Genomic DNA, 56,300 nt, shown 5'->3' on the forward strand with positions numbered 1-56,300 from the left:
AGGCGGTTCATGGTTCCAGGGTCGCACCCGGGAAAACCGGGCGCGCGGTCACCGGCTCCTCGGCCACACTGATCCGGTGCTGCTGACCATCACGACGACCCGGAACCCCGCCACCGACCTGGGCTTTCTCCTGCACAAGCATCCGGAGAAGGCGCAGTCGGTCGCGCTGTCCGCCGGCACCGCGCACGTCTTCTACCCGGTGGCGACGCCGGACCGCTGCACCGCCGCGTTGTTCGTCGAAATCGATCCCGTCGGCCTCGTCCGCGGGGGCGGGACGTCGCTGACGCAGTACGTCAACGACCGCCCGTACGCCGGGGGCTCGTACCTCGCGGTCGCGCTGCGGGCCGCGTTCACGACGGCGCTCGCGGGCCGGTGCGCCGCGCGGCCCGACCTGGTCGAGGAGGCCTTCGACCTGGAGATCCACCTGCCGTCGCTGTCGGCTCGCGGTGGTCCGGAGGTCGTGCACAAGCTGTTCGAGCCGCTCGGCTGGCGCGTTTCGGCGACGCCGATCCCGCTCGACCCGCAGTTCCCGCAGTGGGGCGACAGCCGCTATGTCGACTTGCGGCTCGCCGGCACCCAGCGCGTCGCCGACGCGCTGCGGCACCTGTACGTCCTGCTGCCGGCGCTCGACGGCGACAAGCACTACTGGGTCGGCCAGGACGAGGCCGACAAGCTGCTGCGCGCCGGCGACGGCTGGCTCGCCGGGCACCCCGAACGGACGCTCATCACGAACCGCTACCTGGAGCGGCGCCGCCCGGTCGTCACGTACGCGCTTTCGCGGCTGGCCGAGGCGGACGACGTCCCGGCGGAGGCCGAAGCGCTGGTCACGGAGGTGCCGGACAAGCCGGAGAGCCTCGCGTCGCAGCGTCACGGCAGCGTGCTCGCCGCGCTGCGGGCCGTGGGCGCCCGGCGCGTCTTGGACCTCGGCTGCGGCTCCGGCGCGCTGCTGCGCGTCCTCGAAAAGGAGCGGTCGTTCACCGAACTCGTCGGTGTCGACGTGTCGAGCAGTGCGCTGGACATCGCCGAGAAGCGGCTGAAGGGCAGCGCCCGCGTCACGCTGCGGCAGTCCGCGCTGACCTACGCCGACCCGGCGCTGGCCGGGTTCGACGCCGCCGTGCTCATGGAGGTCGTCGAACACGTCGACGCCGACCGGCTCCCCGCACTGGAACACGCGGTGTTCGGGGTCGCGGCGCCGCGCACGGTGCTCGTCACGACGCCCAACGCGGAGTACAACCGGCTGTTCGAGTTCCTGCCGATGGGGCATTTCCGGCACGCCGACCACCGGTTCGAATGGACCCGAGCCGAGTTCCGCGCCTGGGCGGACGGCGTCGCGACCCGGCGCGGCTACGACGTCCGATACCTGCCGATCGGACCGGAGGACCAGGAATCGGGACCGCCGACCCAGATGGCGGTCTTCACCACCCAAAAGGAGGTGGCCGCGTGAAGCTGACCGTCCCCGACATGGCGCTCGTCGTGCTCGTCGGCGCTTCCGGCTCCGGCAAGTCGACGTTCGCGCGCACGCACTTCGCGCCGACGCAGGTGCTCTCCAGCGACTTCTTCCGCGGGCTCGTCGCCGACGACGAGAACGACCAGTCGGCCTCGGCCGACGCCTTCGACGCGCTGCACTACGTCGCGGCGAAGCGGCTCGCGGCCGGCCGGACGACCGTCATCGACGCGACGAACGTCCAGCGCGCTTCCCGGGCGAGCCTGGTGAAGCTCGCGAAGGAGCACGACGTGCTCCCGACGGCGATCGTGCTCGACCTGCCGGTGGCCGTCTGCGCCGCGCGCAACGCGTCGCGCACCGACCGCGACTTCGGCGACCACGTGATCCGGCGGCAGCGCGGTGAGCTGCAACGATCGCTGAAGTCGCTGGAGCGCGAGGGGTTCCGGCGCGTGCACGTGCTGCGGTCCGAGGCCGAAGTGGCCGGGGCGGAGATCGTCGTCGAGCCGCTGCGCAACGACAAGCGCGAGCTGACCGGGCCGTTCGACGTGATCGGCGACGTCCACGGGTGCGCGGCCGAGCTCGAGGAGCTGCTCGCCGAGCTGGGGTACGTCGACGGCGTGCACCCGGACGGGCGGACCGCGGTGTTCGTCGGCGACCTCGTCGACCGCGGCCCGGACACCCCGGGCGTGCTGCGGCGCGTGATGGCGATGGCGGCGTCTGGGAACGCGCTGGTCGTGTGCGGCAACCACGAGCAGAAGCTGGTGCGCGCCCTGCACGGGCGGAAGGTCAACGCCGCGCACGGGCTCGCCGAGTCGCTGGAGCAGCTGGGCGTGGAGAGCGAGGAGTTCCGCCGTCAGGTCCACGAGTTCTGCGACGGGCTCATCGCGCACTACGTCCTCGACGGCGGGAAGCTCGTCGTCGCGCACGCCGGGCTGCCGGAGCGGTACCACGGGCGCGCGTCCGGGCGGGTGCGCAGCATGGCGCTCTACGGCGACACGACCGGCGAGACCGACGAGTACGGCCTGCCGGTGCGGCTGCCGTGGGCGCGCGACTACCGCGGCACCGCGATGGTCCTCTACGGGCACACGCCGACGCTCGAGGCGGAATGGGTCAACAACACCATGTGCCTCGACACCGGCGCCGTGTTCGGCGGGAAGCTGACCGCGCTGCGGTACCCGGAGCGCGAAGTCGTCTCGGTGCCAGCGCACAAGGTCTGGTACGAGCCGGCTCGCCCGCTCGACGCGGCGCGGCCGCTGGGCGGGCGCGAACCGGCGGTGCTGGAGCTGACCGACGTCACCGGGAAGCGGATCGTGCAGACCGCCCACCACGGCCGGGTCGGCGTCTCGGCGGAGCAGTCGGCGGCGGCGCTGGAGGTGATGAGCCGGTTCGCGGTCGACCCGCGGTGGCTCGCGTACCTGCCGCCGACGATGGCGCCGTGTTCGACGTCGGCCCGGGAGGGTTACCTCGAGCACCCGGAGGAGGCGTTCGCCGAGTACCGGGCGGCCGGGGTCGAGGCGGTGCTGTGCGAAGAGAAGCACATGGGCTCGCGAGCCGTCGTGCTCGTCTGCCAGGACGACGAAGTGGCGTACCGCCGCTTCGGCATCCGCGGTGGCGGTGCGGTGTACACGCGGACCGGGCGCCCGTTCTTCTCGCCTGCCCAGAACGCTGCCCTCCTGGCCGACGTGCGCACGGCGGCGGCCGGGCTGTTCGAGGAGCTCGGCTCGGGCTGGCTGCTGCTCGACGCGGAACTGCTGCCGTGGAGCGCGAAAGCCGGTTCGCTGATCGCTTCCCAGTACGCGTCCGTGGGGGCGGCGGCCCAGGCCGTGCTGCCCGCGGCGGTCTCGGCGATGGCCACGGCCGCGGCGCGCGGCATCGACGTCGGCGACCTCCTGGCGAGGACGGCGTCGCGTTCCTCCACAGTGGACTCCTACCGGACGGCGTACCGGCGCTACTGCTGGCCGACGTCCGGCCTCGACGGGGTGCGGCTGGCGCCGTTCCAGCTGCTGGCGTCCGAAGGGAAGGCCTACCACGACCGGCCGCACGCCTGGCACCTCGCTTTGCTGGATCAGTTGCCCGGCTCGCGCTTCCAGCGCACCCGGACGCTGGAGGTGGACCTGCTGGACGAGGCGTCGGTCGCCCGGGGCGTCTCGTGGTGGGAGGACCTGACGGCGGCCGGCGGCGAGGGCATGGTCGTCAAGCCGGCGGCGAACCTGGCCCGCGGGCCGCGCGGGCTGGTCCAGCCCGGGGTGAAGGTGCGCGGGCGCGAGTACCTGCGGATCATCTACGGCCCGGACTACACGCTGCCGGAGAACCTGGAACGGCTGCGCAAGCGCGGGCTCAACCGCAAGCGGATGCTGGCGCTGCGCGAGTACGCGCTGGGCCTGGAGGCCCTGGAGCGGGTGGCGCGGGGTGAGCCGCTGTGGCGGGTGCACGAGTGCGTGTTCGCGGTGCTCGCGCTGGAGTCGGACCCGGTGGACCCGCGGCTGTGAGGCGCCGGGCCGAAATGCAGTGAATGACTCATTCCTGGCATCCGATGTCAGGAATGAGTCATTCACTGCATCCGGGTCAGGCCCACGCCCTGGCTCTCGGCGGCCCACTCGGTGAGGTGCGCCAAGGGACCACTGGCGAAGGACGCCCCCTACGGCGTGAGTTCGTAGACGATCGCGGTCACCGGCCGCCTCCTCCGCGCGGGGACCGCGGCCGGCCGGTCGCTCCCGCTACGATCCCTGACGTGGCGCTCGACCGGTTCGAGGACTTTTCAGGACTTGAGTACCGATTGTCGGACTCGCCCTACGTCGAGGGCGTATATCGGGTGGCGCCGAATGGTGGGCAGGGCAGTTTCGCGCCGGAGCGCGTGGTGTCGGTCGTGAACTCGAACTGGGAGCTGCTGGTGTGGGCGTCGGGCGGCGTCACCACCGTGTCGGTCCGCGGTCCCGAGACCCGGCCCACTGTGGTCCCGTTGGGTGGCGGGCTGGGCAGCACCTTCGGCGTGATCTTCCGGCACGGTGCCTTCCTGCGGATGCTGCCCGTGGGCGGGCTTGTGGACAGCAGCGTGTCGAGCCCGTACACGACGCCGCGCTCCTTCGCGCTGCAGGGCAGCGAGTGGGAGATCCCGACCTACCAGAACGCGGAGACGTTCGTGGAGCGCTTGGTCCGGGCGGGGTTGCTGGTGCGGGACCCGTTGGTGACCGACGTCGTCGCCGGGGAGCGGCCGGTGCTGGTCACACCGCGCTCGGTGCAGCGCCGGGTCGCCGCGGCCACGGGCCTGACGCAGGGCATGATCCGCCAGATCGAGCGGGCGCGGCAGGCCACGATGCTGCTGCGGCAGGGCGTGGCCGCGGCCGAGGTCGTGCATCTGGTCGGGTATCACGACCAGCCACATCTGGCGCGGTCGCTGACCCGGTTCGTCGGCCGGACGACGACCCAGCTGCGGCGGCCGACCACCGGCGAGATGGTGTCGCTGCTGTACAAGACCGAGGTCCAGGTACGGCCGTAGGTTCGAAGTCAGCCGGAAGAGCCGGCCACAAGAACCTAGGAGCACCAGTGGCTTTCACCCAGATCTACGTCAACCTGCCGGTCGCCGACCTGGACGCGAGCACGGCGTTCTACACGGCGCTGGGTGGGGTGCTCAACCCGCAGTTCACCGGCGAGACGTCCGCGCAGGTCGTCCTCGGCGAGGCGGTGACCGTGCAGGTGATGACGCACGAGCAGTTCGGCCGGTTCACCTCGCGGCCGGTCGCCTCCGGTGCGATCGAGTCGATCCTGGCGCTGTCCGCCGAGTCGAAGGAGGACGTCGACCGGCTGGTCGAGGCCGCGGTGAAGGCGGGCGGGTCCGAGCCGCGCCCTGCTCAGGACATGGGCTGGCTGTACAACCGTGCCGTGGACGACCCGGACGGCCACAGCTGGGAACTGCTCTCGTACGACGCGTCGGCGATGCCCGGCACGCCCGGATGACTCGGAACGGTGACGGGCGCGGACGGTGGGTTCACCGCTTTTGGAACACGCCCTAATCGGCCTTGGTGACCGGGAGGTCCTTCACGGGCTTCTCGGTCACCTCCGGCTCGGCCTTCTCGGCGGGCTGCTCCGCCGCGGCCTCTTCGGCCGGCGGGTCGTCGAAGCTGGCCGGGACGCGCTTGAGGTGCTTCGTCATCGAGCGGACCAGGAAGGCCACCGCGATGAGGAAGAGGATCAGCACCAGGAAGCCGACCGGGGAGGACTTGCCGAAGTCCTCCCCCTGCCCGCCGTTGTCGCCGTTGCCCGGCTGCTGCGTCAAGACCAGGGCCGACGCGGTCACCGGAAGGGCCACGCCGGCCGGCAGCGTCAGACTCATGTGTTCACCTTCTCCTCGATGCCTGCGAACAGGTCGTCCTCCGGCAACGTGCTGTCGACCAGCGACTTCACCAGCTCGTACTCCTCGGTCGGCCAGACCTCGCGCTGGATCTCCCGCGGCACGGCGAACCAGCGGCTGGTCGGGTCGATCTGCGTGGCGTGCGCCTTCAGCGCCTCGTCACGCACCTCGAAGTATTCACCGCACTCGACGCGGGTCGTCACCCGCTCCATCACATCGCCCCGCTCGGGGTCCCAGTTGGCCAGCCACTCGGTGTAGGGCGACTCGAGGCCGGCCGCCTTCAGCGCCTCGTCGAACAGGATCATCCGGGCGCGCGAGAAGCCGTGCACGTAGTACAGCTTCAGCGGCTGCCACGGCTCGCCGGCGTCGGGGAAGCGATCGGGGTCCGGGGCCGCGTCCCACGCCGCCATCGACACCTCGTGGGTGCGGATGTGGTCGGGGTGCGGGTAGCCGCCGTTCTCGTCGTAGGTGGTGATCACGTGCGGGCGGAACTCCCGGATCACGCGCACCAGCGCCTCGGCGGACTCCTCCAGCGGCACGACGGCGAACGACCCCTCCGGCACCGGCGGCAGCGGGTCGCCCTCCGGCAGGCCGGAGTCGACGAAGCCCAGCCAGCGCTGGTTCACGCCGAGGATCTTGGCCGCCCTGGCCATCTCCTCGCGGCGGATCTCGGCCATGTTCGCCAGCACCTCGGGGCGGTCCATGGCCGGATTCAGGATGCTGCCGGCCTCGCCCCCGGTGCACGTGACGACCAGCACCTCGTGCCCCTCGGCGGCGTAGCGCGCCATCGTGGCGGCGCCCTTGCTCGACTCGTCGTCCGGGTGCGCGTGCACGGCCATCAGGCGCAGGCGCGGTTTGGCGGTGTTCCTCAACTCGTCGGCGTCCACCATGCTCGGAACGACTCCCCTTCTGCCCTTATTCCGCGACCCACGTGCGGGCCGCCCACCCAGCGGGCGGATACTCGAGGCGTACCCGCACCCCCATTGTCCCCAGGGGTACGACAAGAACGAGCAGGAGGCCCGGGTTGGCAGGCGGACCGGCGAAAACGGCCAGCGCGCCCGCGCTGCCCGAAGGCCGGTACGGCACCGGGCGCGCCACGACGTCCCGGCGCTGGCGGCGCTGGCTCTTCCTGGCCATCGCCCTGCTGGTCAGCGGCCTGATCGCCTGGATCGCGTACGTCAACCTCGGGTCGGCGCCGATCGACGCCGAGCGCATCGCGTTCAGCGCGAAACCGGGCAACGCGATGGAAATCACCATCAACGTCACCCGGGACGACGACAGCAGGCCGGGCGTGTGCGTCGTCCGCGTCCGCGACAAGACCGGCGCCGAGAGCGGCCGCAAAGAGCTCCTGATCCCGGCCGGCGCGAAGTACAGCAGGATGAGCACGACGATCAAGAGCATCGGGGAACCGGTTACTGCAGACGTCTTCGGCTGCTCGTACGACATACCACGCTATCTGTCAACCCCATAGCGGCCAACGGGGTGAACCGCGCGCTCAACGCCCAGGGCGCGGGGAAATAACGGGCGTCGACCTCTCGCGCCGTGATACTCTGACCCCTCAGCACGGTCCGCGACGGGCCGTGTTTTTCCTTTATCTCAGCCACGCGGGCACCTACGCCCGCGTGGGCCGGCTTGAACACGCAAGCCTGGCAGGCCCGACGAGGAGATGGTGACCGTGAGCGACACCAAGGTGACCTGGCTCACCCAGGATGCCTACGACCGGCTCAAGCACGAGCTCGACGAAATGATCGAGAATCGGCCGGTCATCGCCGCGCGCATCAACGACAGCCGCGAAGAGGGTGACCTCAAGGAAAACGGCGGTTACCACGCGGCTCGCGAAGAGCAGGGCCAGGCCGAAGCGCGCATCCGGCACCTGCAGGAGCTGCTGCGCTCGGCCAAGGTCGGCGAGGCGCCCGCCAACGACGGCACCGCCGGCCCCGGCAAGGTGCTCACCGTCCGGTACGAGGGCGACGACGAGGACGAGAAGTTCCTGCTCGCCACCCGCGAAGAGGGCGCCGAGGGCGAACTCGACGTGTACTCCCCGGAGTCGCCGCTGGGCAAGGCCCTGCTCGGCGCCAAGGAGGGCGAGTCCCGCGAGTACGAGCTGCCCAACGGCAAGGTCCAGAAGGTGACGCTCGTCAAGGCGGTTCCGTACACCGACGCCTGACGTCCACGGCTAGCGTGTCCTCCCAGGATCCACATACTGGGAGGACACCGTCGTGAGCACCGAACCGATGTGCCAGGCCTGCGGCATGCAGTACGCCGCGGCCCGCGAGGACTGCCCGATCTGCGAGGACGAACGCCAGTACGTCCCGCAGTCCGGGCAGCAGTGGACGAACCTTTCCGCGCTCCGCTCGAGTGGCACGTACACCCCGCGCGTCGAGGAGCAGGGCCCCGGCCTGACCGGGGTCGGCTCGAACCCGGAGTTCGCGATCGGCCAGCGGGCCCTGCTGGTGCGGGCCCGCTCGGGCAACTTCCTCTGGGACTGCGCGGCCTACCTCGACGACGCGCTGGTGGCGCAGGTCGAGGAGCTGGGCGGGATCACCGGCATCGCGATCAGCCACCCGCACTACTACACGACGATGGTGGAGTGGGCGCGCGCCTTCGACGTGCCGGTCTACCTGCACGAAGCCGACCAGCAGTGGATCGGCAGGCCCGACCCGGCGGTGAAGCTGTGGTCCGGCACCACCCTCGACGTCGCGGACGACCTGCGGCTGATCAACCTCGGGGTGCACTTCGACGGCGGCACGGTGCTGCACTGGCCGGACGGCGAAAACGGGCAGGGCGCGCTCCTGACCGGCGACATCGTGCAGGTGATCCCGGACCGCACGCACGTGGGCTTCATGTACAGCTACCCGAACCTGATCCCGGAGCGGCCGAGCGTCGTCCGCCGCGCGGCGGAGCTGCTGGCGGGGTACCGGTTCGAGGCGATCTACGGGGCCTGGTGGGACGCGATCGTGCGGACCGACGGCTTCGAGGTCGTCCAGCGCTCGGCCGAGCGCTACCTGGCCCACGTGGCCTACCAAGCCTGAGCTGAGGGCGCGCCTGCGATGCAGTGAATGACTCATTCCTGGCGTCGGACGCCAGGAATGAGTCATTCACTGCGTTCGGGCGGTGCGTTCGAGGAGGGGACGGACCCGCGGCGGCACCGGCGTGGACAACGCGATCGACGTCGACGTCCGCAGCACGTCCGGGACGCCGACCACCTCGTCGATCACCCGCTGCAGGTCGTCGTTGCCCCGTGCCACCATGCGGACGAACAGGTCGCCCTGGCCGGTGGTCGCGTGCACCTCGCACACCTCGTCGATCGCGGCGAGGGCCTCCGCCACCTCGGCGCGGCGGCCCTGCGCGATCTCGAGCACCGCGAACGCCGTGAGGCCGTAGCCCATCGCCGCCAGGTCGAGCTCCGGCGGGAAGCCGCCGAGGATGCCGCGCTCGGTCAGGCGGTCGAGGCGCGCCTGGACCGTTCCGCGCGCCACCCCGAGCCGGCGCGCGCACTCCAGCACCCCCAGACGCGGCGAGTCCGTGAGCAGCAACAGCAGTCGCGCATCCAGCGCATCGAGGTTCTCCGCCATGCGCAGATTGTCCATCATGACCGCCGATCTCCGGCACGCACCGGTCAGATTGTCCAGCAAAATCAGAGACCATTGCGCATCTTGCCTCGCAAGGATGATCCTTCGAGGTATGACCCAGACTGCCGAACCCCAGGGTGCCCTCGACGACGTCAGCTACGACCAGCTGCGTCAGCTGGTCGGGCTCGTCGACCACGACGCCTCGACCGACCCGTTCCCGGTCAAGGCCATGGACGCGGTGGTGTTCATCGCCGGCAACGCCACCCAGACCGCCTGGTACTACCAGATCGCGTTCGGGATGCAGCTCGTCGCCTACTCCGGTCCCGAGACCGGCGTCTACGACCGCAAGAGCTACGTCCTCAAGTCCGGCTCGGCCCGGTTCGTCATCACCGGCGGCGTGAAGCCGGACTCGCCGCTGCTGGACCACCACCGCAAGCACGGCGACGGCGTCATCGACCTGGCGCTGGAGACCACCGACGTCGACAAGTGCATCGAGCACGCGCGCGCCCAGGGCGCGACCATCCTCGAGGAGCCGCACGACGTCTCCGACGAGCACGGCACCGTCCGTGTCGCCGCGATCGCGACCTACGGCGAGACCCGCCACTCCCTGGTCGACCGGTCGCGCTACAACGGCGTCTACCTGCCCGGCTACGAGCCGCGCGAAAGCACGGTCAAGCGGCCCGAAGGCGCGCCGAAGCGGCTGTTCCAGGCCGTCGACCACTGCGTCGGCAACGTCGAGCTCGGCAAGATGGACTACTGGGTCGACTGGTACCACCGCGTCATGGGCTTCGTGAACATGGCGGAGTTCGTCGGCGACGACATCGCGACCGAGTACTCGGCACTGATGAGCAAGGTCGTCTCGAACGGCAACCACCGGGTCAAGTTCCCGCTGAACGAGCCGGCCGTGGCGAAGAAGAAGTCGCAGATCGACGAGTACCTCGAGTTCTACGACGGTGCCGGCTGCCAGCACATCGCGCTGGCCACCAACGACATCATCGCCACGGTCACGGCGATGCGCGCCGCGGGCGTCGAGTTCCTCGACACCCCGGACTCCTACTACGACGACCCCGAGCTGCGCGCCCGGATCGGCAACGTCCGCGTGCCGATCGAGACGCTCAAGGAGCACAGCATCCTGGTCGACCGCGACGAGGACGGCTACCTGCTGCAGATCTTCACGAAGCCAATCGGTGACCGCCCGACCGTGTTCTACGAGCTGATCGAGCGCCACGGCTCGCTCGGCTTCGGCAAGGGCAACTTCAAGGCCCTGTTCGAGGCGATCGAGCGGGAGCAGGAGCGCCGAGGCAACCTCTGACACATTTCGGCGGAGGCCACGATAGGGGACCCCGGGGTCCCCTATCGTGGCCTTTGCCGTGAACCGGGAACCGACGGCGTCCCGGCTCCGTCTGTGTGAGTGGAGGGAAGGGGGCCGGATGCCGGACAGCATCGACGCCAGCGACGCGATGATCGACAACTGGACCAAGCGGCTCGAGGAGAACGCCGCCCGGTACCAGGCGCTGGCCGATCGCATGCAGGGCCAGACGGTCACCGAGCGGTCGAAGGACGGCACCGTTCAGGTGACCGTCGATTCGCGTGGGCTGCTGAAGAACCTCGTCATCGCCGAGACCGCGGCGGGTAAGCGGATGGCGGAGGTGTCGGCGCAGGTGATGCAGCTGGTCCAGCGCGCGCAGGCGCGGATTCCCGAGCTGCTGCAGCAGGCGATGACCGAGACGACCGGCACCGGCGACCAGGCCGCGGCGGAGATCGTCCGCGAGGCGCAGAGCACCTTCCCCGCGCCGCCGCCGGAGCCCGAGCCCGCGTTCCCGGAGCCCGACCGCGTCCGCCGGTTCCTGCCCGAGGACACCGAGGAGCCACCGCGCACCCCGCCGCCGGCGCCACCAGCGCCACCGCAGCAGCCGCAGCCACCGCGGCGCCGCCGTCCGGCCGACGATGACGACGACGACTTCGGCGGGCCGATTCTTTCCTGAGGGGGAAACCGATGACGGACGTGGAACTCAGCACCGACCTCACGGCGCACGCGAAGCAGCTCGACACGATCGGTGACGGGCTGCAGCAGGCCGTCGACGCGGCGAACCAGGTGAGCATGCCGACCGACGCGTACGGCATCCTCTGCCAGCCGTTCCGGATGCTGCTGGACCCGGTGGAGCAGTACGGCATCGACGCGCTGAAGGACGCCGTGCAGGCGATGACCGCGGTGTCGGGCAAGGTGCGCGAGGCCGCGGCGGCCTACCGCAGCTACGAAACCGGGGTCGCCGACGACCTGAACAAGTCCGCGGGCGGTGCGTGATGCCGGAGGGGAACCCGCTCGTCGCCGACGCCAAGAAGGACCCGGACGGGCCCGGCGCGTTCACCGCCGGCAACGGCGACTACGGCTGGGCCGGCGGCATCGGCATCGCCGAGTCTTCGATGGACGCGTTCAACGGCATCAAGGACGGCGACTGGGTTTCCGGTGGCCTCGGCATGCTGTCGCTGGCCGGCGAGATCGCCGGGGCGGCGATCGACCCGTTCGGGTACCTGATGTCGTCGGTGGCGTCGTTCCTGATGGAGCACGTGCAGCCGTTGAAGGACATGCTGGATTCGGTCGCGGGCAACCCGCCGGTGATCCAGTCCTATGCGGACACCTGGGGCAACGTCTCGAAGGCGCTCGGCGAGCGCAAGACGGACTTCGACAACGCGGTCAAGAACGGCACGACGGGCTGGACAGGGGCGGGCGCGGACGCGTACCGCGCCTTCGCCGCCGAGCATTCGGACGCGCTGGCGGGCGCGGCGACGGTGGCCGGCGCGATCAGCACGGTCACGATGATCATGGGCCAGATCGTCTCGTTCGTGCGGGAAACCGTGCGGCAGCTGATCGCCGACCTGGTCGGCAAGCTGATCTCGTGGGTGATGGAGGAGGTCTTCTCCCTCGGCTTCGGCACGCCGGTCGTCGTCGCGCAGGCGTCGGCGGCGATCGCCGAGTGGGGCAAGAAGATCGCCGGGCTGCTCAAGAAGCTGACCGACTCGATCCGCCGCGTGTCGCCGCTGCTGTCGAAGCTGGTGGACATCTTCGAGAAGATCGCCAAGGTCTTCGGGAAGGTGCTGGGCAAGGTCAGCGGGCTCGACGGGCTGAAGGTCAAGGAAGGCGGCTTCGTCCGGAAGATCCCCAAGGGCGAGGGCGGCGGAGTCCACACCCGCGCCCACGGCGGAGACGGCGAGGGATCGCACGGCTCCGACGGCGCTGACGGGGACGCGCCGAGTTCCGGATCGGGCCGGGATGGGGACAGGTCGCCGGACAGCAGCCCGTCGGCGGCGCGCTCGGGTGACGGCACCCCGAGCACCCGCACCGGAGAAAGCGCCCCTTCCCAAGCCGGCGACGGTTCTCCTTCGCACGCGGGCGAATCCGGCCCTTCGGGGACTCGCGCGGGCGACGACACGCCTTCGCATGCGGGCGACAACAGCCCCTCGCCGACGCGCTCTGGCGAATCCGGCCCGTCGCCGACTCGCGCCGGGGACAACGCCCCCTCGCACGCGGGCGACAACAGTCCCTCACCCACCCGCGCCGGAGACTCCAGCCCCTCGCCGACCCACGCGGGCGACAACAGCCCTTCCCACGCAGGCGACAACAGTCCCTCGGCGACTCGCGCCGGGGACAACAGCGCTTCCCACTCAGGCGACTCCAGCCCCACACCCACACGCGCCGGGGACAACACCCCCTCGCACGCAGGGGACAACAGTCCCTCACCCACCCGCGCCGGAGACTCCAGCCCCTCGCCGACCCACGCGGGCGACAACAGCCCTTCCCACGCAGGCGACAACAGTCCCTCGGCGACTCGCGCCGGGGACAACAGCGCTTCCCACTCAGGCGACTCCAGCCCCACACCCACACGCGCCGGGGACAACACCCCCTCGCACGCAGGGGACAACAGTCCCTCACCCACCCGCGCCGGAGACTCCAGCCCCTCGCCGACCCACGCGGGCGACAACAGCCCTTCCCACGCAGGCGACAACAGTCCCTCGGCGACTCGCGCCGGGGACAACAGCGCTTCCCACGCAGGCGACTCCAGCCCCACACCCACACGCGCAGGCGACTCCAGCCCCACACCCACCCGCGCCGGGGACAACACCCCTTCGCACGCAGGCGACTCCAGCCCCTCACCGACCCGCGCCGGTGATGGTGGTGCGGCGCCGTCCGCGCACAGTGGGTCGCCGAGTCGTGCCGATGGGGGAAGTCCCGCGCGGTCCGATGGTTCCGGCTCGCACTCGGGTGGCGATACCCCGAGCAGCGCCGCACCTGCGCGGGCCGATGGCTCGACCTCGGCCAGCGGTACCGCGCCCACCGCTCCGCGCACCGGTGAGCCCGGCACCGTCCCTTCTCCGCGAGGCGGGGATGGCGCCTCTTCACCCGGACTCCCGCCGCAGGGTGGTGCTCCGATGATGGGTGGCGGCGGCATGCCGCCCGGGGGTGGTGGCGGCCTCGGCGGCTCCCCGCGCACCGGCGGGGGCGGCTGGACCGGGACCCCCGGCAGCCCGGGCGCGCACGTCGACGCCCCCGGACGGCCCCGCACCGGCGGCGACGTGCCCGGCAGCCGCCCACGCACGCCGGACGCTCCGGCGCCCGCCGCCCGGGGCTTCGGGCCCGGTACCCACGGTCCCGACACCCGGGCCGGGACGCATGCGCCGGGCACCCGGCCCGGCGGCCCCCACGGCCCCGACGGCGGCGCCCCGGGCCACCGCCCCCACGAAACCAGCCCCCACGAGAACAGTCCGCACGGAAACCGCCCGCGCGAGAACCGCCCGCACGAAACCGGCCCCCACGGAAACCGCCCGCGCGAAAACGGCCCGCACGAAACCGGCCCCCACGGAAACCGCCCGCACGAGAACCGCCCCCACGAGACCGGCCCCCACGACGGCCCCGCCCACCACGACCCGGACGGCACCCCGCACCACGGCGAGCCGCTCGGTCCGGACGAGGTCAACGCGCGGCACGCCGAAAGCACGCCGTCGGGCAGCTCGTACCACGCCGGTGATCCGGAGATGGGTGACCTGCCGCACCGCGTCCACCCGGACCCGGACGGCCGCTACACCGTCGACGTGCACGTCACCCCGGATGGCCACGCCCGGATCGGCGACCGGCTGTACACCCCCGAAGAATTCGCGGACATCCTGCGCCGCAACGGCGACTACGACGGCCGCCCGATTCGGCTGATCGGCTGCGACGCGAGCTCGAACGACTTCGCGCATCGGCTCTCGCGCGAGCTCGACACCGAGGTCATGGCCCCGACGCGACCGGCGTGGACCGACTCGCACGGCCGCGTCTTCTCGTCCGACTACGAAATCGGCCCGGACGGCCGGATGCGGCCGCGCATCCCGCCGGACGGCGAGTGGAACACCCACCACCCGGACGGCTCGGTGCACCGAGCCGGCGAAGACGGCTTCGCGCCGGACACCCACCACGGTGACCCGCACGACGTCGACGCCGACAGCGCCCGCCACCGTGGCGACGGCGACGAGGACGGTTCGCCCTCCCATGCCGACGACGACGAAGAAGAACTCTTCGACAGCAGCGCCTGGGACCCCCACGAAGTCCCTCGCTCCGACCCGACGTACGACGACAGGTTCGTCGACTACGACCGGCCGGGACGCGAGCACCCGCACGATTCGCCGGACAACCCGTACCACCGGCCGCCCGAGTCACCGCAGACGATCGAGTCCGGCCCACGCAGGCGGGACCGCACCGAGCCGGGCGACTTCTCGACGCCGGTGCCGACCCACCCCCGCGTGCTGGCCGGCGTCGAGCTGACGCCGAACACCGAATACCACGTGGTCAACCGGACGCGGGCCGGCGACATCGCGTCCGAGACGCGCTTCTACACCGACGCCGAGGGAAAGATCAAGTGGGTGGAGTTGACGCCCGGCGGCGGCCGGACGCCGGAGGGCGTCAAACTGCCGGCGAACCCGGACTTCAACTACCCGCTGCTGCCCGACTGCCAGTACCGCGTCGACAACTTCAACGACCCGTCGAAGAAGCTCGACTACCAGACGGACAGCCGTGGCCAGACCGTCGACACCACCGCGCAACCGGAGTACGGGAAGTCGGACGAGGACTTCCGCGACGCCGGCGGCAAGTACACCGGTCAGGGCCGGGCCGGGCACGAAGGGCAGAACGCCTACCGGAACCACCCCGAGCACGGCGAAGTCCGGTGGGCGGGAGGTCACCTCGTCTCCACCGAGGGCGGCGGCGCGCCGGGCTACGGCAACATGCACGGGCAGATGGCCGCCTCCAACAGCGGGCACGCGCGGGACGGCTGGGAACCCGCCGAAACCTGGCGACGCCAAGAGGAACAGCTCGCCGCCTACCACAACCCGCCCGACCGGGTGGTCGAGCTGCTGCAGGTGCACACGCCCCGGCGGGCCGACGGTCTGTCCGAAGAGGACGTCATGCGGTGGCGGGTCACCGAGGTCGACCCGGAGACGGGTGAGCGGGTTTCCCGGGTCTACGAGCGGGTGTTCGTCAACGTGCCGGAGAAGATCGATCCCAACGCGACAGTGAGGCGCTATGGCGAGCCCTGATGAGCTGATCCCGGCGATCTTCGATGCCGTCGAGCGGGTGCTGCCGCCGCAGTGGCGGCGCGTGACGTTCCGGGTCTGGGCGACGGTCGTCGCGTACCAGACCGAGCTGACGGTCGTCATGGCCGACGGCAGCTCGCCCGAAGTCGCGCCACCCGCGGTGACGAACCTGCTCGCCGCGTTGCGGGAGGCGATGTACCAGCCGGGGCGCGGCACCTGGTTCTCCGCGGCCTTCCTGCTGCGCGCGGGCGAAGAGCCGGAGGCCACGTTCAACTACGACCAGGACCCGCGGTGGTTCCCGGAACTTCCCCCGGTGGCGTTCGCGCGCGACCTCGCCGCGTTCCCGCGCTCGGACGAGCGGATTCCGGACTGGCTGCGCCGGGCGCTCGCCGACGCGGCGGCCATGGCACCTGCCCCGGAAGACCAGGGTCGGATCGAAGAAAACCGCGCACCGGCAAGCAAAACGGAGGACCGGACAGCATGACGCTGAGCCCCATCGAGCAAAGCGAGATCCTGGGGGAGATCGCGAAAACGCTCATGAACGCGGCGCCGCCGAACTGGGAACGGCTGACCTTCGAATTCATGTCCATCGGCAAGCGCGCCGGCGTCGGCTTGGGTGCGACACTGGACAACGACACCCACCAGCAGGTGCCGGTGCCGCGGGAACTGTCGAAGCCGCTTTCGAAGCTGCGACGCGGGATGTACGCCGAGGGCCTCGGCACGTGGTACTCGATGGACATGGTGATCGACCGGCCCGACCGGTACCGCGTGCACTTCAACCGGGACGACGAGCCGCCGTTCCAGGCACCGCCGGCGCCGGACGAGTACGCCCTGGACCAGGAGCGCTTCCCGCGCACGCCGGAAAACATGCCGGACTGGTTCCGGGCGAAGCTGCCTTCGTGAGCCGGCCCGACCGGAGGGGATGAACCGTGAGCCAGCCGCCGGGGCCGTTGCGCCCGGACCAGCAGCAGGAACTCGTCCGCCGGATCGGGGCGGTGCTGACGTCGCCGCTGCCGCCCGGGTGGCGGCAGCTGCGGATCGAATACCGCGCCGCCGGACGGCACGTCGAAACCGACCTGCTGGTGACCGGGCCGGACGGGGTGCCCCGGCCCGCGCAGCCGCACCCGGAGGCGGTCCGGCTGCTCGGGGTGCTGCGGTCGGGCATGTACCGGCCCGGCTTCGGCACGTGGCTGGGCGCGATCCTCGTGTTCGAGCCCGCGCAGCCGCCCGACGCCGACTTCGTACGGCCCGACCTCGAACCGCCGTTCCGGCAGCAGCCGCCGCCGATCGGGTTCCAGGACGAGCTGCGGTTCTTCCCGCGCGCCGACGAGCACATCCCGGCCTGGCTGCGCGAGCGCGCCGGGCTGACCCCGCCGCCCGCCGACGGCGAGGTGCGCACCCCGCGGATCCACGACGGCCTCGACGCGGCGGGCAAGCCGCTGATCCGGCGCGCGCCGCTGCTCCCGGCGGAAGCCGAGCGGGTGCTCGCCTACCTCGACGCGGCGCCGGTCATCCTGGCCTCGCGCAGCAACGGCCCGGACGCGTTCGCGCCGGACCGCGTCGACGCGGTGCCGATGAACTTCCGCACCGACGGCACCTGGGCGTGGCCCGGCGCGGTGGCGTACTACCTGCGCGAGCACGGGGTGCCGCCGGACCCGGACCTGGTCGCCCACATCCGGGCCCGCCGCTTCACCGCGCCGTCGGAGGTCCCCGAGCCCGCCAAGGACCTGGCCCTGGCGGCCATCACCGGGGAAACCCCCGAACCGCGTCAAACCACGGTGTAACCCGCGTTGCTCAGCGCGACCTCGACCTCTTTGCAGTGCTCGGGACCGCGGGTCTCCAGCGCCAGCACGACGTCGGCCTCGCCGAGGTCGAGGCTGCCGGAGATGCGCGAATGCTCGACGTCGAGCACGTTCGCGCCCAGCTCGCTGACGCACGACAGCACGCCGACCAGCGAACCGGGCCGGTCCGGGACCCGCAGCCGCAGGTGCAGGTAGCGGCCGCCCGCCGTCATGCCGTGCTGGATGATCTGCAGCAGGAGCACCGGGTCGACGTTGCCGCCGGAGAGGACGGCCACCACCGGGGCCTCGAAGATCCCGGGGTGCTGCAGCAGCGCGGCGACCGTCGCCGCGCCGGCCGGCTCGACCACCAGCTTCCGCCGCTCCAGGCAGAGCAGCACGGCGCGGGAGAGGAACTGCTCGGACACCGTCACGACGTCGTCGACCAGCGACTCGACGTGGGCGAAGCTGACCGGGCCGGGTTCGCCGACCGCGATCCCGTCGGCCATGGTCGAGGTCGTGCTCAGCCGCACCGGCGCGCCCGCGGCCAGCGACGGCGGGTACGCCGCGGCCTCCTCGGCCTGGACGCCGACGACCCGGACGTCCGGGCGCAGCGCCTTCACCGCCGACGCGACCCCGCCGACCAGGCCACCGCCGCCGGTGGCGACCAGGATGGTCTTCACGCCCGGCACCTGCTCGAGGATCTCCAGGCCCACCGTGCCCTGGCCGGCGATGACGTCCGGGTGGTCGAAGGGGTGGATGAACACCGCGCCCGTCCGCTCGCCGAACTCGATCGCGGCGCGGAGCGTCTCCTCCAGGAGGGCGCCGTGCAGGTGGACGTCGGCGCCGTAGCCGCGGGTGGCGGCCAGCTTCGGCAGGGGAGCACGCAGCGGCATGAAGACGGTCGACTTGGCGCCGAGCAGCGACGACGCCAGCGCGACGCCCTGCGCGTGGTTGCCGGCGCTGGCCGCGACGACGCCCCGCTCGCGTTCGGCCTCGGTCAGGCCGTGGATGCGCGTGTAGGCGCCGCGGATCTTGAACGACCCCGTCCGCTGCAGGTTTTCGCACTTCAGGTGCACCGGACCGCCGTGGAGCCGGCGCAGGTCGCGCGCGTGCTCCATCGGCGTCACCCGGGTCACTCCCTTTAAGAGTTCCCGGGCGGCCTGGATCCGCTCGAGGGTGACGAGTTCCATGCGCCGGACTATGCCACTCAGGAACTCCACAGGTTGACCGGACCGGGAGCCGGGTACCCTGGGTCGCGTCAACACGCGGTAAACGAGGAGCAAGCATGGCAGCGGGGAACGACGCGGACACGGCCCGGCGGGCTCGCGCCACCCGTTCCGCAGGCCTGCTCCCGCTCGTGCTCGGGGTCGCCTCGGCGGCCGCGCTGACGGGAGCTGCGTTCTTCACCGTGGACAGCGCCTCGTGCGGCGCCCCGGCCCAGTACATCCGCCACGACAGCCACGTCGAGCTGGTCGGCGGCTGCGTCGACGGCGCGAAGCTCCCGGCCACCGGCACGCCGCCGGCCGGCGGCGTCGTGCACGGCAACTACAACCCCTGACCAGGCGGGTTACCCCCGTGTGCCCGGGGAACACGAAAGTGCCTTCTTCCGCGGAGCGCTCCCGTTCCCGATGATCATCGGGTGACCACTGTTTACGAGCCGGGCCGCGGCCCCGGACCCGCCAACCCCAACGAAGAAGCGTCGAGCCGGCTGCTGGCTGCCCACAGCCTGGGCGCACTGGCCACGGTCAACCGCGGCGGCTTCCCGCACCTGTCCACGGTCGCCTACGCCTGGGACCCGGGCGAGCGCGTGGTGCGGATCGGGTCCACGGCGGGCCGCGCGAAGGTCCGGCAACTGGCCCGTGACCCGCACGCGTCGCTTTACGTCAGCAGCGACGATCACCTGGCCTTCGCCGTCGCGGAGGGCGCGGCCGAGGTGTCGCCGGTCAGTTCGGTGCCCGGCGACGAGACCGGCCGCGCCCTGCTCGCCATGCAGGCGCCGTTCACCGACCCCGGCGACGAAGCCGCGTTCCTGCGGAACATGGTCGAAGACCGCCGCGTGGTGATCACGCTCCGGGTGGAGCGCCTGTACGGCGGCGGTCTCGACGTGCGCTGAAGATCAGCCGAGGGCGGCCAGGAGGTCGGCCACCAGGTCGCGGCCGTCCTCGATGCCGACCGAGAGGCGCAGCAGGTCGGCCGGGACCTGGAGGGTCGAACCCGCCGTGCTGGCGTGGGTCATCTTGCCCGGGTGCTCGATCAGCGACTCGATGCCACCGAGCGACTCGGCGAGGATGAACAGCTTCGTGCGCGAAGCCACCTCGAGCGCGGCCTGCTCGCCGTCCACGTGGCTGAAGGACACCATCCCGCCGAAGCGGCGCATCTGCTTCGCCGCCGTCTCGTGACCCGGGTGCTCCGGCAGGCCCGGGTAGTAGACCTTCGCCACCTTCGGGTGCTTGACCAGCGCCTGGACGATCTTTTCGGCGTTGTCGCTGTGCCGCTCCATGCGCAGGGCGAGGGTCTTGATGCCGCGCAGGGTCAGCCAGGCGTCGAACGGCCCGGGCACCGCGCCCGCGGCGTTGCGCAGGTAGAAGAACTGCTCGCGCAGCTCGTCTTCGTTCGTGATGATCGCGCCGCCGACGACGTCGGAGTGGCCGCCGAGGTACTTGGTCGTCGAGTGCAGGACGATGTCCGCGCCCAGCGCCAGCGGGTTCTGGAGGTACGGCGTCGCGAAGGTGTTGTCGACCACCAAGCGGGCGCCGGCGTCGTGCGCGACCCCGGCCAGCGCCGCGATGTCCGCGATGCCGAGCATCGGGTTGGTCGGCGACTCGCACCAGATCAGCTTGGTCTCGGGCCGGATCGCGGCCCGCACCTCGTCGAGGTTCGCCAGGTCCGCGACGGTGTGCTCGACGCCCCACAGGCTGAGCACCTTGTCGATCAGGCGGAACGTGCCGCCGTAGGCGTCGTTGCCGAGCACGAGGTGGTCACCGGGGCGGAGGGTACTGCGCAGCACCACGTCGGAGGCGGCCATGCCGGAGGCGAAGGCCAGCGCGTGCCGGCCGCCTTCCAGCGAGGCCAGCGCCTCCTCCAGCGCCGACCGGGTCGGGTTCGCGGTGCGCGAGTACTCGTAGTCGCCCTCGCGGGTCCCGCCCACGCCGTCCTGCGCGTAGGTCGAGGTCTGGTAGATCGGCACGATCACCGCGCCAGTGCGGGGGTCGGGCTTCTGACCAGCGTGGATCGCGCGGGTCTCGAAGCCGAGTTCGGAGTAGTCGTCCACCATCGGTTCAGCGTACGGGCCACCTCCGACATTCCCGTCAGGTGGGACAGGTCTCAACGCCGCGTCCAGCCGCGGGTGGCCGGCAGGGCCGCGAGCACCAGCAGGGCCACGAACGGCGCCGCGACGACGATCGAGCGCAGGACCGGCGCATCGATCCCCGTGGGGCCGCCGACGAAGAACGCGACGCGCTGGGAGCGGAGCACCAGGTCGACGATCGGCGCGACCAGCGCTAGAACCGCCGTGACCAGGCACAGCACCCGGCCCGCGGCCGCCCGCGCGAGCAGCGACACCCCGCCGAGCAGGAGCAGCAAGCCGATGACCGCGTCCGCGATCTGGCCGGGGATCAGGAAGTCCGCCTGGTGGTATCCGAGGACGAGGGGCACCCAGAAGACGCCCAGCAGGAACCACAGCCCGCCGAGCACGGCGAGCACGCCGGCGGCGATCGCCGGTCCCGCCCGGGGCGGGGTCAGGACCGCCACTCACCAGCTCCGGGACGAGTAGGCGCCCTGGCCGGACAGCACCGGGACCACCGACGTGCGGTAACGCAGGTAGCGGAACGTCGGGGGCAGGAACGCCAGCACCAGCACGAGCACCGCCAGCGCGGCCAGGCCGACGCGGTCGGCCATCGCGAAACCGCCGTGGGTGAACATCGCGTCGACGAAGCGGGCCAGGGGGACCCCGACCGACATCGGCTCGATGAGCAGCGCTCCGATGGCCAGCAGCGCGCCCAGGCCGAGCAGGACCGCTCCCGCCGTCGCGCGGAAGAGCGTCGCCAGCGAGCCGAGGAGCAGCACCAGCCCGGCGACGACGTAGGCGGCGAGGTCCACCAGCACCCAGACGGGCAGCGCGCCGAGGCTGAATTCGGCCGGCATGTCGAGGAACGTCTTGACCGGCACATATCCCGCGGCGATCGCGGCCGGAAAACCGAGCACGCCGGCGAGGACCGCCGTTACTCCGGATGGCCGAGCCGATGAATACGAATGCGAATGCGACACCGGGTTTCGGTGCGGACCGGTCACTTCTCCCCCATCAGCCGAGCGCTGGACGACGGCGCTCACCCTAGTCGGAATCGGGGGAATCAGTCCGGAATGAGAACGGAATTCGGCCGGACGGCGGAACCCAAGATCATTTCCGTGCGGTAGTGGCAGAAATGCGGTCACACGATTACAGGCGGTGGTGCCACTCGCCCGTTGTCCTTTTCGGACAATTTCGGGGCCGGAAAAGGGGCGTGCCCCGGAGCCGGTTCGGCTCCGGGGCACGCTGTGCTCGTGCTAGCTCACCACTGCTGCTGGGGCGGCTGACCGGGCTGGCCCGGCTGGCCGAACCCGCCGCTCGGCGGGCCCTGCTGCCCCGGCGGCTGGCCCCAGCCCTGCGGCGGCTGACCAGGCTGACCCGGCTGACCGTGCTGGCCGTGCTGCCCCGGCTGTCCGTAGCCACCGGGCTGCCCCGGCTGGCCGTACCCGCCCGGCTGGCCCGGCTGCGGGAAGCCCCCGCTCGACGGCTGCGGGAACCCGCCGCTGGACGGGTTGGGCCCGCCCGGCTGGCCGTAGCCGCCGCCCGGCTGGCCGTAGCCCTGCGGCGGCTGACCAGGCTGACCCGGCTGACCAGGCTGACCGTGCTGACCCGGCTGGCCGTAGCCGCCCGGCTGTGGCTGGCCGAACCCACCCGGCTGGCCGAAGCCGCCCGGCTGCTGCTGCGGGCCGCCGAAGCCCGGGGGCGGTCCGCCGAAGCCCTGCGGCCCGCCCGGCGCGGCACTGCCGTCGCCGAGGCCGACGAACTGCCGGGTCGCCGGGATGAGCCCGAGGACACCGACGACGAGGATGACGATGCCGAAGATCAGCGGCGGGAGGCCGAGACCGAACGTGTCGCGCTCGGAGGAGGACGCCCGCTGGAGCGTCGCGGCGTTCGGCGTCATCCCGATCTTGAGCAGCAGGGCGAACAGCGTGAGCACCGCGCCACCCGCGACGACCGCGATCGGGACGAACTTGCGGATCCCGCCCAGCTTTCCCACCAGCGCCAGCCCGATCCCGCCGGCCAGCGAGATCAGCGAGCCCAGCAGGATCATGATGACGTAGAACCAGACCAGGCCCGGCCCGATGAGCCCGGCCGAGTCCAGCAGGCGGTCGATCGCCGCCTGGTCGGGCGCGCCGTCGAAGAACGACGAATAGTCGCTCGCGTCACTCATGTAGCCGAACGAGATGATCAGCGTGACCAGCGCCAGCAGGGCGACCAGGCCACCGGCGATGTAGCCGAAGAGGCCGTTGCCCCCGGCCGACGGGCCGCCGAACGGCTGCTGCGGCCCGCCGAAGCCGGGCTGCTGCGGGCCACCGAACCCGGGGGCGCCGAACCCCTGCGGCGGCTGGCCGAAGCCCGGCTGCTGGCCGAAGCCACCGGGCTGCTGCCCGAACCCGCCCGGCTGCTGGCCGTACCCGCCGGGCTGCTGACCGAAGGCCGCGGCCGGGTTGTCGGCCGCGCTCGGCGGCGGGGTGTACGGGATGGCGGGCGGCTGGGAGCCCGGGGGCACCAGCTGCGTCGAGTCCGCGACCGGGGCGTCACCGCCGCCGGCCGGGTTCACCACCTGGGTCGCGTTCGCGTCGACCGGCGGCATCGCCTGGGTCGCCCCGCCGTCACCCGGCTGGGCCGGCTGGACGACCTGGGTCGGCTCCGGCGTCTCCCCGAACGGGGAACCGCCCTGCTGGCCGGGCTGCACCACCTGGGTCGGCTCCGGGCTGCCGAACGGGTTGTCCTGCTGCGGCTGGGGGCCACTCGGCGGGCCCTGAGGTGGCTGGCCGCCACCCCACGGCTGGTTCGGTGGCTGCGGTGCACTCATGTGGGTCTTGAACCCCCTTGACGAGGACGCGAAAGTGTTCTATTTGCGCCCACGCTATCGGATCACCCGGCAGGGCGCTCGTAACGCCCCTGCCGGGTCCGCCGATGAAACTTTCTTCCGGCCCGGTCAGCGACCGGCCAGGAAGCCCAGGAGGTCGTGCCGGGTGACGACCCCGGCGGGCTTCCCGTCGATCAGCACGAGCGCCCCGTCGGCGCCCTCGAGCGCCGTCATCGCGGCACCGACCTGCTCGCCGCCGCCGATCGTCGGCAGCGGCGGGGACATGTGCTGCTCGAGCCGGTCGGCCAGCTGCGCCTTGCCGGTGAACAGCGCGTCGAGCAGGTCACGCTCGTTGACCGCACCGACGACCTCGGCGGCCATCACCGGCGGTTCCGCGCTGACCACGGGCATCTGGCTGACGTCGAACTCGGACAGGATCGCGATGGCTTCGGCGACGGTCTCGTTCGGGTGCGAGTGCACCAGCGCCGGCAGCTGCCCGCTCTTCCTCGTGAGCACGTCGGCGACCGTGGCACCGGACGAGTCGGGCGGGAGGAAGCCGTAAGAGGACATCCACGTGTCGTTGAACACCTTCGTCAGGTAGCCGCGGCCGCCGTCGGGCAGCAGCACGACCACGACGTCGTCCTCGGTCAGCCGCTCGGCGAGCTTCAGCGCCGCGGCGACGGCCATCCCGCAGGACCCGCCGACCAGCAGGCCCTCCTCCAGCGCGAGGCGCCGGGTGACCTGGAAGGAGTCGGCGTCGGAGACCGGGATGATCTCGTCGGCGATGTTCCGGTCGTAGGTGTCCGGCCAGAAGTCCTCGCCGACGCCTTCGACCAGGTACGGCCGCCCGCTGCCGCCGGAGTAGACCGAGCCCTCCGGGTCGGCGCCGACCACCTGCACGGCGCCGTCGCTGACCTCCTTGAGGTACTTGCCGGTGCCGGAGATGGTGCCGCCGGTGCCGACGCCCGCGACGAAGTGCGTGATCTTGCCGTCGGTCTGCTTCCACAGCTCCGGGCCGGTGGAGAGGTAGTGGCTCTCCGGGTTCTGCGGGTTGGCGTACTGGTTGGGCTTCCAGGCGCCGTCGATCTCGCGGACCAGGCGGTCGGAGACGTTGTAGTAGGAGTCCGGGTGCTCGGGCGCGACCGCCGTCGGGCACACCACGACCCGGGCGCCGTACGCCTTGAGCACGTTGCGCTTGTCTTCGCTGACCTTGTCCGGGCAGACGAAGACGCACTGGTAGCCCTTGCGCTGGGCGACCATGGCCAGCCCGACGCCGGTGTTGCCGGACGTCGGCTCCACGATCGTGCCGCCCGGGCGCAGCTCACCGGAGGCTTCGGCGGCCTCGATCATGCGCAGCGCGATCCGGTCCTTGACCGAGCCACCCGGGTTCAGGTACTCGACCTTGGCCAGCACGAGCGGCTTGAGCCCCTTGGTCAACGAGTTCAGCTTGACCAGCGGGGTGTTGCCCACGAGGTCTGCGATGTGCTCTGCGTACTCCACGACCGCCAGCCTAAACGGCCCACCGGTGGCGTTGTCCACTCAGCGGGGGCCGGACCCCGGGCGAGCTCCGGGTGCGCGTCGGCGATGCCGGGCAGCGAGCGCGGGTTCCGGGCCGCCCGGCGGGGACCTCAGGCGGCCACCAAGCCGCTCGTCCACCCCGGTGCCGGCCCGAGAGCCGCCGCACGTTGAGCCGTCATCCCGTCCCGGAGGTTCCGCCCGGCGTCGACCGCCGAGCCGGTCCGGAAGGACAACGGCGTCCAGCAAGCCATCCGGATCATCATCATCGCCGGTTCACCTCCCGTGCGGAATGGCGACTTCTCTCTCGGGTGGGACGATCCTATCGGGCCGCCGGTTGCCCCGGTTCGTCCTTTCGAGTCAATTCCACCCAGTCGGTCTCGTCCGCGATCGGCCGTTCTTCCCAGCCGGGCGGCCAGGTTCGCGGGAACCCCCGCTTCGCCCGCGCGCCCGCGAGCCGGGCGGCGGACTTCGTGCCGAAATCGGCCGGACCTTCGAAGCTCGCGCCGTGGAAACTGTCGCGCTCGCCACCGAAAACGGTTCCGCGGAAATCGACGCGGTCCCGGAAAGTCACCTTGTTGAAGTCGGCTTTGGTACGGAATCCGGTGCCGCGGAACGACGCCAGTCCGACGAACTCCGCGTCGTAGCAGGTGATCGACCGGATCGCGCAGTGCGTGAGGGTCAGCCCGACCAGCTTCGCCCCGGAGAAGTCGAGGTCGGTGTCCGGCCAGAAGTCCCCGCTCGGCTGCTCCGCGCGTCCGGGACGCAGGTGCAGCAGCAGGATGCGCTGCGCCGCCTTGCGGACCTGCAGCTCCTCTTTGTCCCCTTCGGAGTCGAAAGGCATCCGCAGGTAGGCGCAGAAGACGTTGACGATCGTCTGCCGGTGCTCCGGGTGGCCGGCGGCGAGCCGTTCCAGCGCGTACAGCCCGGCCAGCCGGACCGGTGCCTTGTCGCTGCCGAGCTGGTCGGCGGCCTTGCCGTACATCTCGGTGATCCGGCGCTCGGTGGCGTCGTGGTCCTTCTGCACCAGCTCCAGCTCGGCCGACCGCTGCCGCCGCGCGGCGAGCAGCAGGGCGGCGGCGCCCCCGGTGCCGACGACGATGCTGGCGGCGGTCTTCAGCGCGTCGAGCCGGGCCGAGTCCTCCGGACGGCCGCCGCCCAGCAGGGTCAGCAGCACCGCCGCGGCCGCCCCGGCCACCACGAGCAGCCCGACGCCCCACAGCACGATCGTCCTGGTCCGCAGCACCCGTTCGAGGTCGTTCGCCACGGCACCCGATCCTGCCAGTAGTGGCGCAGGTCGCGTTCCGCTTTGACCGAGGCGGCGGAGACGGCAGTATGTGAGCAACCGCTTAGCACGCCGATACGAGGATGTGTCCGCCATGCCCGAAGCCGTCATCGTCTCCACCGCGCGCTCGCCGATCGGGCGCGCCAACAAGGGCTCGCTGGTCGACATGCGACCCGACGACCTGACCGTGCAGATGGTCCGCGCGGCCCTGGACAAGGTGCCGCAGCTCGACCCGGCCGACATCGACGACCTGATGCTGGGCTGCGGCCTGCCGGGCGGTGAGTCCGGGTTCAACATGGGCCGCGCGGTCGCCGTCGAACTGGGTTACGACCACCTGCCCGGCTGCACGATCACCCGGTACTGCTCCTCCAGCCTGCAGACCACCCGGATGGCGTTCCACGCGATCAAAGCCGGCGAGGGCGACGTCTTCATCTCGGCCGGCGTCGAGACCGTGTCCCGGTTCGGCAAGGGCAGCTCGGACTCCTGGCCCGACACGCACAACCCGCTGTTCGCCGACGCCGAGGCGCGCACCAAGGCGACCGCCGAGTCCGGCACCGACACCTGGACCGACCCGCGCACCGAGGGCAACGTCCCCGACGTCTACATCGCGATGGGCCAGACCGCGGAGAACCTCGCGCGGCTGAAGGGCGTCACGCGCGAGGAGATGGACGAGTTCGGCGTCCGCTCGCAGAACCTGGCCGAGAAGGCGATCGCGGACGGCTTCTGGGCGAAGGACATCACCCCGGTGACGCTGCCGGACGGCACGGTCGTCTCGAAGGACGACGGCCCGCGCGCCGGCGTGACGCTGGAGGGCGTCTCCGGCCTGAAGCCGGTGTTCCGCCCGGACGGCCGGGTCACCGCGGGCAACTGCTGCGCGCTCAACGACGGCGCGGCGGCGCTGGTGATCATGTCCGACACGAAGGCGCGTGAGCTGGGCCTGACGCCGCTGGCGCGGATCGTCTCCACCGGCGTCACCGGCCTTTCGCCGGAGATCATGGGCTACGGCCCGGTCGAGGCGTCGAAGCAGGCGCTCTCGCGCGCGGGGCTGTCGATCGGCGACATCGACCTGGTCGAGATCAACGAGGCGTTCGCCGCGCAGGTCATCCCGTCCTACCGGGACCTGGGCATCGACCTGGACCGGCTGAACGTCAACGGCGGCGCGATCGCGGTGGGCCACCCGTTCGGCATGACCGGCGCCCGGATCACCTCGACGCTGATCAACTCCCTGCAGCACCACGACAAGCAGTTCGGCCTCGAGACGATGTGCGTCGGCGGTGGCCAGGGCATGGCGCTGATCGTCGAACGCCTTTCCTGACCGGCACGGCGAAGGCCCCCTCGCCGGTGGCGAGGGGGCCTTCGCGTGTCACGGCTACTAGCTCGCCTTGACGCACATCGTCGTCGCCGGCTCCGGGTAGACGGCGGCGTTGGTGGCTTCCGTGCCCTCGCAGACGCTTTCGGTCGCCTGGCCTTCGACGACCTTCACCAGCTCCGCGTCCTTCGTCGGGTCGGAGCAGGGAACCTTCTCGTAGCCCTTCGTCCGGGACTTGAAGTTCGAAAGGCAGTCGCCCTGCTTCGCGTTGATCATCAGGCACAGCTTGTACGAGCTGCTGCCGCTGACCGAGTAGGTGTCGTAGCCGGCGTCCGACCCGCCGGGGCAGGCCTCGGAGGCGGTGTCCAGCTTCTTGGCCACCTTGACGTTCGCCTTCGGGTCGGCGCAGTCGGCCTTCACCGGGTCCTTGCCGCCGGTGGTGAACTCGGTGATGGTGAGGCAGTCCCCGGCGTTCGCGCGCGCGGGCGATTCCTTGAAGGCGAAGATCCCGCCGATCACCAGCGCGATCACCACGAGCGCACCGAGGCCACCGAGGATCAGCACAGGGACCTTCGAGCGCTTCGGCGGCGCCGGCGGGGGCGGGAAGCCGCCCGCACCCGGCGGGAACTGGCCGGGCGGCGGGCCGAACGGACCCGGCTGCCCCTGCGGCGGCGTGCCGTACTGGCCCGGCTGGCCGTAGGGCTGCTGCGGCTGGCCGCCCGGAGGCGGCCCGTAAGGATCGGGCTGACCCACCGGCTGCTGGCCCCCGGGGGCCGGAGGGGGAACGCTCACTGTGAACCTCACACATGTGAAATGAGAACCGACCGGCACATCAAACACGCAGGGTGAGCGTCACCCGCAACGGGGTCCGCAAATGCACGAATTACCCACAGAAAAGGCGCCCCGCCGGTTACGGAGCGCCTTCACTGCGGAACGGTGAGCCAGGTTACTCGCGGAAGTACGAGAGCAACCGGAGGATCTCGAGGTACAGCCAGACCAGCGTCGTCATCAGGCCGAACGCGGTGTACCAGGCCCACTTCGACGGCATGCCTTCGCGGATCATCCGGTCCGCCTGGTCGAAGTCGAGCAGGAAGCTGAACGCCGCGATGCCGATGCAGACGAGGCTGAACACGATGGCCAGCGGACCGCCGTCGCGCAGCGGGTTGAAGCCGAACACGAGCGAGCTGATCAGGTTGAACAGCATCAGGATCGCGACACCGACGACGGCGCCGACGATCCACTTGGTCAGCTTCGGCGTCACCTTGACCGCGCCGGTCTTGTAAACCACCAGCATGCCGATGAACACCCCGGCGGTGCCGATGATCGCCTGCAGCGCGATGCCGGGGTAGATCGCCTCGAACACGCCGCTCAGCGCGCCGAGGAACAGGCCTTCGGCCGCCGAGTACGTCAGCGTCAGGGCGCCGCTCGGCTTCTGGCGGAAGATGATGACCAGCGAGATGACGAGGCCGACGAGCAGGCCGACGAGCATCGCGCCGAGGAGCGCGCCGGAGATCCGGCCGGTCTCCGTGATCTGGACCTGGGCCCAGATCCCGGTGACCACCCCGACGAGCAGCGCGACGCCGAGGGACATGCCCGTCTTGACGACGACGTCGTCGACGGTCATCGGGCGGTCGCCCTCGCCGGCGGTGGCCCGGCCCGGGTCGTACCCGGGCACGCCGCCCTGGGGTTGGTTGAAGCCCACCGGGGGCCCGTACTGCCCGTAAGTCTGGGTTCCGCCGCCGGGCAGGTTGCGGAACGCCGGGTTGCTACTGGAACGCACCTGATCCTCCTGGATCTGCTGCTTCTTGGATCATCGCTGCATCGGGTTCAACGACCGCCGCGGGCACGCGGTTCCCGTCGAGTAAAGACGACTTTACTCGACGGCGGCCCGCCTGCCTCGGACGACACGGTCTGCGACGGACGTCACGACCGTTCGGCGACAGCCACCCGAAGAGCGGTACACACATTCCTTCCTTGACGCAACGCTCACTTCGCGTGCTCGAATCTTCACCGAACGCGCGTCGGGGACTTGATCAGTCGTGTGACCTGCAGAGACGGCGGGCAATGCCGTGCGTCGAACGAAGGAGCATTGACACATGGGGTGGTCACCACGCCCGCGCGCGGGTCTTCGCGCGCTCACCGGTCTCGTCGCCGCGGCCCTGCTCGGCACGCTCTCCGCCACCGCCGGCGCACCCGCCGCCTCGGCCGCGGTCCAGGAGGGCATCGGGGCCCACGTCGGGGGCCAGGACAACCGCCCGGATAAAACGGTCTGGCTGGGCTCGTACGTCGTCGGCGGACAGCAGGTGTTCTGCGTGAGCTTCATGCTCAAGGCACCGAACACCGACGAGCAGTACAAGCCCGGCGACGAGCTGCTCACGAAGTGGGGCACGAAGCTGCCCGCCGAGGACGCCGCGAACATTTCGTACCTGCTGCTGCGCTACGGCGACACCAAGGACCAGAACGAGGCGATCGCGCTCGCGCACCTCCTGCACTCGTGGACCGCGGCGCCGCGGTCCCCGGCCGACAAAAACGCGGACCTGCCCGCCGACAAGATCGCCTACGACGCGGATGGGCACCTCCAGTACATGCAAGACCCCGACAACCACCTGGAGGCCGCGGCCGCCGCCGTCGCGCGGCTGAAGGCGGACGCCGAAGCCAACCGCGGGCCGTGGACCGCTTCGGTGACCACGCCGAAGGGCGACCAGCACCTCGGCGAAGCGGCCGAGTGGACCGCCACGGTGAAGAACGCCCAAGGCAAGGGCGTCCCGGACGTCCAGGTGAAGCTGACGGCGACCGACGCCACCCTCGGCGACAGCAAGGCGGACAGCGCCGCGGGCAACGCGAGCCCGCAGGCCGCCGCGAAGGACGTCACGCTCAAGACGGACGCCGACGGCACCGTGCGCGTGAAGCTGACGCCGACCGGCGAGCAGCCGAAGCTGGTCGCCTCGCTGACCGCTCCGGCCGACCGACCCTACGTCCGGCTGCCGGTCGACACCGGGACACAGCGCGTGGTCTCCACCGGCGGCGAGAAGGAGCTGACCGCGCAGGGCGTGGTCAACGTCGCCAAGCCGGGCACGGTCCAGGTGACCAAGACCGACGCGAACACCGGCGCGGGCGTCGGCGGGGCCGTCCTGCGGATCACCGGCAAGGACAAGACGTCGGCGGCGCTCGGCCAGGACGGCAAGCCGCTCACCGGGGCCGACGGCAAGCCCGCGGTCGTCACCACCGACGGCAAGACCGGCGGCGTGACGGTCGAAAACCTCCGCGCCCCGCAGGAGATCTGCGTCGTCGAAGCGAGCCCGCCGCCGGGCTACACGAACGCCTTCGACCCGCAGAATCCGCCGTCGGCGTGCGGCACGGTGAAACCGGGCGAGACGCTGGCGCTGACCGTGACGAACAAGCCGAACGAGGTCCCGCGCGCGATCCCGGCCGGCGACCAGCCGGTCGCGCGGGCGCAGGGCGTCGTCGAGACGAGCTACTCGGTGCCGGGTCTGGCCGGGTTCGGCCTGCTCGTGCTGCTGGCGGCCGGCCTGATCGGCTTCGCCGCGCGACGGGCGTCGCGGCGGTAACGGCGTGGCGGAGCACGGCGGCGACTGGCGGGGCGAGGACTGGTTCGTCGAAGAATGGCACCGGGGCATCGGCTGGGCGGCCGCCGACGACGAGCCGCCCGGCGGGTCCCCGGAGCCGCGCGCGCCGAAATCCGGCCGGGGCCGGCTGCTCACCGGCTTCGCGCTCGGCGCGGCGACGGTGCTCGCGGTGCAGTTCGGCCCCACCGTCCTCGCCGCGCCGCGAGCCGCCGTCGTGACCGGCACGGCGCTGCCCGCCGCGGGTGCCGCCGGAGCCGCGGCCCCGGTGCCGTCCCCATCCCCGACGGCCACCGCCTCCCCGGCTCCGGCCGCGCCGGCCGCGCAGACGCCGTCGTCGGCCGCGCCACCGGCGCCCCCGCCGCCGCAGCCGCGGGGCACCGTCCGGCTGCCCGGCGGCGGCACGGCGACGCTGGTGCGCAAGGACCTCGGCCCGGGTGGCGAGCTGCCGGTGCCCACCGACCTGCGGCAGGCGACGTGGTGGGGCGCGTCACTCGAGGCGGCCGGCGGGGCGAGCGTGTTCGCCGGCCACGTGAACTGGCGGGGTGCGACCGGGCCGTTCGCCGAGCTGTGGACGGCCAGGATCGGCACCGAAGTGACCATTGTGGACAGCGCGGGAAAGACCTGGCGGTACCGGATATCGCAGCTGGTCACGGTGCACAAGAGCGACCTGCCCGCCCGCGCCGACACCCTGTTCGGCCCGTCCGGCCCGCACCGCGTGGTGCTGGTGACGTGCGGCGGCCGCTGGGTCGGCGGCTCGGACGGCTACGAGGAGAACCGCGTCGTCATCGCGGACCCCGCCTAAGTTACTGGTGGGTAACATCACGTTTCGGAACGGTGGTCGCGGGCCAGGGGCATGCAGCAGAATGCCCAGGGTCAGGGCTACGGGAGCGAGAGGTGTGAAGACGATGGCGACGTTCTTGGTGACCGGGGCGACCGGACTGATCGGCCGTCACTTCACCCGGCTGCTGCTCTCCCGCCCCGACGACGACCGCGTCGCCCTCGTGGTGCGCGCCTCCTCGCGGGCCAAGCTGGCCGCGCTGGTCGACCAGTGGCCGCACTCCGACCGCGTCACCCTCGTCACCGGCGACCTGGGCGAGCCGCTGCTCGGAGTGTCCGAAGCGGACCGCGAGCAGCTGCGCGGGCACGTCGACCACATCGTCCACCTCGCCGCGCTCTACGACCTCACCGCCGACGACGAAGCCAGCATCAAGGCCAATGTGGACGGCACGCGGGCCGTCGTCGACCTCGCCGCGGACCTGCGCGCGGGCTGCCTGCACCACGTGTCGTCGGTGGCGGTCGCGGGCGACCACGAAGGCGTGTTCACCGAGGAGATGTTCGACGCCGGGCAGCGGCTCGTCACGCCGTACCACCGGACCAAGTTCGAGGCCGAGAAGATCGTCCGCGAGCAGGACCGGGTGCCGTGGCGGGTGTACCGGCCGGCCGTCGTCGTCGGGCACTCCGAGACCGGCGAGATGGACAAGATCGACGGCCCGTACTACCTCTTCCCCGCGATCAACCGGCTCGCCGGGCTGCCCGACGTGCTGCCGGTCGTCGGCCCCGACCTCGGCGACACCAACATCGTGCCGGTCGACTACGTCGCCGAGGCGCTGCTGGAGCTGGTGGTCAAGCCGGGGCTCGACGGCCACGCCTTCCACCTGGTCAACCCCGAGCCGCAGCCGGTCGTCTCGGTGTACAACGCCTTCGCGCGGGCCGCCGGCGCGCCGACGATCACCGTGCAGCTGCCCGAAGGGCTCTCGAAGCGGATCGTCGGGCTGGTCAAGCTGACCGAGCACATCCCGGGCGTCACCATCGCGCGCGACGCCGTCATGGAGCGCTTCGGCATCCCGCCGGTGCTGCTGGACACGATGGCCTTCCCGTCGGTGTTCTCCTCGGCCGAGACGCGCAAGGCGCTGGCCGGCACCGTCGACGTCCCGCGGCTGGAGGAGTACGCGCCGACGCTGTGGCGCTACTGGCGCGAGCACCTCGACCCGTTCCGCGCCCGCAAGCACGGCCCGCGCGGCGAGCTCGACGGCCGCCGCGTGATCATCACCGGCGCGTCCTCGGGCATCGGGCGGGCGACGGCGCTCAAGGTCGCCGCGGCAGGCGGTGTCCCGCTGCTCGTCGCGCGCCGCCAGCACGAGCTGGAAGAGGTCCGCGACGAGATCGTCGCCGCCGGCGGCACCGCGTCGGTGTACCCGGCCGATCTGACCGACGAGGACTCGGTGCGCAAGGCCGTCGACGCGATGCTGGCCGAGCACGGCCGGATCGACATGCTGGTGAACAACGCCGGCCGGTCGATCCGCCGCTCGATCAAGCTGTCGTACGACCGGATGCACGACTACGAGCGCGCGATGGCCATCAACTACTTCGGCGCGGTGCGCTTGATCCTCGCGGTGCTGCCGCACATGTCGGAGCGCAAGTTCGGGCACATCGTGAACGTCTCCTCGATCGGCGTCCAGGGCATCGCGCCGCGCTTCTCGGCGTACGCGGCGTCGAAGGCGGCGCTGGACTACTTCTCGCGCATCGCGGCCACCGAGACGCACGGCGACGGGATCACGTTCACCACCATCCACATGCCGCTGGTGCGCACGCCGATGATCCGGCCGACGAAGATCTACGACGCGTTCCCGACGAAGTCGCCGGAGCAGGCCGCGGACATGGTGATGAAGGCGCTCGTCGAGCGGCCCAAGCACATCGGCACCCCGGCGGGGCAGGCGATCGGGCTGGCCTACACGCTCACGCCGGGCCTCACCGACGCGATCGCGTACCAGGGTTTCCGGATCTTCCCGGATTCGGCCGCGGCGGGCGGTTCGGGCGAACTCAAGATCGGACGTGGCGAGAAACACCTCTCGCGCGCGGCGATGGCGCTGGCCCGGCTTTCGCGCGGCTTCCACTGGTGACGCAGCGTTTCCGGGGTGAGGCCATTCCGGCGACACGGCGACACGTGTCAGTGATTCGTTAAGCCGGAAGGCGGAGGCGGCGGGTGCCCGGGTACGGTCGGGCCCATGGTTCCTGAGCGCGACCCCGCCGCAACCGCCCTCAACGGCCTCCTCCCCCTCCGTCGTGAGTACACCCAGGCCTGGCACGGCTTCGACCGCAACGAGGTGCGGCAGTACCTCGACCACGTCGAAGCCCAGCTGCGCCGGGTGCTCAGCGAACGCGACGCCGCCGCCGCGCAGGCCGCCGCCGCGACCCGCGAGGTCGAAACGGTGCGGCAGCAGGTCGCGGCGCTCGAGGCGCGCGTCGAGGAGCTGAAGAAGCCGCCGGAGCGGCTCGAGGACCTCGACGAGCGGATGCAGCGCACGGTGACGCTCGCGCAGGCGCGCGCGGACGAGATCATCAAGCGCGCCGAGGTGGCCGCGGAGAAGACGTGGGCGTCCTCGACCGAAGCGTCGACGAAGCTGCGCGAGCGGTACACGAAGCTGGTCGCCGAGCTGGACAAGCAGGCCGACCTGCTGCACTCCGAGCACGAGAGCGCGCTGGCGGAGACGCGCGCCGAGGTCCAGCGGCTGACGATCGAGGCGGCCCAGCGGCGCGAGCTGCTGGACAACGAGGCCGAGCGGAAGCGCCGGAAGCTCGAGCGCGAGTTCGAGGCCTCCCAGGCGGCGCAGAAGGCGGCACTGGAGAAGCACATCGCGGACCAGCGCACGGCGAGCAAGAACCAGGCGGAGCGCCGCATCGCCGAGGCGACGGCGGAGGCGAAGCGGCGGCTCGACGAGGCGACGGCGGAAGCCAAGCGGCGCCTGGACGAGGCGACCACCCAGGCGGCCCAGCGCACCACGGCGGCGAACCGGAAGGTCGAGCGGCTGGCGGAGATCCGCGAGCAGGCACGCAAGAGCCTGGCGCTGGCGGAGGACATCCTCAACCGGAGCGAGACACAGCTGGCGGCGCTGCCGGAGGAGGCGGTGATCCCGCAGGCGTCGAAGCTGGTCGGTGGCGACGCGGAGTCGGCGACCACGCCGGCGGCGCCGGTCGTGCCGGTGGTGCAGCCGTCGATCCCGAAGGCGGCAGCGCCCAAGCCGGCGCCGAAGCCCGCCCCGGCCCCGAAGCCGGCCCCCCAGGCGGCCAAGCCGGCGAACTCGAACGGCCCGGCGACGAAGCCGGCGAACGGCAACGGTTCGAAGCCGCTTTCCCCGACCGGGAGCAAGCCGGGCAACTGAGCCACGCGAACACCTGTGAAGGCCGCGTTGCGGGACTCCTGGGTCCCCCGGCGCGGCCTTCATCGCGTGAGCAGCCCCAGCCGAGCGCGCGGTGCGAAGCCCGCAACCCGCGCGCGTGGAGGGGCCCCCCGGTTTTTACGTTACCGGCAGGCACCGACAGTTTCCGGCGCCCGCTGCCAGCGGCACTCAAGCGCCCCAAGGCGGCCTTGGGTGCGTTGAATGACGCGGCGGCGCGAAGCTCCTCCGTTGAGGGTGGCGGTGAGGGCATGGGAGGAGCACCGAAGGCCGCCTTGGGTGCGTCTCACGCACCGAAGGCCACATTGGGTGCGTCTGGCGCACCGAAGGCCGCCTTGGGGCGCTGTCAGTTGCGCGCTGTCCGGGGCCAAGGGTTGGCCGCCTCCAGCTGGGCCGCCAAGCCCAGCAGGAGCGACTCGCCGCCCGGACGGGCCACCAGCTGCACCGACGCCGGCAGGCCCGACACCGCCGACCTACCCATCGGGACCGTGATCGCCGGGTAGCCCGCGAAGTTCCACTGGCCCGTGAAGCCCGCCAAGCGCGTCGACGGCAGCACGTTCGCCAGCCACCCACGCTCGTGCCAGCGGCCCGCCTTCACCGGCCAGTGCGACAGCGTCGGCGTCAGCAGCACCTCGTGCGAGGCGAAGAACTCCTCCGCCCGGGCGACCCACCGGTCACGCGTCCGCGAGCGGATCAGGCCCGCCCGCTCGACCAGGCGGCCCGCGCGGACGTGCGCCCGGGTTCGGCGCTGCAGCCGCGAGACGTCGAAGTCGCGGGCCTGGGCCGCCGGGCCCGCCAGCCAGCGGGCCGTCATGCCGAGAACCATCGTCGCCGGGTAGCGCGGTGCGGCCGGCTCGATCGCGTGCCCCGCCGCCGCCAGGTGGCCTGCCGCCGTCGAGACCGCCGCCACCAGTTCGCGAGGGACCGGGGTGTGCAGCACCGGCACCGTCGTCGACATGCCGATGCGGACCGGAGACGGCGAAGACACCGACGCCAGCTCAGGCGAACCCGCCAGCACCGACACCAGCAGTGCCGTGTCGGCGACCGTCGTGGCCAGGGGGCCGTGCACCGACATGCCGAACCAGCCGCCCTCCGCCAGCAGGTCCGCGCCCGGCTTCAAGCCCACCAGGCCGCACATCGCCGCCGGGAGGCGAACCGAACCCATGCCGTCCGAACCGTGGGCCAGCGGGACCAGGCCGGCCGCCACCGCCGCCGCGCTGCCGCCCGACGAGCCGCCCGCGGCGTACATCGGGTTCCAGGGGTTGCGGGCGATGCCGTCCGGGGTGTCGCTCATCGGCCAGATGCACAGCTCCGGCACCCGCGTCAGCCCGACGACCACCGCGCCCGCCGCGCGCAGCCGCGCCACGATCACGCCGTCCGCGTCCACCCGCGAGGACGACCCCGCCAGCGAACCGTGCGACGCGTACTCGCCGGTCATTTCCGTGACGTCCTTGACCGCGACGGGCACCCCGGCCAGCGGCAGCGACGCGAGATCCGGCCGCGCGGCGACCTCCGCGACTTCCTTCACCGCCTCCTCGGCGCGCACCCGGCGGAAGGCACCGACGACGCCGTCCGCCGCGGCGATCCGCTCGAGGGCCTCTTCGGTGACCTGCACCGGATCGAGCCGGCCGGCCCGGACGGAGGCCGCGATCTCCACTGCCGTGAGCACCATGATCGGACCCTAGCCCCGAAAAGGTGACAGCAGCAAAGAAAACGTCTCAGATTGCGCCCGCTCGCAGCGCGTAGGCGACGGCGTGGGCGCGGTTGTTCAGGCCGCAGCGAGTCATGAGCCCGTAGAGGACGTTCTTCACGGTCCGCTCCGAGTAGCACAGCTTCGCCGCGATCTCCTCGGTGCCGAATCCCTCGGCGACCAGCCGCAGCACGTCGCACTCGCGGGCCGCGAGCCCGGACAGCGTGAGCCCGTTCGGCTCCAGGACGTCCTTGCGCATCCGCTGCACCTGCGCGAGCAGCGCGCCCTGCAGCCGCGGCGGCAGGTTGGCGGTGCCGTCACCCGCGGCGAGCACCGCCGTCACCAGCTCGGCCCCGCCCGTCTCCCGGCGCGGCAGGATCGCCACCACGCCGCACTCCAGCGCCGCCATCAGGTCGCTTTCGCGGAAGTGCTCGACGACCAGCACGACGTGCGACGCCTTGGCCGCCCGGATCTCGCCCAGGACGGCCTCGGTGACGTGGTCCTCCATCACCAGCAGCACGTCCGGCACGAGGTCGGTCAGCCGGACGTCGGGATGGTTGTCCAGCAGGCTCACCGCGCCGGCGTGCGTGATCGGGTCCGAGGCGAGGACGCTCACTTCGACGGGCTTCATGGGGGCAGTGTGGACCGCGTGTCTTCACGCCTTCCCTATTCCGTCTTCACGCCCGTGAAGACAGCTCCCCGAACGCCGCCCGGGCCCGCTCCAGGCACCCCGGCATCCGCCCGGCCGCGCGGGTCCAGTCGCGCTGGGCGCGCCGGTACGCCTCCCGCGCCTCCGGGGTCCAGCCGGCCAGCTCCGGCTCGACCCGGGCCTCCAGGTCGGCCAGCAGTTCGCCGAGCTCGCCGGTGATCGCGCCCATCCGGTCCAGCACCAGATCGGCGAAGCTGAAGTCGAGCCGCGTCACGGCAGGCGCGGCCGCGGCATCGGGCCGCCGGTCGCCTCCAGCAGCTCGGCCAGCCGCGACAGGATCACGTCGAACTCCTGCTCCCAGTCGCTCATCGCCTGCCCGAACCGCACCGACGCCTCACCGCGCCAGGACGCCTGCACCATCGCCATCTCGCTGTTGACGTCGCGGAGGCGGGACCGGGCCCCGTCGAGGGCGGCCGCGAAGCAGGCGGCGGCCTGCTGCATGTCTTCGGTCGGCGCTGTCGCCATTCGGGGGCTCCTCTCCGGCTCCCCGAGCGTGGCGCACGCTCCGGCCGCCGCGGAACCCCGCCCGGGGGCCGTTGCCCGAATGTCCGCCATCCTTGCCTGCCGGTTCACGGCGTCCGCGTATGCTCACGGCAGGCATCCGGCGCGTGACGATTCGTTCACGCACGAAGGGAGACCGATGTCGGCCGCGGACGGCTCCGCACCGAGACTCCAGCTGCTGGGCCCCATGAAAGCCTGGCAGGGCGACACAGAGCTGGACCTCGGCTCCGCCCACCGCCGCACGGTCCTCGCCGCGCTGGCGATGCACCCGGACCGCACGGTTTCGCGCGAGGAGCTGATCGACGCCGTCTGGGGCGAGACACCGCCGCAGAGCGCGCAGGGCTCCATCTACACCTACATCTCCGGCCTGCGGCGCGCGCTCGAACCCGGCCGGGCCAAGGGCGAGGGCCCGCAGCTGCTCGCCTCGATCGGCTCCGGCTATTCGCTGCGCCTGCCCGCCGAGGCGATCGACGTCCACCGGTTCGAAGCCCTGCGCGAGCAGGCCCAACGCCGGCACGCGGCCGGTGACCTCCGCGGGGCTCGCGAGGCCTTCGACGAAGCTTTGGCGCTCTGGCACGGCGTCCCGCTGTCCGGCCTGCCCGGGCCGTTCGCCGCCGCCCAGCGCGCCCGGCTCACCGAGCTGCGGCTGGCGACCATCGAGCGGCGCGCCGAAGTCGTGCTGGAGTCGGGCGGGCACACCGAACTCGTCGCCGAACTGACCGCCCTGACCCGCGAACACCCGTTCCGCGAAACGTTGCGCGGGCTGCTCATGCGCGCCCTGGTCCGCGCCGGGCGGCGGACCGAAGCGATCGCGGTCTACGCCGACGTCCGCGACCGGCTCGTCGAGTCCTCGGGCACCGAACCGGGCCCGGCCCTGCGGCGGCTGCACGACGAGCTGCTGGAGACGCCCGCCCCGGCGCCGGAGCCGGCGCCGGTGGCGGCCGTATCGCGGATGCCGGCCGCGTCGCTGCCGGAACGGGCGGAAATCTTCGTCGGCCGGGAGGCGGAGCTCGACCGGCTGCACGAAGCCGTCGTCGAGCTCGGCGCCGGGGCCGGGCGGTCGGTGTGGCTGGAAGGCGAGCCGGGCAGCGGCCGGACCGCGCTGCTCGCCGAGGTCCTCGCCGCGGCGCAGGATTTCTACCCGGCCTTCGCCGCCGCGGACGCGCTGGACCAGCGGTTCGCGCTGCGGCCGCTGCTCGACGCCCTCGGCGTGCACCCGCGCGCCACCGACCCGCGCCGGGCCGCACTGGCCGCGCGGCTCGCCGGGCACCCCGGCGAAGACCCCGTGGACGACGTCCTCGGGCTGGTCCGCGAGCTGTGCGCCGAAGCCCCGCTCGTGCTCGTGCTCGACGACCTGCAGTGGGCCGACGACACGACCCTGCGCGTCTGGCGCTACCTGAGCCGGGAGACGCGGCAGCTGCCGCTGCTGCTCGTCGGCGCCTGCCGTCCGGTGCCCCGGCCCGCCGCGCTGGACGACCTGCTTGACAACGATGACATCGCCGTCCTGAGGCTGCCGCCGCTCACCGAGGAGGCCACGCACGAGCTGGCCACCGAGCTGGCCGGCGCGCCACCCGGGCCCGGCTTGCAGCGGCTCGTGTCCTACGCGGCCGGCAATCCGCGGTACGTCCGGGAAATCGTCGAGACGCTGCTCGAACAGTCGATGATCGTGCTCGACGGCGTCCACGCGCACCTGGACGGCAACTCGTGCCAGACGATCCCGCCGCCGCTGGGCTCGCGGACCACGGCGTACCTGAGCTTCCTCTCCAGCGGAACCCGCGACACGCTGCGCTGGGCCGCGCTGCTGGGCCACGAGTTCTCGCCGGCGGACATCGCCGTCGCCACCGAGCGGCCGCCGACGGCGCTGGTCGGCGCGGTCGACGAGGCGATCACGTCCGGCGTGCTCGTCGAATCGGGCGACCGGCTGGCGTTCCGGCACCCGCTGGTGCGCCGCGTGCTCTACGAAAAGACGCCGGCCGCGATGCGGGTCGCGCTGCACCGGCAGCTGGCCGAGGCCTTCGCCGCCGCGGGCGCGCCCGCCGAACGCGTCGCCGAGCAGCTCGCCGCCGCGCCCGCGCAGGTGGACCCGTGGGTCACCGGGTGGCTGCTGGAGCACATCGGGACGGTCGCCACCGAGACCCCGCGGGTCGCGGTCGACCTGCTGCGCCACGCCGTCACCCAGGGCACGCTGCCACCGGACGCGCGGGAGACGCTGACCGCGACCCTGGCCCGGCTGCTGTTCTGGCTCGGCCGGGAACCCGAGGCGGAGGCGCGCTCGGTCGTCGCGCGGACGTCCGACAGCAGGCGCGCGGCCGAGATGCGCTGGATCCTGGCCTACGTCTACTACCGCCGCGGCGACTTCTCCGAGGCGACCGCCGAGCTGAAGCGGACGCTCGACGACACCGACGTCCCGGAGATGTGGCGCGGGCGGCACGAGGCGCTGCTGGCCACGCTGGAGAAACTGGGCGAAGCGACGGCGCTGGCCCCGGCCGGGCTGCACCCCCTGGACGACGCGGCACTGGCCGTGCCGAACCTCGACAGCCTCGACGACGCCGCCGAGCCGCTCGACGCCGCCCGCCGGATCGCCGCGACCCGTGCGGTGCCGGGCGAGATGCACCTGGCCGGCGCGGTGCACTACTACTGGCTGGGCCGCTGGCCGGCGGCACTGGCCGAGCTGGACGCGGTGATCCGCGACGGTGCCGAGACGGCGTCCTACGTCCTGCGCAGCCCGGGATCGGCCCTGCTGGTCCACGGGGTCGGCGCGCTGATCGCCGGGCACCGCGGCGAACCGGGCCAGGTCAGGACGCACCTGGACGCCGCCGACCGCAGGCAGTGGCCACCGGGCCTGGAGCCCGACGGCGGCGACTTCCTGCTCGCCGCCCGGGCACTGCTGGCCGAGCAGGAGGGCCGTCCCGAGGCGGCGCTGACGGCGTTGCTGCCGCTGCTGGAGGACCACTACCCGCCGGCGGCGCGCTACCAGTGGCTCCCCGACCTGATCCGGCTCGCGCTGCTGCTCGGCGACCGGCCGCGGGTGCGGGAGGCCGTGCGCCTGCTCGAGCCCGAGGGAGAGGTCCCGCCCGCGCACGCGGCGGCGGCCGCGCACTGCCGCGGCCTGGCCGCCGGCGACCCCCGGCCGGTGCTGACGGCGGCGGGGCACTACCGCGCGGCCGGCCGGCTGCTGAAGCAGGCGAAGGCGACCGAGGACGCGGCGATCCTGCTGGCGGAGTCGGGCGAGCTGGCGGAGGCACGCACGGCGTTCCGCGGCGCACTGACGGCGTACACGGAGATGGGCGCGGCGTGGGACGTGCGGCGCGCGGAGGCCCGGATGGGCCCGTTCGGCATCCGGCGCGCCCCCGCAGCCCGATCCCGGGCGGCCGCCGAAAGCTGACCCCGTCCCGGCACCGGTCGTGAGTGGTAAGGCGGGTTCTAACCCGCCTTACCACTCACGACCGGCTGCGGGAGGGTGCGCGCGCAACCTGGGGAGGGGTTGCCACGTCGGTAAGGTCAGCTGAGATGTCCCTGGGGGATGGGGTCTGGGGCGCAAGTCCCAGAGGGGACGGCAACGACATGCCAGGGGATGCGGATCCCGGCCTGCGGGTCGGCGTGCTCGGCCCGCTGCGGGCCTGGCGCGGGGCGGCCGAAATCGGCCTCGGCCCCGCCCGTCAGCGCGCCATCTTCGCGGTGCTCGCGGTCAACGCCGGCCGTCCCGTTCCGCGGGCCGAACTGATCGCCGGCGTGTGGGGCGATTCCGCGCCCGCGAGCGTCGAAGGCAGCGTCCACACCTACGTCTCCGGGCTGCGCCGGGCCCTCGAACCGGACCGGTCGCGCTGGTCGGCGGCCAGCGTGCTCGTCTCCGATCCCGCCGGGTACTCCCTGCTCCTCGGCGAGGACGCACTCGACGCCGCCCTGTTCGAACGGCACCGCGAACGTGCGCAGCAGCACCTCGCGCAGGGTGATCCCCGGGCGGCGGTCGCCGAGTTGGACGACGCTCTCGCGCTCTGGCAGGGGGAGGCCCTCTCCGGGGTGCCCGGCGGGTTCGCCGAGCGGCACCGCGAATACCTCGCCGAACTCCGGCTGAACACGCTCGAACGGCGTGCCGAAGCCGTGCTCGCCCTCGGCGGCCACCTCGACCTCGCGCCGGAGCTGGCGGTCCTCGCCGGCGAACACCCGCTGCGGGAGTCGCTGCGGGAGTCGCTGATGCTCGCCCTCTACCGCAGCGGGCGGCCCGCCGACGCCCTCGACGTCTTCCGCGACGCCCGCGCCACGCTCGTCGCGGAACTCGGCGTCGAACCCGGGCCGGCCCTGCAACGGCTCCAGCGGCAGATCCTCGCCCAGGACCCGGCCCTCGACGCGCCCGCGACGCCGGTCGTCGTCACCGGGCACCGGCTGTTCGGCCGCGAAACCGAACTGGCCAGGCTGGCCGCGCTCGTCGCCGACGTCCGGGCCGGGCGCGGGCGGGCCGTCTGGATCGAAGGGGACGCCGGGATCGGCAAGTCCGAGCTGCTCACCACCGCACTCCCGGACGGGCCCGGCTTCCAGCGGCTCTGGGCGGCCGCCGACGAGCTGAGCACCCGGTTCCCCCTGCAGGTCGTGCTGGAGTGCCTGGCAATCGACGCGCACTCGCCCGACCCGCGGCGCGCGCGGGTGGCGAAGGAACTCGCCGGCGAGGGCCCGGCGCGGCGCAGCTGGGGGCCGGCCGATCCGGTGCTCGGCGCCGTCGACCGGCTGCTCGCGCTGGTCGACGAGCTCTGCGCGCAGTCGCCGCAGGTGCTGGTGCTCGACGACCTGCAGTGGGCCGACGAAGCTTCCGTGCTCGTCTGGCACCGGCTCTGCGCGGCGACCCGGCAGCTGCCGCTGCTGCTGGTGGCCGCCACCCGGCCGGCGCCCGACCGCGCCGAACTCGCCCAGCTGCGCCGGGGCGTCCAGGCGCGGGACGGGGTCGTCCTCGACCTCGGGCCGCTGACCGGCGAAGACGTCGGCAGGATGATCGAGGACCAGCTCGGGGCGCCACCCGGGCCGGGCCTGCGCGAGCTGGCCGCCCGTGGTGCCGGGAACCCGTTGTACGTCAAGGAAATGGTCGACGTCCTGCGGCGGGCCGGTGCGGTGGCGGTGAGCGACGGCCAGGCCGACGTCGACGACCCGGCGGAGTTCGAGGCACCGCGGTCGCTGGTGGCCGCGGTCGACCGGCGGCTGGACTTCCTCACGGCGCGGACGCAGGAAGTGCTGCGCTGGGGAGCGTTGCTGGGCATGGAGTTCGCCGTCGGCGACGTCGCCGCGGTGCTCGGCACCCGGCCGTCGGACCTGCTGGCACCGCTCGAAGAGGCCGTCGCGGCGAACGTGCTCATCGACACCGGGACGCAGCTGGCGTTCCGGCACCCGTTGCTGCGCCAGGCACTGTACGACCGGCTGCTGGCCGGGACGCGGGCGGCGCTGCACCGGCAGGCCGCCGAGGCGCTCGCCGGGATCGGCGCGCCGGTGAAGCGCGTCGCCGAACAGCTGGTGGCCGCACCGGCCACAGTGGACGAATGGGTGCTGGACTGGCTCGCCGCGCACCACGCCGTCGTGTCGACCCGGGCCCCGCTGATCGCCGTCGAGCTGCTGGAACGCGCGCTGGCCGCGTGCGGCGGGAGCGACCCGCGCCGGGAGACGCTGCTGGTCGCGCTGGTCAAGGTGCTCTTCCGGCTGGAACGCGCCCCGGAAACCCTGGCGCGGCAGGCACTCGACGTCGCCACCGAGCCGGACGCCGTCGAGGAGATGCGGCACGTGCTCGCGGCACTGCGGCACCGCCGTGGCGACACCGAAGGGGCCGTCGCGACGCTCGCCGCGTGGGTCGACGACCCGGCCGTGCCGGAGCTCTGGCGGGTCAAGCACCGCCAGCTGCTGGCGAACTTCCGGCGCGGCAGTCTGTCCGATTTGGACGCGGCGGAGAAGACGGCGCACGAGACCAAGGCGCTCGCCGGGGGTGACCGCTACCTGACCGCGCACGCGCTGCAGTCGTTGTGGCTGGTGGATTCGGTGCGCCGCGAGCACGACCGGGCACTCGCCCACATCGACGCGGCGATCGATGCCGTCGGCGACGAGCACGAGCTAGCCGACCTCCACCTCGACCTGCTCGACAACCGCGTGTTCACGCTGCAGAACCTCGACCGGCTGGCCGAGGCGGGCGACGCCCTGCGCGCGGCGGGTGAAGTCGCGGCGCGGCACGCGCTGCCGGTCGGGCTGCAGGTGTCCGCCGCGGTGCACCGGTACTGGGAAGGCCGCTGGGACGAGGCACTGGTCGAGCTGGACACGGTCATCGAGGACGGCCCGGCCATCACGTTCTACGGCCTGCGCGAGCCCGGTCCGGCGGCGCTGCTGCTGCACGGCGTCGCGGCGCTGATCGCGGGCCGCCGCGACGACCGGGCCCAGGCGGCGGCCCACCTCGACGCGGCGGAGGAGTACGCCCCGGCGACCGGCGCCGAGCGCGAAAGCTTCGACTTCCTGCTGGTCGCCGACGCGCTGGCGGCCGAGCAGCGCGGCGACCGGGTCCGCGCGCTGACCGTCCTCGAGCCGATCCTGAACCCGACGTACGCGGCGATGATGCTGCGGCACCAGTGGCTGCCGGCGTTCGTGCGGCTGGCGATGGAGCAGGACGACGTCGGCCGCGCGCGCCGGGCGCTGGCGGTGTGCGAGGAGGAAGCGGCGAAGGAACGACGTCCGGCGCGGGCGCACGCGGCGGTGTCGTGGTGCCGCGGCCTGATCGAGGAGGACCCGGCCCCGGTGCTGGCCACGGCCGAGCACTTCCGCGCGGTCGGCCGTCGCCCGGAACTGGCGTCGGCACTGGAAGACGCGGCCGTGCTGCTGGCCCGCGCGGGGCGGCTGGACGCGGCGCACGCGGCCTTCGAGGAGGCCGCCGAGCTGTACACGGCCCTGGCGGCCCGCTGGGACCTGCGGCGCGCGGAGACCCGGCTGCGCCGCCTCGGCGTCCGCCGGGGCGCGCTGTTCTCCCCGATCCGGCCGGGCCACGGCTGGGAGTCGCTGACGCCGATCGAGGTCCGCATCGCCGGCCTGGTCGCCGACGGCCGGTCCAACCCGGAGATCGCGGCCGAGCTGTCGCTGCCGCGGCGCACGGTCCAGGCGCACGTGGCCCGCCTGCTGGGCAAGCTGGAGACGCCGTCACGCTCCGGTGTCGCCGACGCCGTCCGCCGGCGCACCTAGCGCGTTGGCCCTGGCGACCCGGCCCAGGTAGCGTCCCGATTCCTTGACCGTCCGCCGCTGCGTCTCGAAGTCGACGTGCACCAAGCCGAACCGTTGCGTGTAGCCCATCGCCCACTCGAAGTTGTCCAGCAGCGACCAGGCGAAGTACCCGCGGACGTCGACGCCGGCCCGGAGGGCGTCGTGGACCGCCCGCAGGTGCTCCATGAAGTAGTTCACCCGCGCGGCGTCGTACACCCGGCCGTCCACCACCGTGTCCGCAAAGGACGCTCCGTTCTCGGCCACCACCAGCGGCAGCCCACCGGACCGGGCGGAAATCCACTCCAGCAGCGAAGTGAGCGTCGATGGTGACTGCTCCCAGCCGAACGCGGTCAACGGCGGCCGGGCCGGCAGCACGTCCATCCCCCGCAGCGTCGGCAGCGCGCAGTTGCTCGGCGCCTGCGGGTCCTCGAGCGGTGTGACGCGGGCCGGTGCGTAGTAGTTCACGCCCAGCCAGTCGATCGGCGCCGCGATGGTGTCCGTGTCGCCGTCGCGGACGCATTCCGGGAACCGGCCCGCGGCCGCCACCACGTCTTCGGGGTAGCCGCGGCCGAGCACCGGGTCGAGGAAGAACCGGTTGTGGATGCCGTCGAACTTCCGGGCCGCTTCGAGGTGGGCCGGGGTGTCGCCGTCCGGGATCGCCGGCGCGAAGTTCAGCGCCAGGGAGATCTCGTGGTCCGGCCCGGTGAGCGCCGGGGCCGCCAGCCCGTGGGCCAGCAGGAGGTGGTGGGCCGCGACCAGCGCCGTGTCGTGGTCCTGGACACCCGGCGCGTGCACCCCGCTGCCGTAGCCGAGGAACGCCGCGCAGAACGGCTCGTTGATCGTCGTCCACTGGCGCACGCGGTCGCCGAGCGCCGCGTGCACCACCGCCGCGTAGTCGGCGAACCGCGACGCCGTGTCACGCGCGGGCCAGCCGCCCGCGTCTTCGAGCGCCTACGGGAGGTCCCAGTGGTAGAGCGTCAGCACCGGCACGACGTCACGGCCGAGGAGTTCGTCGACCAGCCGGTCGTAGAAGGCGAGCCCGGCCGCGGACGTCGTCACGCCGTCCGGCATCACGCGCGGCCAGGCGACCGAGAACCGGTAGGCGTTGAGGCCCAGATCGGCCAGCAGCCCGATGTCCTCGGGGTAGCGGTGGTAGTGGTCGCAGGCGACGGCGCCGGTCGCGCCGCCGAGCACCTTGCCTTCGGTGGCCGCGAACGTGTCCCAGACGGACGGTCCGCGGCCGCCTTCGGTGACGCCGCCTTCGACCTGGTAGGACGCGGTCGCCGCGCCCCACAGGAAGCCCGTCGGGAAGGTCATACCGGTGCCCCTTTCAGGATGCCCCGCACGAGATGGCGGCCCAGCAGCAGGAACAACGCGATGACGGGCACGACGGCGACGGTCGCACCGGTGAGCATCAGCGCGTAGTCGGTGTAGTAGCCGCTGGCCAGCTGCGACAGCGCGACCTGCACGGTGGGTGTCTCGGTGGGGTCGAGGACGACCAGCGGCCAGAAGTAGTCGTTCCACGTGGCCATGAACGTCAGCATCGCCAGCACCGCGGCCGGCGCGCGCAGGGCGGGCACGGCCACGTGCCAGTAGGTGCGCAGGATCGAGCAGCCGTCGACGGTCGCGGCGTCGACGAGGTCCGGGCTGATGGCGTTTTCGCACGCCTGCCGCATCCAGAACACGCTGAAGGCGCTGACCAGCGCGGGCACGATCACCGCTTCGAGCCGCCCGTACCAGCCGAGGTCGCCGACGACGAGGTAGAGCGGGATGACACCGAGCTGCGCCGGCACCATCGCCGAGCCGACGACCAGCAGGAACAACGTGTTGCGGCCGCGGAACTCCAGCCGCGCGAAGGCGAACCCGGCGAGGCTCGCCAGCACGACGTTGGACACCATGACGGTGCCCGCGACGATCAGCGAGTTCCCGATGGCCAGCCAGAAGTCGACGGTGTCGAAGACCCGCCGCACGTTGCCGGCCAGGTTCCCGCCGGGCAGCAGCAGCGGCGACGTCTCCCCGATCGCCGCGTTGTCGCGCGTGGCCACGACGAACGACCAGTACAGCGGGAACACCGACGCGCCGAGCACCCCGGTCAGCACGGCGTACACCCAGCCGCCCGGCCGCCGCCGCGCCGTCACGCCGACCTCACGAACCGGCGCACCAGCCGGTGGTTGACCAGCGCGAACAGCGCGCAGATCACGAACATCACCCAGGTCACCGCGGCCGCGTAACCGGCGTCGAGGTGCGTGAAGCCTTTCTCGTACAAGTACATGACGAGCGTCTGGAACTGGCGGTCGTTGCCGCCGGTGCCGGCCGAGCCGCCGGCGTCGAACAACTGCGGCTCGGCGAACAGCTGCAGGCCGTTGACCGTGCCGGCGATCGCGGTGAAGGCCAGCGCGGGCCGGATGCCGGGCACGGTGATCGACCAGAACGTCCGCCACCGCGAGGCCCCGTCGAGCTCGGCGGCCTCGTACAGGTCACCGGGGACGGCCTGCATGGCGGCCAGGTAGATCAGGGCGTTGTAGCCGGTCCAGCGCCAGAGCACCATGCTCGCCACGGCCAAGTGCGAGGTCCAGGTGCTCGCCCGCCAGTTGACCGGCGCGACGCCGAACCAGCCGAGGACCTCGTTGACGACGCCGTAGTCGCGGCTGAACAGCTGCCCGAAGACCAGCCCGACGGCGACGACGGACACGACGTTCGGCAGCAGCACCCCGGTGCGCCACCAGGTCGCGGCCCGCAGCGGCCGGTCGAGCAGGGCCGCGATGCCCAGGGCCAGCAGGAATTCCGGCACGGCGGCGAGCAGGAAGATGGAGACCGTGTTGGCCAGCGCGTTGTAGAAGTGCGGATCGGTGAGCAGGTCGCCGTAGTTGGCGAGGCCGAAGCGGCCCTGGTCGCCTTCGAGGAGATTCCAGTCGTGCAGCGAAACCCAGGCCGTGTACAGCAGCGGGAAAGCGCCGAAGACGACGAACAGGACGAAGAAGGGCGCGACGAACAGCAGCGGCGTGACCTTGCGGTCGAGGCGGTGCTGCACGCGGCTACTTCAGGGCGGCTTGGGCCTGCTGGACGGCTTTCGTCCAGGCCTGCTCGACGGTGTCGGTCCGTTCCTCGATCCGCCCGAGGGCCCGGCCGAACTCGGGCCGGACGTCGGCGTCGCGCAGGCCGCGGTAGTTCGGGCGCAGCTGGTCGGCCGAGGCGGCGAAGATCCGTCCGGTCGGCGCGTCACCGAAGTACGGGTCGGTGTGCGCGACGACCTCCGGATCCCCGTACACGGCGGGCTCGCTGGGCAGGATGCCGTCGGAGAGGAAGAGCTTCTTCTGCTGCTCCGGGGCGGTCAGCCAGCGGGCGAGCTCGTACGCCTCCTTCTGGTGCGCGCCCTGCTTCGGCACGGTGAGGAACGACCCGCCCTGGTTGCCGCTGCGGCCGGGGACGGTGGTGACGTCCCACTTGCCGCGGTTGGCGTCACCGCCGGCTTCCTTGATCTGGCTGAGCATCCACGCCGGACAGGCGACGGTGGCGAAGGAGCCCTGCTTGATCGCCACGTTCCACGCCTGGGTGAAGGTGGTCGCCGCCGCGGTCTGCCCCTTCGCGGCGAGGCCGCCGGAGAGGAAGAAAGCGGTGCGCACGCTCGGGTTGCGGTCGGCGATGAAGGAGTCGTCGCGCTGGGAGAAGTAGTTCTCCGGCGACTGGTTGAGCATCGCCGTGTAGACGGTGCCGGCGGAGTCGGCGAACTTGACGTTCGGCGTCTTGCTCGTGAACCGTTCGGCGGTGGCCGCGTAGGCGTCCCAGTCGGGCATCAGCTTCGCGACCTCGTCGCGGTCGGCCGGCAGGCCCGCGGCCTGGAACAGGTCGCGCCGGTAGCAGAGGGCGAGGCTGCCCATGTCCGTGCCGAGGCCCAGCACGAAGGCGCCGTCGGTGCCCTGCGCCCACTTCCACGGCACCCACTGCTTTTCGAGCTCGCGGGCGCCGTAGCCGGCCAGGTCGGCGAACTTGTCCTTCGCCTTCCGGTACTGCGGCATGTACTGCTCTTCGATCGCGACGACGTCGGCGGCGCCGTGGCCGGTGGCGAGCTGCGTCGCGAGGCCCTTGTGGTGGGTGTCGAAGTCGGTGACGCGGTTCTGCACCGTGATGTCCGGGTGCAGCTTCTCGTACTCGGCGATCAGGGGCGCGTAACCGAACTCGCCGAAGGTCGCGATGGTGAGCTTGGTCTTGCCGTCGGCGTCACCCGGGGTGCAGGCGGCGAGCGGGATCAACGCGGCGACCACAAGGGCGGTCCGGCGGACGATCGTTCGCAACAGGCTTCCTCAGATCACACCGGCCCGCACGGCGTAGGCGACCGCGTGCGGCCGGTTGCGCAGGTTGAGCCGGTTGGTCATGGCGTAGATGACGTTCTTCACGGTCCGCTCCGAGTAGCAGAGCTTGCCCGCGATCTCGGCAGTGTCCCAGCCTTCGGCCATCAGGCGAAGCACATCCACCTCGCGCGGCGTGAGCGCCGTCCCGGAAGTTTCGCCGGCGAGGGCCTCGACCTGCTCGCGCAGCGAGGAGGAGCGGCCCCGCGCCGCGGCGAGCACGTTCGCGGTGAGCCGGTCCAGCCCGGTCCGCGGCAGCACGGCCGAGACGTGACAGTCGGCGAGCAGGCCGACGTGCGCGGGATCGACGTGCCCGGCGACCAGCACGATCGCGGCCGGCGACTCGGCGGCCGCGGCCCGCAGCGCGGCCACGGCCTCCCGGTCGACCTCCCCGACGGCGAACACCAGCACCGCCGCCTCACCCCGGCGGGCCCGCGGCAGGACCAGCAGCTCGGGGCGGGACTTGAGGTGGTTGATCAGCCCGGTCAGGGCGATCGGGTCCGACGCCCACGCCGCCACTCGCACCTGGTCCATCGAACCCTCCTCCGCCCACGACGAATCCTGACTGCGGCCAGTCTGCTGAGGGCGCCTTCACGAATTCTCTAGCGGCGGCCGGACCCTTCTTCACGCCGTGAAGTTCGGGGGTCGACTACGGTCGGGGGCGTACACGAACGAGTGAAGGGACCGATGAACCGCCGATTTCTCGCCGCCTTCGGGGTGGTGTTCGCCGTCGTAGCCGGGTGTTCGCTGGTCGCGGGCCTGCAACCGCGGACCGTGACCGGGCTGGCGGTCCCCCGGACCTCCGATCGGCCGGTTCCCGTTCCGGTGACTCCCCCGCCCGCCGCTCCGGCGCCGACGTCCCGGCTCGCGCGGCCGGGCGACTGCGCTTCCCTGGCGGCCGGGCTCGACGTCCGCGCGCAGGTCGCGCAGCTGGTCGTCGTGGGCGTCTCCGGCGACAACCCGGCGGCCACGGTGTCCCTGGTGCGCGACCACCAGGTGGGCGGGATCTTCGTCGGGGGCAACGCGACGGCGTTGTTGAAGGACGACTCGCTGGCCGCCGTCCAGGCCGTGGCCAAGGTGCCGGTGGCGGTGTCGGTCGACGAAGAGGGCGGCCGCGTCCAGCGCATCGACGACCTCGACGGCGACCTGCCCTCGGCCCGGACGATGGCCGCGACGAAGTCGCCGGACGAGGTCCGCGCGCTGGCCGCCGAGCGGGGCCGCCAGCTGCGCGCCCGCGGGGTGACCGTGGACTTCGCCCCGGACACCGACGTCACCGGCGCCCCGGACGACGACGTGATCGGCGATCGGTCGTTCAGCCCGGACCCGGCCCGGGTGAAGACGTACGCGAAAGCGTTTGCGGCGGGACTGCGCGACGCCGGGGTCCAGCCGGTGCTGAAGCACTTCCCCGGCCACGGCCACGGCTCGGGCGACTCCCACAAGGGCACCGTCGTGACGCCGCCGCTCGGCGAGCTGCGCGCGGTCGACCTGGTGCCGTACCAGGGCATCGCCGACTACGGCCCGGTCGCGGTCATGGTCGGCCACCTCGACGTCCCCGGCCTGACCGACGGCGTCCCGGCGTCCCTCTCGCCGGCAGCCTACCGGCTGCTGCGCGGCGAGTTCGCGTTCGGCGGGCCGGTGCTGACCGACGACCTCGGCGCGATGAAGGCGATCACCGCCCAGTACCCGCTGCCGGAAGCGGTGCTGAAGGCGCTGCAGGCCGGCGCGGACCAGGCGCTGTGGTCGTCCGGGGGCCGCGTCGACGAGGTGCTGGACCGGCTGGTCGAGGCCGTGCGGAGCGGGGAGCTGCCCCAGGCACGGGTGCAGGAGTCGGTCGCGCGGGTGCTGGGCGGCAAGGGGCTCTGCTGATTTCCGCGGCCGGACCTAGACTTTCCCGTGACGGCACCCGGAGCGAGGAGCGGCATGGCGGATCTCGGCGGCACCTTCACCCTCGGCGGCGAACTTCCCGTCACGCGCATGGGTTACGGCGCCATGCAGCTGGCCGGGCCCGGTGTCTGGGGGCCGCCGAAGGACCACGACACGGCCGTCGCGGTGCTGCGGGAAGCCGTCGAACGCGGGGTCACCCACCTCGACACCAGTGATTACTACGGGCCGCACACCGTGAACGCGCTGATCAAGGAAGCCCTGCACCCGTACCCCGAATCACTCGTCATCGTGACGAAGGTCGGGGCGCGGCGGAGCGCGGACAAGGGCTGGCCGCCCGCGCTGTCGGCCGCGGACCTCACCGAGGCCGTGCACGACAACCTGCGCAACCTCGGCGTCGACGCGCTCGACGTGGTCAACCTGCGGCTCAGCAACGCCGCCGGCGACTACCCCGTGCCGATGTCGCTGGCCGAGCCGTTCGGCGTGCTCGCCGAGCTGCGGGAGCAGGGGCTGATCCGGCACCTCGGGGTCAGCCACGTCAGCGCCGAGCAGCTCGACGAAGCGAGGGCGATCGCGCCCGTCGTCTGCGTGCAGAACCAGTACAACCTGGCCCACCGCGAGAACGATCCCCTCGTCGACAAGTGCGCCGCCGAGGGGATCGCCTTCGTGCCCTACTTCCCGCTGGGCGGGTTCAGCCCGCTGCAGTCGGGCCTGCTCGACGACTGCGCCGCCCGGGTCGGGGCCACGCCGATGCAGGTCGCGCTCGCCTGGCTGCTGCAGCGGTCGCCGTCGATGCTGCTGATCCCCGGGACGTCGTCGCCCGGACACCTGCGCGAAAACCTGGCCGCCGCCGATCTCGAACTGCCCGCGGACGTTCTCGCCGATCTGGACCGGATCGGCACCGCCTGATCGCTACGCTGAGCGTCCGGACAGGCACGAGAACGGAGCAACCGTGGCGGAGTGGGGCGATCTGGTCGCGTACGTCAGGCAGTCGTACCGGGTGGTGCGCGACGAGCCCGACGAGCTGCGCATCCGCCTGGTGTTCGGCGACGACCCCGACACCGAGCAGCGGGCCCAGATCGTCGTGATCGCCCGCGAGATCCTCGACCAGCGCGAGGACTGGGTGCAGATCGCCACGCCGTTCGCCCGGCACGAGGAGGTCGACCTCCTCGAGGTGCTCACCGAGGTCGGTGACGCGATCGTGGTGGGCGGCCTGGCGGTGATGGGCGAGCACGTCGTCCTCCGCCATTCGCTGCCGCTGATCAACCTCGACATCAACGAGTTCACCGATCCGCTCGAGCTGGTCGCCGGCGCGGCCGAGCTGCTGGAGCAGCAGTTCACCGGCCGCGACGACTACTGAGCGGAACCACCGCCACGGCGGCGGCCACGGCAAGCGCGGCCGCCAGGCCGAGTGCCGCGGTCGCCGTGCCGGTGCCGAGGTAGAGGCCGCCGAGGAGGGCGACGCCGAGGGTGCCGCCGAGCTGCTGGACCGCGTTGAGCAGCCCGGCCGCCGAGCCCGTCTCGTGCGGCCGGACCCGCTCCAGCGCCGCGGTGAAGAACGGGACCGTGAACGTCCCCATTCCGAGCCCGCACAGGGCCAGCGCCCACGGGTACGCGCCCGGGCCGAGGCCGAGCGCGGCGAGGATGCCGGCCGTCAGCAGCGCCAGCCCGCCGAACATGACGCGGGAGCCGAACTTCGGCACCAGCCGGGCACCGGCGAAGGACGACGACACCGCGAGCCCGGCCGAGAGCGGCAGCAGCGTCAGGCCGGCGGTGCGGACGTCGGCGCCCAGCCCGAGCTGGAGCTGCATCGGCACGACCTGCATCAGGCCCGTCATCACCGCGAAGAACAGCAGCGAGCCGGCGAGCGCCGCCGGGAACCCGCGGTGGGTGAACAGGCTCGGCTCGACCAGCGGCGCGGCCGCGCGGCGCTGCTGGAAGCCGAACACGGCCACCAGCGCGGCGCCGGCCGCGAGCAGGGCCGGGTTCGGCCCCGCGGGGTCGATCAGGGGGTGGACCAGCAGCCCGGCGCCGGCGGCGACGAGCAGCGTGCCGGTGACGTCGAGCCGGGGCCGGGTGGCCGCGCGGTCCTCCCGCAGCAGCCGCGCGGCGAAGAGCACCGCCAGCCCGAGCGGGACGTTCACCAGGAACACCGCCCGCCACGACACGGCCTGCGTGAGCAGCCCGCCGAGCAGCGGCCCGGTGACCGCGGACAGGCCCATCACCGGCCCGATGCTGCCCAGCGCCTTCGCGAGTTCGCCGCCGTCGAACAGGGCGCGGATGAGGCCGATGGTCTGCGGGACGATCAGCGCGGCCGCCGCGCCCTGCACCGCGCGGGCCCCGATCAGCAGGGCCGCGTCCGGCGCCATCGCGCAGGCCAGCGACGCGAGCACGAAGCCCGCCACGCCGAGCTTGAACACCCTGGCCCGGCCGAAGACGTCGCCGAGACGGCCACCGGTGACCAGGAAGGCGGCGAACGGCAGCGTGTAGGCCGCGCTGAACCACGGGACGTCGGCGGCCGGGCCGGGCAGGCCCGCGTGGATGGCCGGGCCGGCGACCTGCACGATGGTGGCGTCGAGCAGGTTCATCGCCTCGGCGGCGAGCAGCACGGCCAGTGCGGCCCACCGCCGTCGGGAGTGCGTCATGGTCGGCACGGGGTGCCTCCTTTCGTTCGGCGCCCACCCTGGCGACTCGCCCGCCGCTCGTTCCAGCTATCGACGTTCTTTGGCGGATTTCTTCCGTTCGCTGCGCTTTAATGAGGGATATGACCACCCTGGACGCCGTGGACCGCGCGTTGATCCATGCGCTCCACATCGACGGCCGGGCACCCTTCACCAAGATCGGCGACGTCCTCGGCGTCTCGACGCAGACGGTGGCGCGGCGCTACCGCCGCCTCCGGAGCGAGGCGTCACTGCGCGTGGTCGGCCTGCCGGATCCGCAGCGGGCCGGGCAGGCGGAGTGGATGGTCCGCCTCACCGCGACGCCGCACACCGCGCAGGACCTCGCCCAGGCGCTCGCGCGCCGCGCCGACACGGCGTGGATCAAGCTGATGTCCGGCGGCACGGAGATCTGCGTCAACGTGCACACGCCGGCCGCGAGCGACCACGCGCTGCTGCTGCGGGACATCCCGCGCACGGCGAGCATCACGGCGGTCTCGGCGCACCAGCTGCTGCACCGCTACTTCGGCGGGCCGACGGCGTGGCTCGGCCGGGCGAACGCCCTCGACGCCGCGCAGATCGCCGCCCTGACCCCGGTGCGCACCGGCCCGGGCAAGCCGCTGACCGGCGACGACGACGCCCTGATGGCCGCACTGCAGCGCGACGGCCGCGCGGGCCTGGCCGAACTGGCGACGGCCACCGGCTGGTCGGCCGCGACGGTCGCGCGCCGCCTGGCCGACCTGCAGGCGGGCGGCACCGTGTTCTTCGACCTGGAGATCGACCCGGAACCACTGGGCGCGACGACGCAGGCGCTGCTCTGGATGGCGGTGGCCCCGGCCCGGCTGGACCGGGTGGCGCGGACGCTGGCGACCCACCCGGAACTCGCGCTCGTCGCCGCGACGACGGGCCCCGCGAACCTGGTCGCGCAGGCGCTGTGCCCGGACGCGGCCGCGCTGCACCACTACCTGACGCACCGGCTCGGGGCACTGGACGCCATCCGGACGCTGGAGACGGCGCCCGTGCTGCGGACCGTCAAGGCCGCCGCGTCTCGCTGAAGGACGCCGAGCGGTCCGGGTCCGCCGAGGTCAGGGCAGGACGGCAGGGGGTTGCCGGGGCGCTGGTCTGTCCTCGGTGGACTTAGCCTGGACCAGGTGGTCGAGCAGGCCACGGACGGCTTCGAACCCCCGGACCTCCTCGCGGCAGTCCGGGCACGCCGCGAGGTGCCGCTCGACCCGCGCCGCCTCGGCGGCCTCGAGCAACCCCAGGCTGTACGCCCCGAGGTCGGTCCGGTCGTACCGGCCCATGGATCGCGTCTCCGTTCCGCGTCCCGCGAGGAACGCCCGCACTGTCCGACCCCTCCAGGGTCCTGAGCCGGACGCGCCCCCGGCGGAGTTCCGCGGATTTCTACCCGAACGGCCGACAACTTCGGAAGGCGAACAGCCCATGTGAGTGACGGCAATAGTCACGTACCTCACCCGTCCGAACACGGAACGCTTTTGTGCCATCAAGTTCACCGATTCGGCGTCATGGCTCCCGGACTCGCTCGTCGGACTGGCGTCGGACCGGGATTTCCCGGCTTCGACCTGGGCAAGAAGGCGATCCGAAACGAGGAGAGCGATGACCGTA

52 protein-coding genes and 1 pseudogene (2 of these 53 only partly in view) are annotated in these 56,300 nt (G+C 72.3%); 28 read left to right on the forward strand and 25 right to left on the reverse strand.

Annotated elements, in window-relative coordinates:
* Positions 1–11 carry the start of a thioredoxin domain-containing protein gene (locus tag ACFPLC_RS06670; RefSeq protein ID WP_378207249.1) on the reverse strand. The gene continues 1,957 nt to the left of window position 1, outside the view, so only the first 11 of its 1,968 coding nucleotides appear in the window; it begins with the start codon at positions 9–11; its stop codon lies beyond the left edge, outside the window.
* A 65-nt stretch (positions 12–76) separates the two neighbouring features.
* On the opposite strand from ACFPLC_RS06670, the gene ACFPLC_RS06675 reads away from it, so the two are divergent.
* The 4 genes from ACFPLC_RS06675 (at position 77) to ACFPLC_RS06690 (ending at position 5,398) form a co-directional block, all read left to right on the forward strand.
* On the forward strand, positions 77–1,444 hold the full coding sequence (locus ACFPLC_RS06675) for a 3' terminal RNA ribose 2'-O-methyltransferase Hen1 (protein ID WP_378207246.1): 1,368 nt from the start codon (positions 77–79) through the stop codon (positions 1,442–1,444).
* Positions 1,441–3,933 (forward strand): polynucleotide kinase-phosphatase, encoded by a 2,493-nt coding sequence (locus tag ACFPLC_RS06680; protein ID WP_378207243.1) that lies wholly within the window; start codon positions 1,441–1,443, stop codon positions 3,931–3,933. The genes ACFPLC_RS06675 and ACFPLC_RS06680 overlap by 4 nt, the downstream gene beginning before the upstream one ends.
* A 242-nt stretch (positions 3,934–4,175) precedes the next feature.
* Entirely contained in the window at positions 4,176–4,940 is a 765-nt protein-coding gene (locus ACFPLC_RS06685; protein ID WP_378235730.1) for a helix-turn-helix domain-containing protein, read from the forward strand.
* A 47-nt stretch (positions 4,941–4,987) separates the two neighbouring features.
* Positions 4,988–5,398 (forward strand): VOC family protein, encoded by a 411-nt coding sequence (locus ACFPLC_RS06690; RefSeq protein WP_378207237.1) that lies wholly within the window; start codon positions 4,988–4,990, stop codon positions 5,396–5,398.
* Positions 5,399–5,450: 52 nt separating this feature from the next.
* On the opposite strand, the gene ACFPLC_RS06695 is transcribed toward ACFPLC_RS06690, so the two are convergent.
* A complete protein-coding gene (locus ACFPLC_RS06695; RefSeq protein ID WP_378207234.1) occupies positions 5,451–5,774 on the reverse strand; it encodes a hypothetical protein in 324 nt (107 codons plus the stop codon).
* A complete protein-coding gene (mca, locus tag ACFPLC_RS06700) occupies positions 5,771–6,682 on the reverse strand; it encodes a mycothiol conjugate amidase Mca (protein WP_378207231.1) in 912 nt (303 codons plus the stop codon). The genes ACFPLC_RS06695 and mca overlap by 4 nt, the downstream gene beginning before the upstream one ends.
* A gap of 134 nt (positions 6,683–6,816) precedes the next feature.
* Here mca and ACFPLC_RS06705 point away from each other — a divergent pair, with 134 nt between their 5' ends.
* From ACFPLC_RS06705 to ACFPLC_RS06715, 3 genes are all read left to right on the forward strand, one after another.
* A complete protein-coding gene (locus ACFPLC_RS06705) occupies positions 6,817–7,263 on the forward strand; it encodes a DUF4307 domain-containing protein (protein ID WP_378207228.1) in 447 nt (148 codons plus the stop codon).
* Positions 7,264–7,458: 195 nt separating this feature from the next.
* Positions 7,459–7,959 carry a transcription elongation factor GreA gene (gene greA, locus ACFPLC_RS06710; RefSeq protein ID WP_086845342.1) on the forward strand — a complete coding sequence of 167 codons (501 nt, stop codon included), beginning with the start codon at positions 7,459–7,461 and terminating at the stop codon, positions 7,957–7,959.
* A 52-nt stretch (positions 7,960–8,011) separates the two neighbouring features.
* Entirely contained in the window at positions 8,012–8,824 is an 813-nt protein-coding gene (locus ACFPLC_RS06715) for an MBL fold metallo-hydrolase (RefSeq protein WP_378207225.1), read from the forward strand.
* Positions 8,825–8,890: 66 nt separating this feature from the next.
* Here the strand turns inward: ACFPLC_RS06715 and ACFPLC_RS06720 are convergent, their stop codons facing one another.
* Positions 8,891–9,367: an Lrp/AsnC family transcriptional regulator gene (locus ACFPLC_RS06720; protein ID WP_378207222.1), complete on the reverse strand. Its 477-nt coding sequence runs from the start codon at positions 9,365–9,367 to the stop codon at positions 8,891–8,893.
* A gap of 109 nt (positions 9,368–9,476) precedes the next feature.
* On the opposite strand from ACFPLC_RS06720, the gene hppD reads away from it, so the two are divergent.
* The 7 genes from hppD to ACFPLC_RS06755 all read left to right on the forward strand — a co-directional run bounded on the left by hppD (position 9,477) and on the right by ACFPLC_RS06755 (position 17,712).
* A complete protein-coding gene (gene hppD, locus ACFPLC_RS06725) occupies positions 9,477–10,676 on the forward strand; it encodes a 4-hydroxyphenylpyruvate dioxygenase (protein WP_378207219.1) in 1,200 nt (399 codons plus the stop codon).
* A gap of 118 nt (positions 10,677–10,794) precedes the next feature.
* Positions 10,795–11,349 carry a YbaB/EbfC family nucleoid-associated protein gene (locus tag ACFPLC_RS06730; RefSeq protein WP_378207216.1) on the forward strand — a complete coding sequence of 185 codons (555 nt, stop codon included), beginning with the start codon at positions 10,795–10,797 and terminating at the stop codon, positions 11,347–11,349.
* 11 nt (positions 11,350–11,360) lie between these two features.
* A complete protein-coding gene (locus tag ACFPLC_RS06735; protein WP_378207213.1) occupies positions 11,361–11,669 on the forward strand; it encodes a type VII secretion target in 309 nt (102 codons plus the stop codon).
* Entirely contained in the window at positions 11,669–15,931 is a 4,263-nt protein-coding gene (locus ACFPLC_RS06740) for a hypothetical protein (protein ID WP_378235731.1), read from the forward strand. Before ACFPLC_RS06735 ends, ACFPLC_RS06740 begins: the two co-directional genes overlap by 1 nt.
* Positions 15,918–16,412, forward strand: a complete 495-nt coding sequence (locus tag ACFPLC_RS06745; protein WP_378195455.1) for a hypothetical protein — start codon at positions 15,918–15,920, stop codon at positions 16,410–16,412. Before ACFPLC_RS06740 ends, ACFPLC_RS06745 begins: the two co-directional genes overlap by 14 nt.
* Positions 16,409–16,831 (forward strand): hypothetical protein, encoded by a 423-nt coding sequence (locus tag ACFPLC_RS06750; RefSeq protein ID WP_378195452.1) that lies wholly within the window; start codon positions 16,409–16,411, stop codon positions 16,829–16,831. Before ACFPLC_RS06745 ends, ACFPLC_RS06750 begins: the two co-directional genes overlap by 4 nt.
* 26 nt (positions 16,832–16,857) lie before the next feature.
* Positions 16,858–17,712, forward strand: coding sequence for a ferredoxin (locus tag ACFPLC_RS06755; RefSeq protein WP_378195450.1), 855 nt, complete (start codon positions 16,858–16,860; stop codon positions 17,710–17,712).
* Here the strand turns inward: ACFPLC_RS06755 and ilvA are convergent.
* Positions 17,697–18,899 carry a threonine ammonia-lyase gene (gene ilvA / locus ACFPLC_RS06760; RefSeq protein WP_378195447.1) on the reverse strand — a complete coding sequence of 401 codons (1,203 nt, stop codon included), beginning with the start codon at positions 18,897–18,899 and terminating at the stop codon, positions 17,697–17,699. The genes ACFPLC_RS06755 and ilvA overlap by 16 nt on opposite strands.
* Before the next feature lie 95 nt (positions 18,900–18,994).
* Between ilvA and ACFPLC_RS06765 the strand changes: the two genes are divergently transcribed.
* Positions 18,995–19,267 (forward strand): hypothetical protein, encoded by a 273-nt coding sequence (locus tag ACFPLC_RS06765; protein WP_378195444.1) that lies wholly within the window; start codon positions 18,995–18,997, stop codon positions 19,265–19,267.
* A gap of 81 nt (positions 19,268–19,348) precedes the next feature.
* Entirely contained in the window at positions 19,349–19,822 is a 474-nt protein-coding gene (locus ACFPLC_RS06770; RefSeq protein ID WP_378195441.1) for a TIGR03618 family F420-dependent PPOX class oxidoreductase, read from the forward strand.
* 3 nt (positions 19,823–19,825) lie between these two features.
* On the opposite strand, the gene ACFPLC_RS06775 is transcribed toward ACFPLC_RS06770, so the two are convergent.
* The 7 genes from ACFPLC_RS06775 to ACFPLC_RS06805 all read right to left on the reverse strand — a co-directional run bounded on the left by ACFPLC_RS06775 (position 19,826) and on the right by ACFPLC_RS06805 (position 26,589).
* The gene (locus ACFPLC_RS06775; protein WP_378195438.1) at positions 19,826–20,983 is read right to left on the reverse strand and encodes a cystathionine gamma-synthase; all 1,158 of its coding nucleotides are present in this window, start codon (positions 20,981–20,983) and stop codon (positions 19,826–19,828) included.
* A gap of 50 nt (positions 20,984–21,033) precedes the next feature.
* On the reverse strand, positions 21,034–21,459 hold the full coding sequence (locus ACFPLC_RS06780; protein WP_378195435.1) for a hypothetical protein: 426 nt from the start codon (positions 21,457–21,459) through the stop codon (positions 21,034–21,036).
* Positions 21,460–21,999, reverse strand: a complete 540-nt coding sequence (locus ACFPLC_RS06785; protein WP_378235732.1) for a hypothetical protein — start codon at positions 21,997–21,999, stop codon at positions 21,460–21,462.
* Positions 22,000–22,256: 257 nt separating this feature from the next.
* Complete coding sequence (locus tag ACFPLC_RS06790; protein WP_378195429.1) at positions 22,257–23,810, reverse strand: hypothetical protein; 1,554 nt, start codon at positions 23,808–23,810, stop codon at positions 22,257–22,259.
* Positions 23,811–23,936: 126 nt separating this feature from the next.
* The gene (locus tag ACFPLC_RS06795) at positions 23,937–25,307 is read right to left on the reverse strand and encodes a cystathionine beta-synthase (protein WP_378195427.1); all 1,371 of its coding nucleotides are present in this window, start codon (positions 25,305–25,307) and stop codon (positions 23,937–23,939) included.
* A gap of 128 nt (positions 25,308–25,435) precedes the next feature.
* Positions 25,436–25,591, reverse strand: a complete 156-nt coding sequence (locus ACFPLC_RS06800; protein ID WP_378235733.1) for a hypothetical protein — start codon at positions 25,589–25,591, stop codon at positions 25,436–25,438.
* Positions 25,592–25,644: 53 nt separating this feature from the next.
* A complete protein-coding gene (locus ACFPLC_RS06805) occupies positions 25,645–26,589 on the reverse strand; it encodes a pentapeptide repeat-containing protein (RefSeq protein WP_378195424.1) in 945 nt (314 codons plus the stop codon).
* A gap of 112 nt (positions 26,590–26,701) precedes the next feature.
* Here ACFPLC_RS06805 and ACFPLC_RS06810 point away from each other — a divergent pair, with 112 nt between their 5' ends.
* Positions 26,702–27,922 carry an acetyl-CoA C-acetyltransferase gene (locus tag ACFPLC_RS06810; RefSeq protein WP_378195421.1) on the forward strand — a complete coding sequence of 407 codons (1,221 nt, stop codon included), beginning with the start codon at positions 26,702–26,704 and terminating at the stop codon, positions 27,920–27,922.
* Positions 27,923–27,979: 57 nt separating this feature from the next.
* On the opposite strand, the gene ACFPLC_RS06815 is transcribed toward ACFPLC_RS06810, so the two are convergent.
* Positions 27,980–28,669, reverse strand: a complete 690-nt coding sequence (locus ACFPLC_RS06815; RefSeq protein ID WP_378195488.1) for an LppU/SCO3897 family protein — start codon at positions 28,667–28,669, stop codon at positions 27,980–27,982.
* A gap of 193 nt (positions 28,670–28,862) precedes the next feature.
* Positions 28,863–29,696 (reverse strand): Bax inhibitor-1/YccA family protein, encoded by an 834-nt coding sequence (locus ACFPLC_RS06820; protein WP_191317093.1) that lies wholly within the window; start codon positions 29,694–29,696, stop codon positions 28,863–28,865.
* Between the two features lie 316 nt (positions 29,697–30,012).
* Between ACFPLC_RS06820 and ACFPLC_RS06825 the strand changes: the two genes are divergently transcribed.
* From ACFPLC_RS06825 to ACFPLC_RS06840, 4 genes are all read left to right on the forward strand, one after another.
* On the forward strand, positions 30,013–31,485 hold the full coding sequence (locus ACFPLC_RS06825) for an MSCRAMM family protein (protein ID WP_378195418.1): 1,473 nt from the start codon (positions 30,013–30,015) through the stop codon (positions 31,483–31,485).
* A gap of 4 nt (positions 31,486–31,489) precedes the next feature.
* A complete protein-coding gene (locus tag ACFPLC_RS06830) occupies positions 31,490–32,305 on the forward strand; it encodes a class F sortase (RefSeq protein WP_378195415.1) in 816 nt (271 codons plus the stop codon).
* A 103-nt stretch (positions 32,306–32,408) separates the two neighbouring features.
* On the forward strand, positions 32,409–34,403 hold the full coding sequence (locus ACFPLC_RS06835) for an SDR family oxidoreductase (RefSeq protein ID WP_378195412.1): 1,995 nt from the start codon (positions 32,409–32,411) through the stop codon (positions 34,401–34,403).
* A 105-nt stretch (positions 34,404–34,508) separates the two neighbouring features.
* Positions 34,509–35,663 carry a coiled-coil domain-containing protein gene (locus tag ACFPLC_RS06840; RefSeq protein ID WP_378195409.1) on the forward strand — a complete coding sequence of 385 codons (1,155 nt, stop codon included), beginning with the start codon at positions 34,509–34,511 and terminating at the stop codon, positions 35,661–35,663.
* A gap of 361 nt (positions 35,664–36,024) precedes the next feature.
* Here the strand turns inward: ACFPLC_RS06840 and ACFPLC_RS06845 are convergent, their stop codons facing one another.
* The 4 genes from ACFPLC_RS06845 to ACFPLC_RS06860 are packed head-to-tail and all read right to left on the reverse strand — an operon-like array spanning position 36,025 to position 38,542.
* Entirely contained in the window at positions 36,025–37,350 is a 1,326-nt protein-coding gene (locus tag ACFPLC_RS06845) for an amidase (RefSeq protein WP_378195406.1), read from the reverse strand.
* A gap of 46 nt (positions 37,351–37,396) precedes the next feature.
* Positions 37,397–37,999 carry a helix-turn-helix transcriptional regulator gene (locus ACFPLC_RS06850; protein ID WP_091317867.1) on the reverse strand — a complete coding sequence of 201 codons (603 nt, stop codon included), beginning with the start codon at positions 37,997–37,999 and terminating at the stop codon, positions 37,397–37,399.
* Between the two features lie 46 nt (positions 38,000–38,045).
* Positions 38,046–38,291 (reverse strand): WXG100 family type VII secretion target, encoded by a 246-nt coding sequence (locus tag ACFPLC_RS06855; RefSeq protein WP_191316073.1) that lies wholly within the window; start codon positions 38,289–38,291, stop codon positions 38,046–38,048.
* Positions 38,288–38,542 (reverse strand): WXG100 family type VII secretion target, encoded by a 255-nt coding sequence (locus ACFPLC_RS06860; protein WP_191316074.1) that lies wholly within the window; start codon positions 38,540–38,542, stop codon positions 38,288–38,290. Before ACFPLC_RS06860 ends, ACFPLC_RS06855 begins: the two co-directional genes overlap by 4 nt.
* A 79-nt stretch (positions 38,543–38,621) precedes the next feature.
* Here ACFPLC_RS06860 and ACFPLC_RS06865 point away from each other — a divergent pair, with 79 nt between their 5' ends.
* Positions 38,622–41,963 carry a BTAD domain-containing putative transcriptional regulator gene (locus ACFPLC_RS06865; RefSeq protein WP_465251637.1) on the forward strand — a complete coding sequence of 1,114 codons (3,342 nt, stop codon included), beginning with the start codon at positions 38,622–38,624 and terminating at the stop codon, positions 41,961–41,963.
* 179 nt (positions 41,964–42,142) lie between these two features.
* On the forward strand, positions 42,143–45,772 hold the full coding sequence (locus ACFPLC_RS06870; protein WP_378203121.1) for a BTAD domain-containing putative transcriptional regulator: 3,630 nt from the start codon (positions 42,143–42,145) through the stop codon (positions 45,770–45,772).
* Here the strand turns inward: ACFPLC_RS06870 and ACFPLC_RS06875 are convergent.
* The 5 genes and pseudogenes from ACFPLC_RS06875 to ACFPLC_RS06895 form a co-directional block, all read right to left on the reverse strand.
* Positions 45,731–47,107: pseudogene (locus ACFPLC_RS06875) on the reverse strand (GH1 family beta-glucosidase). The gene ACFPLC_RS06870 and the pseudogene ACFPLC_RS06875 sit on opposite strands and share 42 nt — an antisense overlap.
* The gene (locus ACFPLC_RS06880) at positions 47,104–47,928 is read right to left on the reverse strand and encodes a carbohydrate ABC transporter permease (protein WP_378203118.1); all 825 of its coding nucleotides are present in this window, start codon (positions 47,926–47,928) and stop codon (positions 47,104–47,106) included. Before ACFPLC_RS06880 ends, ACFPLC_RS06875 begins: the two are co-directional and overlap by 4 nt.
* Entirely contained in the window at positions 47,925–48,821 is an 897-nt protein-coding gene (locus tag ACFPLC_RS06885; RefSeq protein WP_378203115.1) for a carbohydrate ABC transporter permease, read from the reverse strand. Before ACFPLC_RS06885 ends, ACFPLC_RS06880 begins: the two co-directional genes overlap by 4 nt.
* Positions 48,822–48,825: 4 nt before the next feature.
* Positions 48,826–50,082 carry an ABC transporter substrate-binding protein gene (locus ACFPLC_RS06890; protein WP_378203113.1) on the reverse strand — a complete coding sequence of 419 codons (1,257 nt, stop codon included), beginning with the start codon at positions 50,080–50,082 and terminating at the stop codon, positions 48,826–48,828.
* 9 nt (positions 50,083–50,091) lie between these two features.
* Positions 50,092–50,670: a helix-turn-helix transcriptional regulator gene (locus ACFPLC_RS06895; RefSeq protein WP_191316081.1), complete on the reverse strand. Its 579-nt coding sequence runs from the start codon at positions 50,668–50,670 to the stop codon at positions 50,092–50,094.
* 153 nt (positions 50,671–50,823) lie between these two features.
* On the opposite strand from ACFPLC_RS06895, the gene ACFPLC_RS06900 reads away from it, so the two are divergent.
* Genes ACFPLC_RS06900 through ACFPLC_RS06910 form a run of 3 tightly spaced genes read left to right on the forward strand, consistent with a single transcriptional unit; the run spans position 50,824 to position 53,377 of the window.
* Positions 50,824–52,002 (forward strand): glycoside hydrolase family 3 N-terminal domain-containing protein, encoded by a 1,179-nt coding sequence (locus ACFPLC_RS06900; protein ID WP_378203110.1) that lies wholly within the window; start codon positions 50,824–50,826, stop codon positions 52,000–52,002.
* Positions 52,003–52,056: 54 nt separating this feature from the next.
* Positions 52,057–52,926, forward strand: a complete 870-nt coding sequence (locus ACFPLC_RS06905) for an oxidoreductase (RefSeq protein WP_191316082.1) — start codon at positions 52,057–52,059, stop codon at positions 52,924–52,926.
* A gap of 43 nt (positions 52,927–52,969) precedes the next feature.
* Positions 52,970–53,377, forward strand: coding sequence for a hypothetical protein (locus ACFPLC_RS06910; protein WP_378203106.1), 408 nt, complete (start codon positions 52,970–52,972; stop codon positions 53,375–53,377).
* Here ACFPLC_RS06910 and ACFPLC_RS06915 read toward each other — a convergent pair.
* Positions 53,355–54,662, reverse strand: a complete 1,308-nt coding sequence (locus tag ACFPLC_RS06915) for an MFS transporter (RefSeq protein WP_446681652.1) — start codon at positions 54,660–54,662, stop codon at positions 53,355–53,357. The two genes, ACFPLC_RS06910 and ACFPLC_RS06915, sit on opposite strands and share 23 nt — an antisense overlap.
* Positions 54,663–54,781: 119 nt before the next feature.
* On the opposite strand from ACFPLC_RS06915, the gene ACFPLC_RS06920 reads away from it, so the two are divergent.
* Positions 54,782–55,729, forward strand: coding sequence for an Lrp/AsnC family transcriptional regulator (locus ACFPLC_RS06920; RefSeq protein WP_378203100.1), 948 nt, complete (start codon positions 54,782–54,784; stop codon positions 55,727–55,729).
* Positions 55,730–55,759: 30 nt separating this feature from the next.
* On the opposite strand, the gene ACFPLC_RS06925 is transcribed toward ACFPLC_RS06920, so the two are convergent.
* A complete protein-coding gene (locus tag ACFPLC_RS06925; protein WP_378203096.1) occupies positions 55,760–55,978 on the reverse strand; it encodes a zf-HC2 domain-containing protein in 219 nt (72 codons plus the stop codon).
* Positions 55,979–56,291: 313 nt separating this feature from the next.
* Here ACFPLC_RS06925 and ACFPLC_RS06930 point away from each other — a divergent pair, with 313 nt between their 5' ends.
* A protein-coding gene (locus tag ACFPLC_RS06930) for a hypothetical protein (protein WP_191316086.1) crosses the window boundary here: on the forward strand, positions 56,292–56,300 show its start. It continues 240 nt past the right edge of the window; the window shows 9 of its 249 coding nt (coding positions 1–9); it begins with the start codon at positions 56,292–56,294; its stop codon lies beyond the right edge, outside the window.

Source organism: Amycolatopsis plumensis, from assembly GCF_042652605.1.
Taxonomy (GTDB): domain Bacteria; phylum Actinomycetota; class Actinomycetes; order Mycobacteriales; family Pseudonocardiaceae; genus Amycolatopsis; species Amycolatopsis plumensis.

Excerpts from the sequence above, each read along its gene's own strand:
- ilvA (WP_378195447.1), bottom strand. The coding sequence starts at position 18,899 with ATGGAACTCGTCACCCTCGAGCGGATCCAGGCCGCCCGGGAACTCTTA.
- mca (WP_378207231.1), bottom strand. The coding sequence starts at position 6,682 with ATGGTGGACGCCGACGAGTTGAGGAACACCGCCAAACCGCGCCTGCGC.
- ACFPLC_RS06850 (WP_091317867.1), bottom strand. The coding sequence starts at position 37,999 with ATGAAGCCCGTCGAAGTGAGCGTCCTCGCCTCGGACCCGATCACGCAC.
- ACFPLC_RS06745 (WP_378195455.1), top strand. The coding sequence starts at position 15,918 with ATGGCGAGCCCTGATGAGCTGATCCCGGCGATCTTCGATGCCGTCGAG.
- ACFPLC_RS06765 (WP_378195444.1), top strand. The coding sequence starts at position 18,995 with ATGGCAGCGGGGAACGACGCGGACACGGCCCGGCGGGCTCGCGCCACC.
- greA (WP_086845342.1), top strand. The coding sequence starts at position 7,459 with ATGGTGACCGTGAGCGACACCAAGGTGACCTGGCTCACCCAGGATGCC.
- ACFPLC_RS06925 (WP_378203096.1), bottom strand. The coding sequence starts at position 55,978 with ATGGGCCGGTACGACCGGACCGACCTCGGGGCGTACAGCCTGGGGTTG.
- ACFPLC_RS06750 (WP_378195452.1), top strand. The coding sequence starts at position 16,409 with ATGACGCTGAGCCCCATCGAGCAAAGCGAGATCCTGGGGGAGATCGCG.
- ACFPLC_RS06775 (WP_378195438.1), bottom strand. The coding sequence starts at position 20,983 with ATGGTGGACGACTACTCCGAACTCGGCTTCGAGACCCGCGCGATCCAC.
- hppD (WP_378207219.1), top strand. The coding sequence starts at position 9,477 with ATGACCCAGACTGCCGAACCCCAGGGTGCCCTCGACGACGTCAGCTAC.
- ACFPLC_RS06790 (WP_378195429.1), bottom strand. The coding sequence starts at position 23,810 with ATGAGTGCACCGCAGCCACCGAACCAGCCGTGGGGTGGCGGCCAGCCA.
- ACFPLC_RS06860 (WP_191316074.1), bottom strand. The coding sequence starts at position 38,542 with ATGGCGACAGCGCCGACCGAAGACATGCAGCAGGCCGCCGCCTGCTTC.
- ACFPLC_RS06720 (WP_378207222.1), bottom strand. The coding sequence starts at position 9,367 with ATGGCGGAGAACCTCGATGCGCTGGATGCGCGACTGCTGTTGCTGCTC.
- ACFPLC_RS06920 (WP_378203100.1), top strand. The coding sequence starts at position 54,782 with ATGACCACCCTGGACGCCGTGGACCGCGCGTTGATCCATGCGCTCCAC.
- ACFPLC_RS06900 (WP_378203110.1), top strand. The coding sequence starts at position 50,824 with ATGAACCGCCGATTTCTCGCCGCCTTCGGGGTGGTGTTCGCCGTCGTA.
- ACFPLC_RS06870 (WP_378203121.1), top strand. The coding sequence starts at position 42,143 with ATGCCAGGGGATGCGGATCCCGGCCTGCGGGTCGGCGTGCTCGGCCCG.
- ACFPLC_RS06865 (WP_465251637.1), top strand. The coding sequence starts at position 38,622 with ATGTCCGCCATCCTTGCCTGCCGGTTCACGGCGTCCGCGTATGCTCAC.
- ACFPLC_RS06835 (WP_378195412.1), top strand. The coding sequence starts at position 32,409 with ATGGCGACGTTCTTGGTGACCGGGGCGACCGGACTGATCGGCCGTCAC.
- ACFPLC_RS06825 (WP_378195418.1), top strand. The coding sequence starts at position 30,013 with ATGGGGTGGTCACCACGCCCGCGCGCGGGTCTTCGCGCGCTCACCGGT.
- ACFPLC_RS06800 (WP_378235733.1), bottom strand. The coding sequence starts at position 25,591 with ATGATGATGATCCGGATGGCTTGCTGGACGCCGTTGTCCTTCCGGACC.
- ACFPLC_RS06735 (WP_378207213.1), top strand. The coding sequence starts at position 11,361 with ATGACGGACGTGGAACTCAGCACCGACCTCACGGCGCACGCGAAGCAG.
- ACFPLC_RS06730 (WP_378207216.1), top strand. The coding sequence starts at position 10,795 with ATGCCGGACAGCATCGACGCCAGCGACGCGATGATCGACAACTGGACC.
- ACFPLC_RS06840 (WP_378195409.1), top strand. The coding sequence starts at position 34,509 with ATGGTTCCTGAGCGCGACCCCGCCGCAACCGCCCTCAACGGCCTCCTC.
- ACFPLC_RS06740 (WP_378235731.1), top strand. The coding sequence starts at position 11,669 with ATGCCGGAGGGGAACCCGCTCGTCGCCGACGCCAAGAAGGACCCGGAC.
- ACFPLC_RS06845 (WP_378195406.1), bottom strand. The coding sequence starts at position 37,350 with ATGGTGCTCACGGCAGTGGAGATCGCGGCCTCCGTCCGGGCCGGCCGG.
- ACFPLC_RS06905 (WP_191316082.1), top strand. The coding sequence starts at position 52,057 with ATGGCGGATCTCGGCGGCACCTTCACCCTCGGCGGCGAACTTCCCGTC.
- ACFPLC_RS06810 (WP_378195421.1), top strand. The coding sequence starts at position 26,702 with ATGCCCGAAGCCGTCATCGTCTCCACCGCGCGCTCGCCGATCGGGCGC.
- ACFPLC_RS06915 (WP_446681652.1), bottom strand. The coding sequence starts at position 54,662 with ATGACGCACTCCCGACGGCGGTGGGCCGCACTGGCCGTGCTGCTCGCC.
- ACFPLC_RS06895 (WP_191316081.1), bottom strand. The coding sequence starts at position 50,670 with ATGGACCAGGTGCGAGTGGCGGCGTGGGCGTCGGACCCGATCGCCCTG.
- ACFPLC_RS06695 (WP_378207234.1), bottom strand. The coding sequence starts at position 5,774 with ATGAGTCTGACGCTGCCGGCCGGCGTGGCCCTTCCGGTGACCGCGTCG.